47 protein-coding genes, 1 tRNA gene and 1 pseudogene are annotated in these 43,908 nt (G+C 65.4%); 21 read left to right on the top strand and 28 right to left on the bottom strand.

The features are described from left to right. Together H977_RS36180 and arcA are read right to left on the bottom strand one after the other, a co-directional pair. The coding region (locus H977_RS36180) for a helix-turn-helix domain-containing protein (protein WP_155946871.1) at positions 1–282 on the bottom strand (282 nt) is incomplete at its 3' end. A gap of 119 nt (positions 283–401) precedes the next feature. Then, entirely contained in the window at positions 402–1,610 is a 1,209-nt protein-coding gene (gene arcA, locus H977_RS0127730; protein ID WP_029110915.1) for an arginine deiminase, read from the bottom strand. Positions 1,611–1,643: 33 nt separating this feature from the next. Between arcA and soxR the strand changes: the two genes are divergently transcribed. Together soxR and H977_RS0127740 are read left to right on the top strand one after the other, a co-directional pair. Next, on the top strand, positions 1,644–2,075 hold the full coding sequence (soxR, locus tag H977_RS0127735; RefSeq protein ID WP_029110916.1) for a redox-sensitive transcriptional activator SoxR: 432 nt from the start codon (positions 1,644–1,646) through the stop codon (positions 2,073–2,075). A gap of 34 nt (positions 2,076–2,109) precedes the next feature. Then, positions 2,110–2,706 (top strand): alpha-ketoglutarate-dependent dioxygenase AlkB, encoded by a 597-nt coding sequence (locus H977_RS0127740; protein WP_029110917.1) that lies wholly within the window; start codon positions 2,110–2,112, stop codon positions 2,704–2,706. A gap of 6 nt (positions 2,707–2,712) precedes the next feature. Here the strand turns inward: H977_RS0127740 and H977_RS0127745 are convergent, their stop codons facing one another. Together H977_RS0127745 and H977_RS0127750 are read right to left on the bottom strand one after the other, a co-directional pair. Beyond that, complete coding sequence (locus H977_RS0127745) at positions 2,713–3,387, bottom strand: DUF5642 family protein (RefSeq protein WP_029110918.1); 675 nt, start codon at positions 3,385–3,387, stop codon at positions 2,713–2,715. A 47-nt stretch (positions 3,388–3,434) separates the two neighbouring features. Further along, positions 3,435–4,124: a DUF5642 family protein gene (locus tag H977_RS0127750; protein ID WP_029110919.1), complete on the bottom strand. Its 690-nt coding sequence runs from the start codon at positions 4,122–4,124 to the stop codon at positions 3,435–3,437. Between the two features lie 154 nt (positions 4,125–4,278). Between H977_RS0127750 and H977_RS34075 the strand changes: the two genes are divergently transcribed. After that, positions 4,279–4,545 (top strand): hypothetical protein, encoded by a 267-nt coding sequence (locus H977_RS34075; protein ID WP_231396074.1) that lies wholly within the window; start codon positions 4,279–4,281, stop codon positions 4,543–4,545. 141 nt (positions 4,546–4,686) lie between these two features. Beyond that, entirely contained in the window at positions 4,687–5,382 is a 696-nt protein-coding gene (gene lpqN / locus H977_RS0127760) for an envelope biogenesis lipoprotein LpqN (RefSeq protein WP_029110920.1), read from the top strand. A 2-nt stretch (positions 5,383–5,384) separates the two neighbouring features. On the opposite strand, the gene H977_RS0127765 is transcribed toward lpqN, so the two are convergent. Genes H977_RS0127765 through H977_RS0127780 form a run of 4 tightly spaced genes read right to left on the bottom strand, consistent with a single transcriptional unit; the run spans position 5,385 to position 8,450 of the window. Continuing rightward, the gene (locus H977_RS0127765) at positions 5,385–6,233 is read right to left on the bottom strand and encodes a shikimate 5-dehydrogenase (RefSeq protein WP_029110921.1); all 849 of its coding nucleotides are present in this window, start codon (positions 6,231–6,233) and stop codon (positions 5,385–5,387) included. Then, complete coding sequence (gene pat, locus H977_RS0127770; RefSeq protein ID WP_029110922.1) at positions 6,230–7,231, bottom strand: acetyltransferase Pat; 1,002 nt, start codon at positions 7,229–7,231, stop codon at positions 6,230–6,232. The genes H977_RS0127765 and pat overlap by 4 nt, the downstream gene beginning before the upstream one ends. Positions 7,232–7,263: 32 nt before the next feature. Then, positions 7,264–8,031 (bottom strand): molybdate ABC transporter substrate-binding protein, encoded by a 768-nt coding sequence (gene modA, locus H977_RS0127775; protein WP_036477500.1) that lies wholly within the window; start codon positions 8,029–8,031, stop codon positions 7,264–7,266. A gap of 11 nt (positions 8,032–8,042) precedes the next feature. After that, entirely contained in the window at positions 8,043–8,450 is a 408-nt protein-coding gene (locus tag H977_RS0127780) for a TOBE domain-containing protein (protein WP_029110924.1), read from the bottom strand. A 143-nt stretch (positions 8,451–8,593) separates the two neighbouring features. On the opposite strand from H977_RS0127780, the gene H977_RS0127785 reads away from it, so the two are divergent. Next, positions 8,594–10,051 carry an aldehyde dehydrogenase family protein gene (locus tag H977_RS0127785; protein WP_029110925.1) on the top strand — a complete coding sequence of 486 codons (1,458 nt, stop codon included), beginning with the start codon at positions 8,594–8,596 and terminating at the stop codon, positions 10,049–10,051. A 13-nt stretch (positions 10,052–10,064) separates the two neighbouring features. On the opposite strand, the gene H977_RS0127790 is transcribed toward H977_RS0127785, so the two are convergent. From H977_RS0127790 to H977_RS0127800, 3 genes are all read right to left on the bottom strand, one after another. After that, entirely contained in the window at positions 10,065–10,619 is a 555-nt protein-coding gene (locus H977_RS0127790; RefSeq protein ID WP_029110926.1) for a hypothetical protein, read from the bottom strand. Next, positions 10,616–10,891, bottom strand: coding sequence for a hypothetical protein (locus H977_RS0127795; protein WP_029110927.1), 276 nt, complete (start codon positions 10,889–10,891; stop codon positions 10,616–10,618). Before H977_RS0127795 ends, H977_RS0127790 begins: the two co-directional genes overlap by 4 nt. Before the next feature lie 139 nt (positions 10,892–11,030). Then, positions 11,031–11,768, bottom strand: coding sequence for an SDR family NAD(P)-dependent oxidoreductase (locus H977_RS0127800; RefSeq protein ID WP_029110928.1), 738 nt, complete (start codon positions 11,766–11,768; stop codon positions 11,031–11,033). A gap of 152 nt (positions 11,769–11,920) precedes the next feature. Between H977_RS0127800 and H977_RS34080 the strand changes: the two genes are divergently transcribed. Further along, positions 11,921–12,778, top strand: coding sequence for an enoyl-CoA hydratase/isomerase family protein (locus H977_RS34080; RefSeq protein WP_231396075.1), 858 nt, complete (start codon positions 11,921–11,923; stop codon positions 12,776–12,778). Here H977_RS34080 and H977_RS0127810 read toward each other — a convergent pair. Together H977_RS0127810 and H977_RS0127815 are read right to left on the bottom strand one after the other, a co-directional pair. Next, the gene (locus H977_RS0127810; protein ID WP_029110929.1) at positions 12,772–13,386 is read right to left on the bottom strand and encodes a TetR/AcrR family transcriptional regulator; all 615 of its coding nucleotides are present in this window, start codon (positions 13,384–13,386) and stop codon (positions 12,772–12,774) included. The two genes, H977_RS34080 and H977_RS0127810, sit on opposite strands and share 7 nt — an antisense overlap. A gap of 47 nt (positions 13,387–13,433) precedes the next feature. Next, entirely contained in the window at positions 13,434–14,270 is an 837-nt protein-coding gene (locus H977_RS0127815) for a helix-turn-helix transcriptional regulator (protein WP_029110930.1), read from the bottom strand. Positions 14,271–14,358: 88 nt separating this feature from the next. Between H977_RS0127815 and H977_RS0127820 the strand changes: the two genes are divergently transcribed. Then, positions 14,359–15,306, top strand: a complete 948-nt coding sequence (locus tag H977_RS0127820; RefSeq protein ID WP_029110931.1) for an SDR family oxidoreductase — start codon at positions 14,359–14,361, stop codon at positions 15,304–15,306. A 72-nt stretch (positions 15,307–15,378) separates the two neighbouring features. On the opposite strand, the gene H977_RS0127825 is transcribed toward H977_RS0127820, so the two are convergent. Beyond that, positions 15,379–16,038 carry a hypothetical protein gene (locus H977_RS0127825; protein WP_036477506.1) on the bottom strand — a complete coding sequence of 220 codons (660 nt, stop codon included), beginning with the start codon at positions 16,036–16,038 and terminating at the stop codon, positions 15,379–15,381. Between the two features lie 46 nt (positions 16,039–16,084). Here H977_RS0127825 and H977_RS0127830 point away from each other — a divergent pair, with 46 nt between their 5' ends. The 4 genes from H977_RS0127830 to H977_RS0127850 all read left to right on the top strand — a co-directional run bounded on the left by H977_RS0127830 (position 16,085) and on the right by H977_RS0127850 (position 20,677). Then, a complete protein-coding gene (locus tag H977_RS0127830) occupies positions 16,085–17,518 on the top strand; it encodes a cytochrome P450 (protein ID WP_029110933.1) in 1,434 nt (477 codons plus the stop codon). Positions 17,519–17,927: 409 nt separating this feature from the next. Continuing rightward, positions 17,928–18,770 carry a hypothetical protein gene (locus H977_RS0127835; protein WP_029110934.1) on the top strand — a complete coding sequence of 281 codons (843 nt, stop codon included), beginning with the start codon at positions 17,928–17,930 and terminating at the stop codon, positions 18,768–18,770. Between the two features lie 102 nt (positions 18,771–18,872). Beyond that, a complete protein-coding gene (locus tag H977_RS34085; protein WP_051289168.1) occupies positions 18,873–19,775 on the top strand; it encodes a hypothetical protein in 903 nt (300 codons plus the stop codon). A gap of 44 nt (positions 19,776–19,819) precedes the next feature. Continuing rightward, on the top strand, positions 19,820–20,677 hold the full coding sequence (locus H977_RS0127850; protein ID WP_196808344.1) for a hypothetical protein: 858 nt from the start codon (positions 19,820–19,822) through the stop codon (positions 20,675–20,677). A 100-nt stretch (positions 20,678–20,777) separates the two neighbouring features. Here H977_RS0127850 and H977_RS34575 read toward each other — a convergent pair whose 3' ends face one another. The 5 genes from H977_RS34575 to H977_RS0127875 all read right to left on the bottom strand — a co-directional run bounded on the left by H977_RS34575 (position 20,778) and on the right by H977_RS0127875 (position 24,568). Next, positions 20,778–21,371 (bottom strand): hypothetical protein, encoded by a 594-nt coding sequence (locus tag H977_RS34575; RefSeq protein WP_051289170.1) that lies wholly within the window; start codon positions 21,369–21,371, stop codon positions 20,778–20,780. 293 nt (positions 21,372–21,664) lie between these two features. Beyond that, positions 21,665–22,249, bottom strand: coding sequence for a DUF7255 family protein (locus H977_RS0127865; protein ID WP_029110936.1), 585 nt, complete (start codon positions 22,247–22,249; stop codon positions 21,665–21,667). Positions 22,250–22,343: 94 nt separating this feature from the next. After that, positions 22,344–22,751, bottom strand: coding sequence for an SdpI family protein (locus H977_RS36185; protein ID WP_081681883.1), 408 nt, complete (start codon positions 22,749–22,751; stop codon positions 22,344–22,346). Between the two features lie 11 nt (positions 22,752–22,762). Next, positions 22,763–23,848, bottom strand: a complete 1,086-nt coding sequence (locus H977_RS34095; protein WP_231396076.1) for a hypothetical protein — start codon at positions 23,846–23,848, stop codon at positions 22,763–22,765. A gap of 69 nt (positions 23,849–23,917) precedes the next feature. Then, positions 23,918–24,568 (bottom strand): MspA family porin, encoded by a 651-nt coding sequence (locus H977_RS0127875; RefSeq protein ID WP_155946873.1) that lies wholly within the window; start codon positions 24,566–24,568, stop codon positions 23,918–23,920. Between the two features lie 1,208 nt (positions 24,569–25,776). Here H977_RS0127875 and H977_RS35075 point away from each other — a divergent pair. The 3 genes and pseudogenes from H977_RS35075 to H977_RS35960 form a co-directional block, all read left to right on the top strand. Next, complete coding sequence (locus H977_RS35075) at positions 25,777–26,592, top strand: hypothetical protein (protein WP_081681885.1); 816 nt, start codon at positions 25,777–25,779, stop codon at positions 26,590–26,592. 224 nt (positions 26,593–26,816) lie between these two features. Further along, positions 26,817–27,380 carry an LppU/SCO3897 family protein gene (locus tag H977_RS35955; RefSeq protein WP_231396077.1) on the top strand — a complete coding sequence of 188 codons (564 nt, stop codon included), beginning with the start codon at positions 26,817–26,819 and terminating at the stop codon, positions 27,378–27,380. A gap of 371 nt (positions 27,381–27,751) precedes the next feature. After that, positions 27,752–28,426 (top strand): annotated as a pseudogene (locus H977_RS35960) (recombinase family protein); the annotation flags it as partial. Between the two features lie 57 nt (positions 28,427–28,483). On the opposite strand, the gene H977_RS35965 reads toward H977_RS35960, so the two are convergent. From H977_RS35965 to H977_RS0127920, 6 genes are all read right to left on the bottom strand, one after another. After that, positions 28,484–28,882 (bottom strand): hypothetical protein, encoded by a 399-nt coding sequence (locus H977_RS35965; protein WP_231396078.1) that lies wholly within the window; start codon positions 28,880–28,882, stop codon positions 28,484–28,486. Between the two features lie 181 nt (positions 28,883–29,063). Continuing rightward, positions 29,064–29,139, bottom strand: a tRNA-Ala gene (locus tag H977_RS0127900). A 55-nt stretch (positions 29,140–29,194) separates the two neighbouring features. Further along, complete coding sequence (sepX, locus tag H977_RS0127905) at positions 29,195–30,427, bottom strand: divisome protein SepX/GlpR (protein WP_029110942.1); 1,233 nt, start codon at positions 30,425–30,427, stop codon at positions 29,195–29,197. 237 nt (positions 30,428–30,664) lie between these two features. After that, positions 30,665–31,318 carry a GNAT family N-acetyltransferase gene (locus H977_RS0127910; RefSeq protein WP_029110943.1) on the bottom strand — a complete coding sequence of 218 codons (654 nt, stop codon included), beginning with the start codon at positions 31,316–31,318 and terminating at the stop codon, positions 30,665–30,667. Positions 31,319–31,364: 46 nt separating this feature from the next. Then, positions 31,365–32,603 carry a molybdotransferase-like divisome protein Glp gene (glp, locus tag H977_RS0127915; RefSeq protein WP_029110944.1) on the bottom strand — a complete coding sequence of 413 codons (1,239 nt, stop codon included), beginning with the start codon at positions 32,601–32,603 and terminating at the stop codon, positions 31,365–31,367. A 69-nt stretch (positions 32,604–32,672) separates the two neighbouring features. Continuing rightward, positions 32,673–33,602 carry a UTP--glucose-1-phosphate uridylyltransferase gene (locus H977_RS0127920; RefSeq protein ID WP_029110945.1) on the bottom strand — a complete coding sequence of 310 codons (930 nt, stop codon included), beginning with the start codon at positions 33,600–33,602 and terminating at the stop codon, positions 32,673–32,675. A gap of 27 nt (positions 33,603–33,629) precedes the next feature. Here H977_RS0127920 and H977_RS0127925 point away from each other — a divergent pair, with 27 nt between their 5' ends. The 4 genes from H977_RS0127925 (at position 33,630) to H977_RS0127940 (ending at position 38,329) form a co-directional block, all read left to right on the top strand. Further along, positions 33,630–34,229, top strand: a complete 600-nt coding sequence (locus H977_RS0127925) for a 5-formyltetrahydrofolate cyclo-ligase (RefSeq protein ID WP_155946874.1) — start codon at positions 33,630–33,632, stop codon at positions 34,227–34,229. Positions 34,230–34,248: 19 nt separating this feature from the next. Then, a complete protein-coding gene (locus H977_RS0127930) occupies positions 34,249–35,484 on the top strand; it encodes a PucR family transcriptional regulator (protein ID WP_029110947.1) in 1,236 nt (411 codons plus the stop codon). 125 nt (positions 35,485–35,609) lie between these two features. Then, entirely contained in the window at positions 35,610–37,445 is a 1,836-nt protein-coding gene (locus H977_RS0127935; protein ID WP_029110948.1) for an amino acid permease, read from the top strand. Continuing rightward, positions 37,442–38,329 (top strand): universal stress protein, encoded by an 888-nt coding sequence (locus H977_RS0127940; RefSeq protein WP_029110949.1) that lies wholly within the window; start codon positions 37,442–37,444, stop codon positions 38,327–38,329. The genes H977_RS0127935 and H977_RS0127940 overlap by 4 nt, the downstream gene beginning before the upstream one ends. 3 nt (positions 38,330–38,332) lie before the next feature. Here the strand turns inward: H977_RS0127940 and H977_RS0127945 are convergent, their stop codons facing one another. Continuing rightward, on the bottom strand, positions 38,333–40,714 hold the full coding sequence (locus H977_RS0127945; RefSeq protein WP_029110950.1) for an arylsulfatase: 2,382 nt from the start codon (positions 40,712–40,714) through the stop codon (positions 38,333–38,335). Positions 40,715–40,916: 202 nt separating this feature from the next. Then, positions 40,917–41,606, bottom strand: a complete 690-nt coding sequence (locus tag H977_RS0127950; RefSeq protein WP_231396079.1) for an HNH endonuclease family protein — start codon at positions 41,604–41,606, stop codon at positions 40,917–40,919. Between the two features lie 148 nt (positions 41,607–41,754). Here H977_RS0127950 and H977_RS0127955 point away from each other — a divergent pair, with 148 nt between their 5' ends. The 3 genes from H977_RS0127955 to mscL all read left to right on the top strand — a co-directional run bounded on the left by H977_RS0127955 (position 41,755) and on the right by mscL (position 43,421). Continuing rightward, positions 41,755–42,090, top strand: coding sequence for an FmdB family zinc ribbon protein (locus H977_RS0127955; protein WP_029110952.1), 336 nt, complete (start codon positions 41,755–41,757; stop codon positions 42,088–42,090). 70 nt (positions 42,091–42,160) lie between these two features. Next, positions 42,161–42,820 carry an SAF domain-containing protein gene (locus H977_RS0127960; RefSeq protein ID WP_029110953.1) on the top strand — a complete coding sequence of 220 codons (660 nt, stop codon included), beginning with the start codon at positions 42,161–42,163 and terminating at the stop codon, positions 42,818–42,820. A gap of 133 nt (positions 42,821–42,953) precedes the next feature. Then, positions 42,954–43,421: a large-conductance mechanosensitive channel protein MscL gene (mscL, locus tag H977_RS0127965; protein ID WP_029110954.1), complete on the top strand. Its 468-nt coding sequence runs from the start codon at positions 42,954–42,956 to the stop codon at positions 43,419–43,421. A 79-nt stretch (positions 43,422–43,500) separates the two neighbouring features. On the opposite strand, the gene H977_RS0127970 is transcribed toward mscL, so the two are convergent. Continuing rightward, positions 43,501–43,908: MspA family porin (locus tag H977_RS0127970; RefSeq protein WP_029110955.1), on the bottom strand; the 408-nt coding region annotated here is incomplete at its 5' end.

A 43,908-nucleotide genomic window follows, 5' to 3' on the forward strand; every position in this document is an offset into this window, starting at 1 on the left:
CGTCGAAGGCGCACGGCGCAGTCGTGTCGCGATCGACCGTATCGACTCATCGGCATGAACGCCGACCTGGATCTCTATACGTTCCTCGAGGGTCAGCCGTGGCCGCGGCCCGCAGATATTCGGTGTGCTTGCACGGGGTTTCACTCCACCAGCTTCACGGAACCACCGACGACCGCACGTTGCCGACACGCCGGCCGCCTCACCGGCCTCGCCCGCGAGAAGGCCTCGTCGGATCTGCTCCCAAAACAACGGCTTCCTCGACTGGAACAACGATCGCGCCATCACAACACTCCTCAATCAGAAGGGTGTTGCATCGACCCCTTGAAACCGCCCGTGCTGTCGCGACCGTGGTGCAGAAAACGGCGAAAAGGGCGCAGGCAAACAACGCGAAACGAAACGCACTAGAGCAGATCCCGCGCCGCCGGACACGACATGCAGCGTGGCCCGCCGCGGCCGGTGCCCAGCTCCGAAGCCTCGATCGGCAGCACCTCGATACCCGAATCAGCCAGCCGCGCATTGGTTTCCGAGTTGCGTTCGTAGGCCACCACCACCCCTGGCGCCAGGGCCAGGGTGTTGTTCCCGTCGTCCCATTGCTCGCGTTCGGCCGTGACCGGGTCGAGCCCGGTGTCGATCACCCGCAGTTGGTCGATTCCCATCGCGTCGGCAGCCGCCTGCACAAAAGGCACTTCGTCGTCGATCCGGATCCCGGCCTCGGCGCGGTGAATCGTGAACGCCGACAACGAGTGCACGACATTGGGGTACATCACCACCGCGTCGACATCGACCATGGTGCACACGGTGTCCAGGTGCATCTGGGCCCGTTCCTGCCGGATCGGCACCGCCAGCACGGTGTGGGCCAGATCGTCGTCGAACAGGCTGCGGGCCAACGCCTCGGCGCCGGCCGGCGTGGTGCGCTCCCCCACTCCGACCGCCACCACCCCGGGCCCGAGAAGCAGGACGTCACCGCCCTCGACGGGTGCCGAACGTGACTCGTACGCGCGCCGCACGCCGAGGAACCGCGGATGGTGGGCGTAGATCAGATCGGTCAGCGAGGTCTCGCGGACCCGGGCCGGCAGCGCCAGCGACGTGATGGCCACGCGGGGCCCGATCCAGAACGACGAATCCCGGGTGAACAGCAGATTGGGCAGCGGCTCGATCACGAAATCTCCGCCGTGGTGCATGAGCCGCACCAGTGACAGTTCGGCACCGTGGAAGGGCACCTCGTTGAAGGTCATCCCGGCCATCAGGATGCGGGCCAGATCGCCGGGCGCGAGGGTGCGCAGATACGACGAAAGTTCCTGGGCCAATGGCACACCCAGGCGTCGCGCGTCAACCGCCGCGGAGATCCCGTGCATGCGGGCAGCGCCGCTGTGCGCCAGTGCCTCGGTCAGCAGATCCGCCAAGAGCATCACCTCGACCCCGCGTGAGCGCAGCACCTCCGCGAAGGCGTCGTGCTCCCGCTGCGCCTTGGCCACCCACGGCAGCCCGTCGAACAGCAGGGCGTCGTTGTTGCGCGGTGTCAGCCGCTGAAGCTCCGGGCCGGGCCGGTGCAGGATGACGGCGCGCAGTGTGCCGACCTCAGAGTTGGAACCGAACGCCGCAGTCTCCACGCCATGACGTTAACTCAACTATGGTTGAGGTGTATGGAGACGCACGAGTTAACTCCTGGCGAGATGTCGCAGCGCAGCGGCGTGGCAGTGTCGGCTTTGCACTTCTACGAGCGCGAGGGCTTGATCGCCAGCCGCCGCACCACGGGAAACCAGCGCCGCTACGCGCGCGAGACACTGCGCCGCGTGGCATTCATCCGGATGTCGCAGCGGCTGGGCATACCGCTGGCCCGGATCCGGGATGCACTGTCCAGCCTGCCCGACGACCGGGTGCCGACCAGCAAGGACTGGAGCCGGCTCTCGGCCGGGTGGCGCCAGGACATCGACGACCGGATCCTGCACCTACAACGCTTGCGCGACAACCTGACCGGATGCATCGGCTGCGGTTGCCTGAGCCTGAAGACCTGCCAGTTGACCAACCCCGGCGATGTCCTGGCCGAACGCGGTCCGGGCGCCTCTCGCCTTTGACACAGTCGAACGTCTGTGCGATACACTCGCGCGCATGGAGCTGGCGTTGCAAGGCTCACTGTTCGAGCACGCTGAACGTCGTCGATTAGGCAACGGCGCCTGGGTCGAGCTGCGCTCGGGCTGGCTGCCCGACGCCGACTCGCTGTTCGAAGAGTTGATGGACGGGGTCCCGTGGCGGTCCGAGGAGCGCCAGATGTATGACCGCGTGGTGGCGGTGCCACGGCTGGTGAGCTTCCACCACCTGCTCGACGAGCCGGTGCCGCATCCGCGGCTCAAACAGATCCGGCGCAGGCTCAACGACACCTTCGGTGGCGAGCTCGGTGAGCCCTTCACCACCGCGGGCCTGTGCCTGTACCGCGACGGCAACGACAGCGTCGCCTGGCACGGCGACACCATCGGGCGCAGCCGCAGCGAGGACACCATGGTGGCCATCGTCGGGCTCGGCGCGACAAGGGTTTTCGCACTGCGCCCGCGCGGCGGCGGTCACGCCCTTCGGCTACAGCACCGCCACGGCGACCTGTTGGTGATGGGCGGATCGTGCCAGCGCACCTGGGAGCACTCGATACCCAAGACCACCAGCCTGGTGGGTCCGCGGATCAGCATCCAGTTCCGCCCGCACGACGTGCGCTGAGGGTCGCTAGGCCCTTACGTCGGCGACCGCGGAGTTGAGCAGGTCGTGGGCCCGTTTCTGGTCCACCGGTGTCACCGGCTTGCCCGGCTCCACCAGCGGGTTGGCGGTGACGATCACCATGAACGTGTCGAAACTGGCGACATAGTTGTACAGCTCGCCGGTCCGCGCCTGGCCGCCAACGGCGGTCTGCACGATGCGATGGGTTCCGATGGTGCGCGCCCCCTCGATCTGCGGGGCCTCGACCACATCCACCTGCCCGCGGATCCCCGGACCCAGGAACTTCACCTGCTTGCAGGCGTCGCCCGGGTCGTTCAACGGGACGGGTTCGGAGGTCTCCACCGCCAGCACGATGAACCGGTTTCCCGCACCTTCGGCGGACGTGGCAGCCATGTTGCCCTTCAGCCCCTCCGGCAATGACTGGCCTTCGGCGAACTTCGCGCAATCGGCGGGATCCACTTTCACCCCTGGCGGCATCTTGTGGGGCGCCAGCATTTTCGGGTCGATTCCGGTGGGCGGCACATCGGTGACCTTGAACTCCGGGCCGAATGTTGAGCGCACCTTGGCGACGTTGGCGATGTCCGCGTGGGCGGAAGCCGACTGGTCCGATTGACCGCAGGCGACCAATCCGGCGGCGCAGACGAGGACGCCCGCGGTGGCGAGCAAGACGTGGTGGTTCTCCATCGCTGGATAACATACCTGGGCTCGTCGACATACCCGGCGCAACCGGCTCAGCCGCGTAACGCCGAAACCGTTTTCACCAGCAGATCGGTGATGAATGCCGTATCGAGCGCCGGATTGGGCGATCCGGGATCGGTGACGACGGTGATGAACAGGTGATAGACACCGGCCTCGACGGTCAGATCAGCGGTGTACGTGTCCGCATGGGATCGGGTTTCGGTGCCGCCTTCGACGACGGTGGTGATGGCGGTGGACATTCCGGCGGTCACAGCGCCCTCGATCGCCGGGGCCGCGACGGTGGTCACCGTCCCGACAGAATGCCCGCCAGAAACGCTCCACTGTTGGCAGGGCACGTCGGGATGGGGTTCGGCGGGTGCATCCTTCACCTTCGCGACGGCCGCATAGACGATGCCGCCCGGCCCGGAGGCCGACCAGCCCCGGCCGGGTTCGGTTTCGGGTGCAGCCGGCGCCGCGCACTGTTCCGGGTCAGCCGCCCACTGCGGACCGAAACCCCACAGCGACACCGGGGTCGCCAGCGGATCGATCGCGACCACCTCGTAGCCGGGCGGCAGATCCTGGCGCACCCGTTCGATGCGGGCCGGATTGACCGTGACAGTTTCGCCGGTGGCCTGCGGCGACGAAGACGCCGGTGCCTGTTCCGGCGCCGACCGCGGTCCGCATGCCACCCCGCAAACCAGGGCGCACACCAGCGGGACCGCCGCGACGGCGAAAAGGCGCACGGCGTGTTGATACCACAGCCCGGGTTTGCTGTCGAGAACGGAGGCGGCGCCGGTTGTCAATCGAATTTCGGTCACCGAAAACACGACAAGCGTTGCGATACACCGGAATTTAATTGCCGCAGGGCTGGTTTGCACCGGAAGGACATCCACGACGATGGGGGCGCGACCGGTGTACGAGTTGGCGGGGGCTGTGTTGGCCGGCGGCGCGCTGTCGGCCATGGCGCTGGGCTTTCCCGCCGCCGCGCCGGCCGCGCCGTCGGGGGTCGGATCGGCGCAGGACACAGCGGACGAACTGCAAGGCCTGGGTTACGACGTCGTGATCGACCGGACCGGGACCGCGCCCCTGGACCGGTGCACCGTTCGGTCGGTGCGCCCGTCTCAGAGCGCCCCACGGACGGTCTATCTGTCGGCGCATTGCTGAGGGCGCCATCGGCGGCCCGAACATTTCACTGTGCAATAGATCGCGCCGCCGGACTGCGGCTTCTGCCAGCTATCGGCCAGGAAACCGTTTATCGTGCAAATCAGTTGCGCCTCACGGGGGCGTCCAATCGATTGGAGACCGATGACCACCTCACTGAGGGCCGGCGGAATCGTCGTCGCCGCCTTGGCGCTCGGGGTCATGCTGGCCGGCTGCGGCGGCAAGACGGTGTCCGGCACCGCGACTGAGGCGACGGCCGGAGCCGGCGAGACCAGCACCGAACCGTCCAAGACCGGTGACGCGGGCACTCCGGCCGGACACAAGTACACGATCGTCGATTACATCCGTGACAACAAGATCACCGAAACACCGGTGCATCGCGGTGATCCGGGTACGCCCATGTTGGACCTGCCGATACCCGAAGGCTGGCAGGACGCGACATCGACTGCTCCCGAATGGGCTTGGAGCGCAATGGTATCCACCGATCCGGAGTTCGCCGCGGATCCGCCGTCCATCATCGCGCTGATGTCCAAGCTGACCGGCGACGTTGATCAGGCCAAGATCTTGGAGTACGCCCCGAACGAGATCAGGAACCTGCCGGGCTACCAGAACCAGGGCGACGGGTCCGCCGACCAACTGAGCGGATTCGATGCGTACCAGATCGGCGGCACGTACGTGAAAGACGGCGCCACGCGGTTGATCGCTCAGAAGACCGTGGTGATCCCCGGATCCGACGGCCTGTTCGTGTTGCAGTTCAACGCCGACGGCACCGAGGATCAGATGGTCCCGCTGATGGACGCGACCACGACGATCGACGAGCAGACGGTCATCACCCCGTAGCTTTATTGCCGCGAGAAGGCCGACGCCGCGGCCACCTGCTCAGGCGTCGGCCGCGCTCCGGTGTAGCGCTCGAATTGTTCGGCGGCCTGCAGCGCGATCACCTCCGCACCGGTGATGATGGGCACGCCGGCCGCTCTGGCCGCGGCGATGAGTGGGGTTTCGGCGGGCATGGCCACCACGTCGACGACTGCCCTGGCCGCCTCGATGGTCGCCGGTTCGAACGCGCTGCGGTGTTCGTCGGGCCCGTCGGCCATCCCGATCGGGGTCACGTTGACCAGGATGGGCGCCGTGAGTGCGCCGACCTCGGAGGCATAGGCGTAGCCCAGTGCCTCCGCGAGCGCGCGCCCGGCGTCGGCATTGCGAGCGACGACCGTTCCCTGGTGAAAACCCTTGTCTCGCAGCGCCGCACCGACCGCCTTGGCCATGCCCCCGCTGCCCCGCATCAGCACCGCGTCGCCCGGGTCCAACCGCTCGACGAGGGCCTGCACGGCCAGATAGTCGGTGTTGGAGGCGGTGAGACGGCCACCGGGAACCGAGAGGTCGTTGACGATCGTGTTGACCGCGTCGATCGCAAGGGCCGACGGTTCGATCTCGTCGACGAGGGCCATGACGTCCTTCTTGAACGGCATCGACACCGAGCAGCCCCGGATGCCCAAGGCGCGTACACCACCGATGGCCGCGGCGATATCCGTTGTGGTGAAAGCCTTGTAGAGGTAGTCCAAGCCGAGTTCGTCGTAGAGGTAGTTGTGGAAGCGCGTCCCGATGTTGCTGGGCCGGGCCGCCAGGGAGATGCACACCAGCGTGTCTTTGTTGAGTGGTGGCCGCCGGGCGCGGGCGGGCCCCTCGCTCACTGACTCACCGCCCGGATCACCTGGCGCGTCGCGTCTTTGATCTTCGCCGCCAGCTCGGGTTCCAGGCTGAGCGAGTCGACGGACGGCACCGGGACGTCGGTGAGCACGATACCCAGATCCTCGCGCTCCCATACCGCGCCGAGCCGGTCAAGGATACGGCGCATCGCGTAGTTGTCACTCAGCACCCGTGCGGTAAAGCGTTCTATACCAAGGTAATCCGCAGATACCACCAGGGCGTCCATCAGGAAGGTACCGATACCGCGGCCCTGATACTCGTCACCGACGGTGAACGCCACCTCGGCGGTGGTCGCGTCGTGCCCCTCGCGCACCACCCGGGCGTCGGCCACGACGGGGCCCAGGGCCCCCTCGGTCATCACCCAGACGAAATGGTCGGCGTAGTCGACCTCGAAGAGGTACTCGAGCAGGGCCTTGGTCGGCTTACGGACGGATTGGAAACGCCGGTAGAGGGTTTCGCTGGAGAATTCGACAGGTCCGTTCAGGGTCCGCTCGACGTCCCCTGGCAGGACGGGCCGTAGATAAAACCAGTCACCGTTGCGTACCTGCACCGGGATGGGTGTGATGAACCCGGCCAGCCGCTGGCGGGCGATACGGACCAGCCGGTCGAACATCCCGGGCAGATGCAGGATGACCTCGAAAGCCTCACGATCGCCGACCCATCCCGTCACCGGATCGAGGGCCGTCACGGTGGCAGTGCGCGTCGCGTCGCGCAACAGTGCGATCTCACCGATGATCAGGCCGGGTTCCAGATCGGCGACAACCGCCTGTCCGTCCGGCCCGTCGTGAACCACCCGGGTCCGCCCCGAGGCCAGCAGCATGAACGTCAGGGCCGGATCACCCTGCCGGATCAACACGTGCCCCGCCGGGACCGACAGCGGGCGCAGCAGGGCGGTCAACGGCGCCAATACCGACGGCCTGCATCCGGCGAAGAACTCCAGTGCCGCCAGGTCATCAGCACTGATCTCGGTCAGATCGGCCACAGTCCCAGGCTACGGCGCCACCCCGGGCTCGGTCAGGGCTTGGCGAATCCAGCCTTGGCGAGAGCCTTTTGGCCGGCCTCACCGGTCACCAGATCGACGAAGCGGTGAGCCAACTCCATGCGCTCGGAGTCCTTGAGCACGGCGATCGGGTAGGTGTTGACGGCCTGAGCCGCTTCGGGAAAGGCGACGCCGGCGACCTTGTCCGCGGCTCCCGCGATGTCGGTGACGTAGACCAGGCCGGCGTCGGCTTGTCCGCTGGTGACCTTGCCCAGCACATCGGTGACCGAGGTCTCCTCGCTCACCGGGTCCAGCGTCACCCCGGCGGCCTTTTCGACCTTTTCGGTGGCAGCGCCGCAGGGCACCGGCGGCGCACACACCACAACGCTGGTGCCCGGCTTGGCCAGATCGGCGAATGACTTGATGCCCTTGGGGTTTCCGGGTGCGACGGCGATGGTCAAGGTGTTGGTGGCGAAGTTCACCGGGCCGCCCTCGACGAGGTCCGCAGCCACTGCCTTGTCCATGTTCCGGGTGTCGGCCGAGGCGAACACGTCGGCGTCAGCCCCTTGGCTGAGCTGGGTGACAAGGTCGGAGGATCCGGCGAACGAGAACTCAACCGAGCTCCCCGGGTTGTCGGTCTCGAACTGCCGACCGATCTCGGTGAACGCCGATTTCAGCGAGGCCGCGGCGAACACCGTGATCGAGCCGCCCCCGGAGCTCGAGGGCGCCGAGGCATCGTCGGCCGAGGAGCAGCCGCCGATCAGAGCGGTCGCGCTCACCGCGCTGAGCGCCAAGGCGAACATCCGGGTGGGGTTCACGAGTGTCCTTTCGGGGTTTCCACGATCACGGTCGTGGCCTTGACCACCGCGACGGCGATACTGCCGGGAGCCAGGCCGAGTTCACGTACCGACTGGCTGCTCATCAGCGACACCACGGTGAACGGCCCACACTGAATCTCCACCTGGGCCATGACCCCATCGGCGATGACGTCGGTGACCAGCCCGGCGAAGCGGTTGCGCGCCGAGCTGCCGATACCGAGCGGATCCTTGGGCGCCGCAGCGGCGTTGGCGCGGGCGAACGCCGCCAGCGCGGCGCCATCGATCACCTTGCGCCCGGAACCGTCGAGATGGGCCGGCAGCGCCCCGTCGTCGATCCAGCGCCGCACGGTGTCGTCGCTGACCCCGAGCAGTTCGGCCGCCTCGCGGATCCGGATGTCTGGCACCGCGTCAGCGTATCCGCACCGCATCAACCCAACAACCGCAAACACGGCGAAATTGCCGCTCACGATCCGCATATGCGGTCTTGACCGTCTCGGTTCGCGACTGCTAAGCAGATGCTCAGCATTTCGACGACGAAGGGAACCCTATGGAACTGCAGACGGTTTTGGAAGAGCTCCGCAACCGACCGGGCACAGGCGAGACCATTCCGGTCATCGACCCCGCGACCGAGGAGCAGATCACCGAGTTCCGCGACTGCGGTCCCGACGCGGTCAACGAGGCCGTCGCCGCCGCGAAAGCGGCCTACCAGTCCGGGATTTGGACCGACATCCCGGCCCGCCAGCGCGCCAAGGCACTGTGGAAGCTGGGCGATCTGATCGATGAGCACGCCAAGGAATTCGCCGAGCTGGAATCGCTGGACGCCGGGATGCCCCCGATGCAGGCAGAGATGATCGTCTCCACCTGCGCGGAGTTCTTCCGCTACTACGCGGGCTGGTGCACCAAACTCAACGGCAGCAGCTACCAGGTCCAGATGGAGGGCGGCGTCAACAGCAACTATTCCAACCTGCACGCCTACACCACCAAGGAGCCGTATGGCGTAGTAGGACTCATCTACCCGTGGAACGGCCCACTGTTCAACGCCTGCGCCAAGATCGCACCGGCCATGGCCGCCGGCTGCTCCAGCGTCGTCAAACCCGCCGAGGAGACCCCGCTGTCGGCGGTGCTGCTGGAACGCCTGATCGGTGAGGCCGACGTGCCGGACGGCGTGGTGAACTTCGTCATCGGCTACGGCGCCACCGCTGGTGCCGCGATCACCGCACACCCCGACGTCGAGAAGGTCGCCTTCACCGGCTCGACCGAGGTCGGCAAGCAGATCATGCGGGATTCGGCGGACAACCTGAAGAAGGTGACCCTGGAGCTGGGCGGAAAGTCCCCGGTGCTGATCTACGAAGACGCCGACCTGGACATGGCGATCATGATGGCCTCGATGGGCATCTTCGTGCACTCGGGGCAGGGCTGCGTGTGCGGATCACGAATCATCGTGCAGCGCAGTGTTTATGAGCGCGTGGTGCAGGGCATCGCGATGATCGGAGACAACCTGGTACTGGGCGGCCCGAAGGACGAGGGCGCCATGATCAGCCCGCTGGTCAGCCAGAAGCAACTCGACCGCGTGCTGGGCTACATCGATCAGGGAAAACGCGACGGTGCCGAAATCGTTTCCGGTGGTTACCGATTGGACCGCAAGGGCTACTTCGTCAAGCCCACCGTCGTCACCAACGTGGACCCAACCACCAGCCGGCTGTACAAGGAAGAGATCTTCGGCCCGGTCGTCACCATCCTGCCGTTCGACGATGACGACGAGGCGATCGCGATGGCCAACGACACCGACTACGGCCTGGCGGCGACCGTCTGGACCACCAACCTGGCCCGCGCGCACAGCCTGGGCAAGCGCCTGCAGGCCGGCATGGTGGGACTGAACTGCCAGCTGACGTTCGACCACAACGTGCCGTTCGGCGGTTACAAGCAGTCAGGCATCGGCAAGGAATTCGGTTACGAGGGCATCGACGCGTACCTCAAGACCAAGTCGATCTGGGCCCAGCTCTAACCCGGCAGCCCGGTCACACCGCGAAGCGGATGGCGGCGAGCTCGAGGGCCTTGCCCTCGAGCCGCTGGCCCAAGTAGATCTCGGCCTGCATCAGCCGTTCGCAGTGCCACCGGATGTCCTCGGCATGCTCCCGGGAAGCCGTGTAGCGCACAGCCATGGTGCTGACGTCGATGCGGCGGGTGTCGCGCACCTTGAGATCCTCGGACACCTGGAAGCCGTCCTCTTCGGCAGCGGTGATGGCCTCCAGCACCTGCCCTACGGCCAGCCGGATGTCACGGCAGCCGTTCTCGGCGATCTCGGAGGCCTCACGCTGGATGTCCCCCTGCTTGCGGATCACCGCGGCATCGGCGTTGACCTGCTCACCCGCGAGCTCGCCCGCGGCGCCCGACCACTCCGCCCCTCCGGGCGCACAAACGTTCTGCCGGTGCCACTCGAACAGTTCCTCGGACTCGGCCGCCAACTGGCGCCAGCGCGCAGCAGCGTCCGCGAGATACGTTGTGTCCCAACTCTCGAGCCGGGAGCGAGTCAGCGCCCCACCTGATGGACCGGCGGCGGCTACGTCATTCACATCAACTCCGCCAGACCTCCGGCGTGTTGTTCGTCGGTCGCGGTGTAGCGGTGCGCGGCCGCGGACAGATGCCCGGCCTGCGTGCTGACGCGACTTGATTGGGAAGCCCGCGCGGTGATCACCGCGTCATCCATCGCCGAGACACCGGTGCTGCTCGGATAGCCTCCGGCATCCAGGCGGGCAGGCGACAGCCCCAATTCGGCAGCGATCATCTCGCTGCTGGTGGCTCCAGCGCGAAGCGCCCCCGGGTCCACCTTCAGATCGTTTGCCATAGCAATCCCCCAACTGGCCAATCTGCTCCCCGAGGCTAACCGAATCACCTGCGTTCCGTCTCGGGGCTGAGCAAGTATGCCATTGCCAACTGGCGTCGACCAAGAGTGGGTTCTCCCCCTGCCGGCCACCCGATGGTCATCAACCGGCCATCGTCAAGCCTCCACTGACACTGAGGACTTGGCCAGTGATGAAACTGGCATCGTCGGAGGCGAAAAACAGTACCGCCTTGGCGACCTCTTCGGGTTTCGCGACGCGGCGGAACGGGATGGCTCTGATCAGCCCATCGCGAACCTTGTCCGGAAGCGAATCGAACAGCGGGGTGTCGGTCGGTCCAGGGCAAACACAGTTGACGTTGATCTGATGGCGGGCCATCTCGCGCGCGAGCGACTTGGTGAAGGCGATCACCCCGCCCTTGGTGCCGGCGTACACCGTCTCCCCCAGACTGCCCACGCGTCCCGCATCGCTGGCAATGTTGACGATCTTTGCCGTGCCTTCCGTTGCGAGGATGGTTTCGAGGAAGGCATGGGTGAGCCGAACCGGTCCGAGAAAGTTGACCGCGACCAATGTCTGCCACAGCGTGTCGTCGTTGGACATGAACGGCTCGACCCGGTCGAAGCCCGCGGCGTTGACGATGACGGCCGGTGTTCCGTGCGCAGCGACAACGTCGTCGCGCAGTGTGCTCACGGCCTCAGGGTCAGCCAGATCGGTCACGTACGCGGTGGCTCGCGCGCAGTCCTTCACCGTCTGGGCGAGACCTGCCTCATTGCGGTCGACGGCGGCGACCGTGGCGCCGCCCTCTGCCAGCCCGATCGCGATGGCTCGGCCGATTCCCGATGCCGCACCCGTCACGACGGCGACTTTGTTCTCGAATCGCACGATGCGACCTCCCGATCTGCGGTGATGTGGACGCTACGGCCACTATCGGTCGCCAGGCAATAGAAATCAACCACTCGGTCGGTAATTGACTCAGTCGGTCGAAAAACCGTAGCTTCGGTTGAACCACGTGCGTGAGCAGAAGGGGTACCGCCATGAACTTCTCCGACTACCAACAGTTGACGCTGACCCGACGGGACAACGGCGTCCTGCTGATCACGCTGAACCGGCCGGAGAAGTACAACGCCGCCGACGAGGGCATGCACACCGAACTGGCCAACATCTGGAAGGACGTCGCAGCCGACCCGCAGACCCGGGTCGCCGTGATCACCGGCGCGGGCAAGGCCTTCAGCGCAGGCGGCGACCTGGCCATGGTCGAGCGGATGGCCGGCGATTACGACCGGGTGTCACACATGCTCGGCGAGATGGGCGACCTGGTCTACAACATGATCAACTGCGACAAGCCGATCGTCTCGGCCATCAACGGTGTCGCCGTCGGTGCCGGCGCGGTGGCCGCCCTGCTCGCCGACATCGCGATCATCGCCGAGGACGCCCGGATCGGCGATGGCCACGTCAAACTCGGCGTGGCGGCCGGTGACCACGCCGCCATCATCTGGCCACTGCTGGCCGGCACGGCCAAGGCCAAGTACTACCTGATGACCGGTGAGATGATCGGCGGCATCGAGGCCGAGCGGATCGGCATGGTCGCCAAAGCCCTTCCACGCGAGGAGGTTCTGGACGAGGCACTGCGGATCGCAGACAATCTGGCCACCGGCGCACAACAGGCGATCCGGCTGACCAAGCGGGCTCTCAACAACTGGTTGCGCAATGCCGGCCCGATCTTCGACCAGTCCGCGGCCTACGAGATGTTGACTTTCATGGGACCTGACGTGGTGGAGGGCTACACCGCCTTGCGCGAAAAACGCGCGCCGCACTTTCCGTCGGCGGAGCCGGCGAGACAGAACAGCCCGTCGGCGGAGCCGGCGAGACAGAACAACCCGGCGGCTCAGTAGAAGAGGCACAATGCACGGTCGACGATCGCGGCACGCAGTTCAGCCCGATTCTCGTCGTGCAGGCCCGGTCCGATCCACACCGAAGACTGGTTGAGGATGCCGTGCAGACACTGCAGGGCGACATTGACGTCGGGACAGGCGAATTCGCCGTCGGCCACACCACGTTCCACCACCCGGCGGAAGACCGCGTCGTGACGGCGACGCATGTCCTTCATCGGATCCTCGAAGATCTCCGGCCAACCGCGTGGCCACGAGAACACCGCGGCCACTTCCGGCGCAGTCTCGGTGAGGATCCGGATCTGTTCATCGATCAGCGCCGCCAGATGTTCGCGGGCATCGACCCTTCCGAGCTCGTCCTCGCGTGCCGCCAGCCGCTGCAGGACCTCCTGGGTGAGGGTCTCCAGTGCCGCGGCGACCAAGGCGTCCTTGGATGAAAAGTAGTGGTAGAGAGTGGCCTTGGCGATGTCGGTCTGCTCGGCGACGACTTCCAGACTCATGCCGCCGTAGCCGGCCTCGGTGAGGATCCGGGTCGCGGTCTTGACGATCTCGGCCTTACGCCGGTCGCGACGGCGTGCCACACGACTGGAGCCCGCCGGCTGATCCTCCACGCCTCATACTAACCAGGCCCGGTCGGCTATTCGACCGCGTGGACGAATCACAGCGCCGGCGCACCGACCACCGAGAGCAGCTGCAGCTTCTCGTAACTCTCACTGCCCGGTTCCGCGGTGTAGACCAACAGCGAGTGGGACTGCTCGGGATCCAGCAGGATCTGGCAGTGCAGTTCCAGGCTGCCCACCTCAGGATGCCGGTAGCGCTTGACTTCTCGCGGCCGGATACCGATCTCGTGCCGGTCCCAGAGGTCCCGGAACTCCCCGCTCTCGGCGGTGAGCGCGTCGGCGAACCGAGCGGCCCTGGACCCGGGCCCGCGCACCGCCAGCACCGCCCTGAGCCCGGAAACATAGAGCCGTGAGTAGAACTCATGGTCTTCGGGCGGGTAGAGATCACGGACTTGCGGGTCGGTGAACCACCGGTACCCGATGCTGCGCGACAAACCGGTGTAGCGGCACAGGTCGCCGACCAGTGCGACGCCGACCGCCGTCTGTCGCAGGGTCTCTCCCAGTTCGGTGACGATCTCGGCCGGCGTGTCGGTGAGTCTGTCGAAGATCCGCATCATGCCGGGGCTGATGTGGTCACTGCTCGAGCCGCGCACCGGCGGTTGATGGCCGGCCAGGCGGAAGAGGTGGTCACGCTCATCGAGGGACAGATGGAGCCCTTGTGCGATCGAGGCGATCATCTGCTCCGAGGGCTGCGGTCCGCGTTCGCGCTCCAGTCGCGAGTAGTAATCCGTCGACATATGACACAACGCCGCAACCTCCTCCCGCCGCAGCCCGGCGGTACGACGACGCTGCCCGCGCGGAAGTCCGACGTCCTCCGGCTGTAGCGCCCCTCGACGACGGACGAGAAACTGCGCCAGGCCGGCTCGATCGATCATGCGTGCCATTTTGTCGCGGAACCCGCTCGCTCAGCCACGGATCGTCAGGCCGTGGATACGACAGACTCCGGTGGGCACGCTTGAGCGCATGCCACATCATTACGACATCACGATCGAAGACCTGTCCGGAAAGCGGGCGATGGTGACCGGCGCAAGCGATGGGATCGGCCTCGGCATCGCGATAAGGCTGGCCGGGGCCGGCGCAGAGGTGGTCATGCCGGTGCGGAATCCGGCCAAGGGCGCCGCGGCCGTCGCCAAGATCCGCGCACAGCACCCGGACGCCGCGGTGTCGCTGGAGGAACTCGATTTGTCGTCCCTGGCCTCGGTGGCGGCTCTCGGTGAAAAGCTGCGCGCCGAGGGTGCTCCACTGCACCTGCTCGTCAACAACGCCGGAGTGATGACCCCACCGGACCGGCAGTCCACCGAAGACGGGTTCGAATTGCAGTTCGGCACAAACCATCTGGGCCACTTCGCCCTCACCGCTCATCTGCTGCCACTGCTCAGGGCCGGCCGCGCCCGGGTGACATCTCAAACCAGCGTCGCTGCCCGCAGCGGCGCCATCAACTGGACCGACCTGAACTGGGAGCGTTCCTACGACGGGATGTCGGCATACCGGCAGTCCAAAATCGCGGTCGGGCTGTTCGGGCTTGAGCTCTCCCGTCGCAGCGCGGACTCGGGCTGGGGCATCACCAGCAACATCGCGCACCCCGGCGTAGCCCCGACCAGCCTGCTGGCGGCGCGCCCGGAAGTCGGCCGGGCCAAGGACACCGCCGGCGTCCGACTGATCCGCCGACTGTCTGCGCACGGCCTCATCGTCGGGACCGTGGACAGCGCGAAGCTCCCGGCGCTGATGGCCGCCGCGTCAGCCGACGCCGAGGACGGCATGTTCTACGGACCGCAGTGGCCAGGGCACGTAGGCGGGCCGCCCGGGCAGCAAAAACTCTGGAAAACGTTGCGCGACACCAAGGACGCCGTACGCCTGTGGACGGTGTCCGAGGACCTGACCGGGGTCACCTTCACCGTTGGAAGCCGATGAACTCGCCGCAAGCCTGGAGAACGAAACGTATCTCGTCACGCACCCTTGAGGTGAGGACTTGCCATCCAGCGCCTAAGTCGCAGTGGTCCGCGCACGCGCCACTTGGGCGGCTCCGTTGCCCGTGATCAACCAGAGTGTCGCGAGCTGCGCGATGAAATCCTCGACAGACAGGTGGACGCCGCCGTTGACGAATTCCAGGATGGCGTCGGCTGTCCCGCCGACGATGAACGCCGGGGCCACCTTGGCCAACGGATCCGTTTCCAACTCGACCCCGTGGACTGTGCGCCCGTGGTCGATGAGTACGTCGGTGAGCCGGTGCATGACCGTGGTGCGGTGGGCATCGAGTTCGGGCGACGCCGCGACTCCGCCGAGCAGGACATGCGCGCGACGCGGATCGTCGACGAGTGCCCGCACAGCGGCCGACACACTCGCCATTGCCTGAATCTCCAGTGGCTCCTGCGCGGCCGCGTCCGCTGCGGCCACCGTGGCGCTGCGCACGCCGTCGGCGATGTCGTCCACGACGGCGGCCGCCACGGCGTCGAGATCGGTGAAGCTCTCGTAGAAGTATCTCTTGTTGAGATTTGCTGCCGTGCAGAGCTTCTCGACCGTCACCGACCGCCACTCGTTGCGCGTCATCACGTCCATCGCGGCTTCCAGCAGACGCTCGCGTCGTTGCCGTCGGCGGACGTCCGCCGATTGGCCTCCATAAGCACGATTGGTCGTTGACACCACCCGCACAGTCTGGCACGGTTTCGTACCAGATAGTCGAGGAGGGCCGATGGAACTTTGTTCGCCCGCGAACACGCACCGACTCCAAACCTTGGGCGCCGCCGTAACCTCACGATTCCCCAGCGGCGAACGCCCCCTGGCCGCTCCGCCTCCCGGGTCGAATCTGAAACCCGTCATGGGCAACTACGGTTTCCCGTTCCTGGGCCACGTGTTGAGCTCGCTGGCCGATCCGCTGGCCTTCGCGCGGGACCGCTACGAGCGATACGGGCCGGTGTCGTGGGCCGGCGGCGTCGGTTTCCGCGTCGTCGGACTCATGGGACCCGATGCCCTGGAAACCGCCTGGGTCAACCGCGACAAGGTGTTCTCCAGCACTCGCGGCTGGGCGCCGGTGATCGGGCCGTTCTTCCACCGCGGGATGATGCTGCTGGACTTCGACGAACACCGCGACCACCGCCGCATCATGCAACAGGCCTTCACGCGGAGCGCATTGGATGGCTACCTGAGATTGATGCTGCCCAGCATCGACCGCACGCTGCGCAATTGGCCCTCGGCTCAAGCCTTTCCGTTCTATCCGTCCATCAAGCACCTGCTGCTCGAACAGGCCGCCGAGGTATTCGTCGGTACGCACCTCGGCCCCGAATCCGATCAGCTGTCGGCGGACTTCCACGACACCGTGCGGGGCGGGCAGGCGCTGTTGCGGGCGGATGTGCCCGGGGGCGTGTGGGCCAGGGGGCTACGAGCCCGGGAGCGGCTCGAGCGGTACTTCGCCGATCAGGTTCCCGAACGGCAGCGCGGCGACGGCACCGACCTGTTCTCGATGTTGTGCCGCAGCGAGGACGAGGACGGCGCCCGGTTCGCACCGACCGACATCGTCAACCACATGATCTTCCTGCTGATGGCCGCCCATGACACCACCGCCATCGCGCTGTCCATGCTCGCCTACGAACTGGGCCGGAACCGGCAGTGGCAGGAGGCGCTTCGCGATGAGGCGACCAGCCTTCCGAATGACCAGCCGACGGTGCTGGACCTGGACGCCTATCCCTTGCTCGACGCCGCGTTCAAGGAGATCCTCCGGATGTACGCCCCGGCGGGCGCACTGTTCCGCCAAACCGTCCGGGACACCGAGATCCTCGGGCACTTCGTCCCGCGCAAGACCCAGGTTGCCATCAATGTCTATGCCTCCATGCGGCTTTCCGACTGGTGGCCCGACCCCGACACGTTCGATCCCGAGCGGTTCGTCAACAATTCCGCGTCGCGCGCCACGGTGAGCCGCTACGTGTTCGCGCCGTTCGGCGGTGGCGCGCACAAGTGCATCGGCCAGCAGTTCGCCGACATGACCGTCAAGAGCACGATGCATCAGATGCTGAGGCGGTTCGAGTGGAGCGTGCCCGCCGGCTACCGTCCCCATCTGACCTGGGGAACCGGGCCCACACCCGCCGATGACCTTCCCATCGATTTGCGGGCCCGGGTCCGCGGCCGGTAACGACAAACGCGGCCCGGGAGATTCTTCCGAACCGCGCTGACCTGTTCAAACTTTGTGGAGGCAATCGGAAGAACTGAGGGGACCCGATTACTGGTCCAGTCGCTATGGCATCTCCAAGACCAGAGTCGCTACCGTCCCGACCGAGTGCGAAGTGCCCGACAATAGGCTGGTGACAGACAATCTGCTGCCACAGGTCGAGTACGACCGCCGTACTCGATGGCGTTTGTCTCCCACCTGCTTGCTGGCTGTTACCCGGCAAGCATCACTCCCACGCTGATGGACGCGGTTCGCCACGACCCACACGGCGCCCGGATGATGGCAATGGGCCGACGACGGAGCGGCGGCCTCGGGAATACTGACCGGTCTTGCCCCAGTTGCCGAAGCGACCAATCTGGCCGATCCCACCCAGGTGGCCCAGGCCACCCGCGCCGGGGAAATCATGCACGCGGTCGACAAATGGGCGGGAGGCAACGCGTCCGACTTGCTCGACATCTTCGGTACCAAGGGCGAATCGCTCGGGCAGGTCAACCCTGAACTGGCACGCGGCCTGGCCGAAGCCAACAGGCCCTACATTGACGACATGATCGGCAACAAACTCGACAAGACCCTCGGCTTCGAGACCCTGGACAACGTCACCACTGACGCCGCGATGCCCAACACCCGTGACCTGTTCTCGGTGATCGACACCGACAGCAAGGCAGGCGACGTTCTCAACAGCCAGGCCTATCTCAACGGCATTCAATACCAAGACCAATTCGAACAATCAATCATCGACGGTGACACCGTGAAAACCGGGGACATGCACAGCGCGGGCACCCTACGCGGCGTCATCGACACCGCAGCCAACATCGCCGACAACGACGCGATCAAGTACGGCAACCTCCAAGACGTGGACGCCTACAAGAGCCGCGGTGAATGGCTCGACATCGCCAAGACCGCCGGCAAGGAAATCCCCATCCTCAAAGACATCCTGGACGGTTACGGCAAGATTCCCGGCGATCCCTTGCGAGAGATGATGGTCGGTCAAGCACCCACCGCCGACCCGGCTAAACCCATGACCATCTCCAGCGACGATGCCATCCAACGCTCCGTAGCCCAACACCTCATCGACCACAACATGGGCGACACGAGCGCCTTCGCCGAAGATAAGCTGATCGACCCCGAGACCGGAAAGATTAAACCCTTCGACGAAATCGAACAGCTGGGCAAAATGGACAAGTTTCGAGACGCTGCGGACGCCTACTTTGCGTAGCGTGCGCGACGAAGTCGACAGCGGTCTCGAACGCTACGGCACAGGTTACCGCGACACCCTGCCGATCCCGGACGCGCAGACCCAACACAAAGAGCCCGAGAATTGACCGCACCCACCGTCGCACGCATCTGCGGCGCCCTGCTGGCCGTCGGTCTGACACTCACCGGGTGCCAGACCGCTGACGAACCGGCCCCACCGCCGACCGAGCACAAATTGGCGAATTGGCCTGAGCAGTTGGAGGGCTTCAGGTTTCGATGGACCGCCGAACCCGGCATCGACCTGGTGTCGGGTCCGGCGGTGCCGCTGCGCGCATATCTAGAATCGCACCGGATCGGAGATATGACAGCTGACGCCCGCGACGCCTACCCCGGGTTCGCCCGAGCCGTCCCTCACCCCGGCAAACCCCGCGACGCCTCCCGATCCGACCTGCCCTACGAGCTATGGAACATTCAACCTGGGACTGAGTTTCCGGCATTGACGCTTATGCCGGTCGCGCCGCACCCGTTCTACGGCAACGAGTACTTCCACATCCTCGAACTCACCCCGACAGAGAACGGCGCCGGATATCGGGCGTACGTGTGCGACGGCCGGTACAACATCTTCCGGGACGCCGAAAACACCGGCACGTTCGAACCACTCCTTCCCCGAGGCGATTCTCCCGACGAAGAACCGGCGATCAGGCTATGGCGTGTCGAGTTCACCGACCATCCCAACCCACCGGTGCCCGACGCGCCGGCAGCGGTCACCACCCCGCAAAAAGGCCCCAACCCCGCCCCATTGAGCGACGTATTCGGACCTTGGCAAATCACTGGCGCCAACAGCATCGGGTCTTGGGGCCCTCGGCGCAGCGAGCACACCTATGACGGCTGGAAAGAGCGCGAGCAGCAGTGCCGCGCCAAGATGCCCCACGACGCGGCCCAGCGCCAAGCGATCTACGCAAGCAAACTCGACACCCCACCCGGCCCAGAACCGGCAGTGCCCGGTTGGCCCGACGACGTCGCATGAGGCGCCGAGGATGGGGCACGGCCCTGGCCCGGCTATGCGCAGTCGTGCCAGTCGTTGTTTCTATGGTGGCCTGCGGTTCCAGATCGTTGTCTGCCGGCTGGCCGGATTCGCTGGAGGGGCTTCGCTTTCGCTGGAGTGCTGATATGGGCGTCGATCTCACATCCGGTCCGGCTGTGCCATTGCGGGCGTATCTGGAGTCGCACCGCATTGGGGATATGACGCGCAACACCGACCTTGTCTATCCAGGATTCCAGCGTGCTGCACCTGCGGTAGGCAAGCCCAGAGACGACGTCAGTTCGGATCTGCCCTACGAGCTATGGGATATCCAGCCCGGCACCGACCTTGTTCTAGGTGACGCCAAGCGGTATTTCGGCAACGAGTACTTCCACGTTCTTGCTATCGAATCGATTGGCGATGCTACGCATCGTGCCTACGTCTGCGATGGCCGCTACAACATCTTTCGGGAAAGTGACAAATCAGGTACCTACGTATCGGCCTTCAATACGTCCGAAGGTGCCACCAAGGGCCTCACTGGCCCAGACCTTGCGGGAATCAAACTGTGGCGAATCGAATATGCCGACGGAACAACGGCTGCCGGCGGTTCTTCGATCACGCAGGCGATCTACCCGCAGAAGGGCACCAGACCCGCTCCTCAATCCGACGTGTTCGCCGGCTGGCAGATCATCGGCGCCAATAGTGAAGGGCTATGGGGCTCAAAGGATTTCCCTGATTCCACTCCGGGCGGCTTAGGCAGAGGCAAGGATTACCAGAATCTCTATCTGCAATGCTTGGACAAGATGCCCCACGACACAGCCCAACGCCAAGCGATATACCAAAACGAACTTGATGCGGCACCCGCCCCTGAACTGGCCGCGCCTGGCTGGCCGACCAATATCGCATAGTCACCCGCGCCGAACGTTGCTCCGGCCTACGCAGATCTCTTGATTGGCTCAGTCAGCTGCTGACCAAAGTTGTCCACCTACCACCGCGGCCACGATCCGTTCACCACGCGTTGTTCACGACGTCGCGAGACGCATACCGCTGCCGAGGCTCTAGAAGTTCCACGTCTCCCACGAACTTCGCTACCAGCGTGTCGTAGCCCGCGCGCACGGCGAGCATGCTGTTGCCCTCGACCGGTTGATCCTCCCCCAGGGTGAACATCGACTCCCATTCAGAGCGCCAGGCTTCACCGGCAGCCTGGCGCCGCCGAATGAACCCGCTCTGGATCCGGGCGTCCCTGCCCCAGCCACCGTGGGTCGCGAAGCACATCTGCATGAACCCGTTATAAGCCGTTTCCGTGTCCGTGCTGAACAACGGCGCAACAGGGTAGAACAGCCGGTCGAGATCCCGTTTGAGCGCAATCACCTCGGGAGGTGTCAGCTCCTTCCACCGCCCGACGAATGTCAGGTAACACATCAGGTCGTTCAGCATCGGTGCGATCTGACCGAAATACTGCAACCTTGCCTTGATGAGTTCCTGGTTCCGCCATTGGCTGGCGTCGTATTCCTTGAGTCGCCTGTTCAGCTTGTAGCCGACAACCGCCACCACAATTGGTACCGACACCGCAGAGACTGCCTGGATGAGCTGGACGATCACACCTTCTCCTCGGGGCACGGAGGCACAACCATCGATCCTGCCGATGAACCGCCCGAACGTCCTGCGTAATTGACTACCTGATTTGCGAAGCCACTCACGTAAGCTCCCTCCCGGCATTGGATGCTTCGCGGCTGCCGGACTTCAGGAATGCTGTGCGACCACCTCGAACTTGCTCTGCAAGCCAGCCGCGAAGTCCACCGCGATACTGACCGGGACCTGCCGAGCGCAAGACGGGTAGGTGTACACACCATCAGAGTCGTCACGAGAGAAAAGATGAAACGTCCGCTGCCGGCTCAGCCAAGAGCGGCCAGCAGGCGCTGCCGGTGCCGCCGACAGGCACCATCAGGATCACGGTCGGCAGCCTCGATTCTGATCAGGGGCGGCAATCCCATTGCCGGAGAAGCCAAGTCCCGCAAGGCGTCATAGTAGGCGCGTTGCCGTTGGCGACCACCTTGACCGAACCCGCGTGCAGCCTTTGTACGAAAATAGCCGTCCGATGACCGCTGCCACGTCGCGCAAGCGCTGAGATAGGCCTCGGCGTCAAAGCCTAATCGAGTACTCGCGGGGTAGAACCCGAAAGTCTGCAACCGAAACGACGTAAAGTGCTGCGACTCATCGACTTCAACCAATGTTCCAGTCTCAGGATGAATGAAGTCGCCGCGCAGCGGCGTGGTGGTCGCGGTGGCCAGCATCGACAAGTCACCGCCGAGCGCACGGTAGATCCGCTCCAGCGCACCGAGAGTGGCGTGATCGACGACGTCGGCGGGCAATCCCAGATGGCCGCGCCGGTTCAGCCATGGCAGTGACTGCGGAACGAGATCGATACCGTCACGCCGTGCAAGTTCGGCGAATGCGTGTTGTGTGGCTCCGACCGGCATGGCTGCCTCCTAGATCGCGACCGTTTCCGAGAACGTCCGATTCGCCGCAATGTGCACTTCAGACTCTGGCCGTTCCCTCCGAGCAGTCCAGCAATTATCCCAGTTGCGGGCACACGACGCGGCGACTGGAACCGATGGTGCGGCCAGGCCGTGGAGCGGTCTTCTGACATCCGCACGCAGCCAGGACCACGACCAGTGCGCTGATGCCGATCAGAAGGACACCGAATGTCCAGCCTTGTAGGAGTGCCCAGACTGTCAGCGCGCATATGCCGAGCGCGAGGCTAATGTAGGCCGGTGCGCTCCGCGCTGCCGCGCGGTGTCCTGTTACCCAGGCTGCATCGCTGCGCATGGTCGCCGGAGTTCGTATGCCAGTCCACTGGTTTCGGTTCAGCTTGCCTCGGACCGCAGTCCACGTCACGCAGATCGTCAGGATGCAGACCGCCACCGCAGCAGCGGCCATGATCAAGCCCACAACCAACGATGACAGACGTTCAAAACCCATTTCATCCCCCGCTATTCCGCGGGTCCGGCCATGGTGGTTTTGGCGGTGGCGACGACATTTTCGGCAGCCCGTGTGCAGGCGTCGTAGTCGGGCCCGGCCTGGCCGAAGGTGGTAGTGCAGGCCACCGACAGGTGCGCCAGTAGCGTGTTGTGGCAGGCGGTCACCGAGGTGTGAGTCGGCGTGGTGGCCAGGCATTGTTGGTGGGTGACACACCCAGCGGTGAATTCAGCGCTGCGCCCGTCAGGACTGCGGTAGTCGTTGACCCCGCCCGGACATTGCGCTGAACCATCGGTCGCGGCCGCGATGGTGGGTGCGCCCTCAGGTAGGCCCGTCCAGTTCGGCGTGGGTGCCCCGGTGGTGGGGATATCGGAGGCCCGGTAGGCCAGGGTGATGGTGACCGGGAACGCGAAGATGTCGGCTGGTCCGAGGTCGACGGTCAGATTCGACTGGCCAGGCGGAAACCCCGGTCCCAACGCAGGGGTCACCGTCAGCGGTTTCTGGTTGGTGTCGTGGGCGGCCGGGATGCTGAACGTGCCGATCACCGCAGCGGGTCGTCCTGGCGCAGCGTCGGTTTCGACGAGCACCACGTTGTCACCTTGGCGTAGATGCGTGCCGCCCGGGAGTTTGATCCCGAACGGGATCGTTGAGGAGGAGAACACTGTTTTGCGGGTGATCGTGACATCTATACCGCCACCGGTCAGCGGCCTCACTGCGTAGTCGACATCCGCGCTGGCATACACACCGCCCCCGCCAGGTGTCCAGGCCGCTGGCTGCAACGTCAACTCATCGGGCAAGTGGATACGGATCTGACGGTTGGGATGTGCGGTTGGTGCGAAGATGCCATCTTTGGCCCACATCGGTACCGTGGCCTCGCCGCGTTCGGCCGGTGCTGCGAGCGGTTGTTCCAGGCCTGCAGTTTCCCCCTGTGGCGTGGTGGAGGAGATCCGCGCTCCGCCAATCGGATTGACCCGGGGCGGGTCGGCGGGCATGGGCCGCGGAATTGGTACCGGCACTGGCGGCGGGACTGCGGGGTCGGCAGCGGCCACCGCCAACGACCCAGGCGCCGCTGCGCCCGAGTGGTCAAGCGCAGGTGCCATCAGGGCCAGAATGGGCACAACCGATACGATTGCCAGGCGCAGGAATGAGTTGTTGGCACGCATCACGTTCTAGAGGTCTTTCGGTTCGCCGTAGAGGGTTTGGGTGTCGTTGCCGTTGTCGGTGCGCAGCCGAATCGTGGTGTAGGACTGGATTTTCACTTGTCCCCCGCATCCGTCGGCGACGATGTTCTGCTCCCGCAGGTTCGACACCGCGTGCATGTTGCGCAGGCTGATCCGATCCATCGCCACCTGGGCGTGCCCGCCCGGTTTCAGAAGTACCCGGATGTAGCCGCCGATATGCTCGGTGGCGCCGACTGAGACGTTGCCTTGGGCACCGGCGAAACCGCCACCACCACCGCCACCACCGCCGGCGCCGCCTTGGCCTTGGCCGTAGCCGCCGCCGTAGACACCGGCGCCTGCCTGCTGGTTGAGGTCGAGCCCGAGATCTCCGCCGACTTCGACACCAGCCGAGGAATCAGTGCGGCACCCGACGAAGTAGCCGGACTCCAGCTGGGCGTCCTGGATGACCGAGGAGCCCTGCCCGCCGATACGGGCCTCTGACCGCAGTGTCACCCGGGCCTGCCACGAATTCGACGCGCCCGCAAGGTTATCGATGTGATCGATTACCTCGTTGGTGGTGTTCACATCGACGACCCAGCCATCATCGGTGACGAACTGCGTCCATCGATCCGGCATCAACTGCGGCGCAGCGTCCGCCATGGGTAGCGATACGAAACCTGTGCCACCCACTGCCAGCGCTGCGGCCACAGCCGCCGCGCGGCCTGCTGCTCGATGTCCCCGACCGTGTGACAAGCCCACACCCTCCCCCGAACGAGATTCAGCGATGCCTTCGAGCATTTGCTGAGTGACGATGAAGGAACCATACGATAACGATCTATGTCAAGATCAGACTATTTGCCTCCACGTGGCGTATCCCACAGTAGGCCGGATCCTCCATCCGGGCCGCAGGCATCAAACAGCGTTGTAAATAGGGGCTTTTGGCGCCTCATGTGGATACTCGAGTTCGCCGACTGGGCCGTCACGAAGAGTAGCTGTACTGGCTGCCCACGTGAGTCGGCATGCGCCCCTGCCGCAGGGTATCCATGTTTCCTGCGGCATCGGATGAGGCAGAGCCTTCACCTGCAGAGCGGACACGTTCACCGAGATCATGCGATCAATGGCCGAGCGAGCACATGGGCCGGACTGGCAACTTTGGTTGCACGAGCCGATCCGCGCGGGTCGTTTCAGGCAGTCGGTTCGCACGCAACCAGCCACCGCCGAGGTGGCCCGATCGATGCCGACCCCGAATCTCCCTGCGGCGCGACCACGGCAAACTTGAATGCGAGCCCTCAGATCGGCTAGCAAATGGTGTAGTCGCGCAGTATCAACGCCTGACGCATACCTGTTCTTCATGCGCAAAAATTAGCTACCCGCTAGGCGTTCCGGCGCCGCGATTCGCACAACTCGCCTCGGCGATGCACGGTTTAGCGCTCTTGACAAGGTCATTTCGGATATCTATGTTGCAGCGACAAGGGGCTGCACACCCTCGTATGATCTTGATTTGCAGATTGCCGACAACGAGGGGGGTCATGGCTGATCGCAGAGACGCCAGTCCGGCGTCAGACAACCGATATCGAGGATTCGAGCAAACTAATATGCGGCATCGTCAACGGCGCGCTCACCGCGAGCGCGCGGATAGCCCCCAGCCTCAGGTGAGAGCCGGAACACGACTGGCGACAGGGGCGGTACTCGGTGCGGTGATCTTGGCGGCAAGCCTGCTCAGCCCTCAACCCGCCCACCGCAACGCCGCTCCACCGTGGTTCGTTGGGCTACCCACGGCCGCAGCCCAGTGTCCGCCGGACTGCGGCGGCAACGGTGGTGGCGACTACGGGCCGCCCGGCGGTGGGCAGCAGTTCCAACCACCGTCGATGGGCGGACAGCAACCGGGCTATTCCGGCGGGGTCAACTCCAGTTACCCCGGACTCGACCCGAGCAACGGGATCTCGATCAACAATCCCGCGGCACAAGCCCCCACTGGGCAAGAAGGCGGCAATGCCCAGTACCCGCAGCAAGCTCAGCCGCGCACCCCCGCGCACGGCCAAATGCCACCCAACTACGACGCACCACCCCAACAACCAGCGCAACCACCCAGTCAGCAACCGGGGCAACAGCAGCCTGCCCAGCAGCAACCGCAGCAGTCGGCTCAACAGCAAGAGGCTCGGCAGCAGCCCGACAATAATCAAGACACCCAGAAGGTCAATCAACGGCAGCAGCAATGCCAAGACGCCGCCGCCATGCTGGGCAACACCCTTGTCGGCATCAGCGGTGGCGGCGGCCGAGGCCCGATCTGGATCGAACCCGGCCTCGACCCCGCACCAACACCCACGCCACCGTGCCCACAATGCGAACCGACCACGGCCCAGAAGCCGTCGGTTCAGGACCAGATCGATAACCTTCAGAAGCAAATCAACGAGGGGAAGCAACAACATGTCCAGGACCAACAGAAGATTGCCGAGCTAGAAAAGAAACAAGCCGAGAAAGATCTGTGCACTGTCGGGGAAAAGATGAACATCGGAATGGCAATCGGAGGCGGGCTACTGGTTCTCGGCGGCGGACTACTATCACTGACCGGAATCGGCGCCACAGGCGGCGTGCCAGCGATCGCGGCAGGACTAGGAATCCTCGGCGGCGGCGTTGCCACCACCGGTGGAGTAGTGGCAGCGATAGATTGCGGCACCCGCTGATGGCAACTTCAAATCGAAGGACTGGCAACAAATGACACGAGCACGACGCATGCTTCCAGTTGTCCTGACCGCCATGGGATCAATCCTATTAATAATCGCATCAGTGGTCGGCGCGGTTTCGAATACCGCCCTCGTACTTGTCCTCTTGCAGGGGATAGTGGGTGCATACGGGCTGGGCTTCGCAATATATCTCTATCGAAAAGTGCGCAGATCGGGTGATAGTGATGCTTAAGTTCGGTGCCGTGTTAACCGCAGTCGCATTAGCCACCGCAGCATGCAACGGCACCCAGGGAGAAGACCACGCTTCTGCACCACCCACGGCGCCAGCGCCTGCGGATTTCAGTCGTATCCCCGGACAGTTCCCCTCGCAGCCCCCCAACGTCCCCGGCGCATCGATAGCACCAGTTGGGGCATGCGTCAGCTTTGAAGGGCCGAGCAGCAACGCCACACTCACGGTGGTTGACTGCGGATCGCCGAACAACGGCTATACAGTGATCCAGCGGGTATCCACGCCTGACCAGTGCCCGGCAGATGTGGCTCAAAAGTTCTACATGAACCCCGACGAAGGCCAATTCACCGCCTGCCTGGACTATGCCTGGAGCAGTACCGACTGCCTGAGCATCGGGAAAGTGAGCGCTGTGCGCGCCAAATGTGACGACACCACCAAACCGAATCGCGAAAAACCTCTCAACGTCATCCTGAACACCACCACCAACAACGGCTGCCCCACTGGAGGATTCCCGCACGCGGTGCGCAAGTTCACGATCTGCACCGAAACACAAGATTGAACTCGCCGTCAGTAGTCGAGGTCGAGAGTCTGCACCGACCGTCGGGGTGGTTACCCCGTGCTCGCGGACGAGCGATCGATTGATCTCGTGCAGGAGCTCGATATCGTCGAGTCATGACAAAAGCGATCCAACTTCCGCCGTTGCCATTGCCGTCTACACGGATCGGGAGAATTCGATTAATTCGTACGTGCACTGCGAGAGGACTCCCGCTAACAACGACGGACGAAGATTGAGCCAGCCCCTGTTGAGGGCCGGCTCAATCGTGTCGCTAGGTCGCGTGCTGGCCGATCACCAAGCGTGTCTTGGACAAGCTGAATGTCCGGCTCGTCTCCGCCCGAGAGGATTTCGGCGATGGTGTCTACGCCGATGCCATGGAAGCCGTCACTGACATCTTCAATGATGTCCAGAACCGACTGAGCGGTGAGGATATTCGAATCAAGCTGCAACACAAGGCAGCCAACGGCGGTACCACCGGCAAAGCACCGCTCGGATACCTCAACGTTCGCGTCGAGCACGAAGGCCGCTTGATCAATACGGTTCAGATCGACCAAAGGCGCTCGCCACTCGTGCGAAAAGCGTTCGAACTCTACGCGACTGGCGACTATGGACTCGAACGCCTCGAAGCGACCATGGCCGACCTCGGACTGACCGCGCGTCCCGCCGGGAAGCTCCCGGAACGGCCCGTCACGTTCAAGTGGCTGCATCGCATGCTGCGCGACCCCTACTACATAGGCTGCGTCGTCTTCAAGGGTGAGGTCTACGCCGGACGACACGAACCGATCATCGACCGAGCATTGTTCAACCAGGTGCAAGAAGTTTGCGAGTTTCGCAGCAAGAGCGGCCAGCGCGACAGGGTCCTACAGCACTACCTCAAAGGCATCCTGTTCTGCGACCGCTGCGAAAGAAACGAGCGCACTTCACGACTCATCTACACGGAGGCCACCAACCGCTCCGGCACTCGCTACGGCTACTTCTTATGCCGTGGCCGCCAAGACGGTGTATGCGACCTGCCATACCTCCAAGCCGAGAAGGTGGAGAAGGCGATCATCGACCACTACGCGACCCTGAACCTACCTGCCACGTTCGTCACCGATGTTCGACGACTACTGGAAGAAGCGCTTGCAAACGAACAGATGAGTGCTGCGGAATTGCATGCAGCGTTGAGCCGCAAACTCAAGGACCTCGAAGGCAAGGAAGACAGACTCCTTGACCTCCTCGCTGACGACGCCCTGCCCAAGACCAAGGTCATGGCCAGGCTGCGGAGGATCCAAGCCGAGCGAAACACCGCTCAAGCCAGCCTGGCCAACGCCGACGCGGAGCTCGCGACTGGAACTGACGTACTGCTTAGCGCCCTTGGTCTGATGTCTGACCCCGAGAAGTCCTACACCAACGGCAACGACGCCACGCGGCGCAACATGAACGAGACCTTCTACCAAAGGTTCTATCTCGACGACCACGGCGTTCAAGCAAGTGACCTGAACCCGCCCTTTGAGGATTTCCACGCAGCGCTCGACCTCGCGAACCAAACCAAAGTGGGTGCGTTGACAGCATCGACTTCCAGCACAACGAAACGAGGCCCCCTTGCGGGAGCCTCGGATCGAGCACAACATCGTTATTTTTACTCTGGATTAGCTCTTTCCCTTGCCGACATCCTTTCGGGCGCCGGTTCGAGTAAGAACTCTTTGGTGGAGCTAAGGGGAATCGAACCCCTGACCTTCTCGATGCGAACGAGACGCGCTACCAACTGCGCTATAGCCCCTGATACCGGAACGAAAGGCTACCAGCCGACGGCCCGGAACCGGAAACCGGCCGCCCTACTGCCCGGCAGCGCGCGGTAGGTCGTATTCGCGGGACATCGAGCCGTACGACGCGTACGCCAGGTGCTCGAAGATCGGATCCTCGTCGTCGATGTCGAGGACAACCGCGCCGGGGCGGCGCAACCGGGCCGGCACCACGTCGAGCTTGTGGTCCTCGGTGCTCTCCACGCCCAGCCGGGACCGCGCCATGCGTTGCGCACGACGACGCCGCAGCTGCTCCTCAATGCGCGTCTGGCGACGCAGGTAGGCCAGGTAGAGCACGGTCAGCGTGCCGGCACCGCCACACAGCCACCAGGCCGACGGCGTCACCAGGAAGGCGGCAGCCGCCGAGAACAGCAACGTCACAGCCAGCACGGCGAGCACACGTTTGCGGAACCGGAACTTGCGGGCGCTGACGTCGGCGGCGGTCTTCGATTCGAAGCGGCGCTGACGGGTCGCGCTCAACGAGGCGACGGGCGCCTCGGCCTGGTCCTCATCGGCCGGCTCGTCCTCGGCCTCGGGCTCCAGGCCCGAAGAGTCGGCGACGTACTCGTACTCATCGTCGGCAAGGTCGTCGGGGTCGGCCTGATCTGCCGCGGCCTCGTCCGCCGCGTCCTCGTCTGCCGCGTCGGGCTCATCGCTTTCGGCGATGTCGGTCTCGTCGGCCTCTGCCTCGTCGACTTCGTCGGTGCCGTCGAGATCCACTGGGATGCGCTCGGTTTGGGCCTCGGACTCGGCCTCGAATTGCGCGACGGGTTCTTCGACCGCGACGGGTTCCGGCTCGGGTTCGGCCTCGGTCTCGAACTCCAATTCGAGTTCGGGCTCATCGAGTTCCTCGGGCTCGGCCGCGGCGGCTGCCTCGGACATCGCACCGACCGGCAGTGCGCCGGAATCCTCGTCGACGATGTCGACGTCGAGGTAGTCCGGTTCGGCGACCTCGACGCGCGCCGCGGCCACCACGACGGTGCGCTGCACGCGCACCTCGGCGGGCGCCTCGTCCTCGAGGTCTTCGTCGAGATCCTCGTCGAGGTGGTCCGCGCTGGGCTGCCAGTGGGGATCGCTGTGGTGCCCGGCGGCCGGGCCGCGTCGTAACCGTTGTGCGTTGCGGCCGCTGTTGAGCACTCGTGTCGCCAGGGCGACGTCACTGGTACGACGCACCGAGTCGCGCTTGCTGATCAACATCGGGACCAGAACGAAAAGCCAGAGAACGACAAGGGAAATCCACAGCAGTGACTGGGGGATGCTTGGCATGACGCCTGCTCCTTTCCCCTTCAGGCTAGGTCTGTGACCAGCGCATCCATGGACGGCGCGCCGACCCAATTACACACCTGTAATTCGATGGATACAAGCACCAACAGTCACATTTGTCACATTGGTAACAGCTGGCGGGTCCGACTTCGCTGAGATTGCTTCCAGGGCTGCGGATCCGGTGCAATCACGACCGTGGACGCATTTTCGGCGCGGCGCGCCGCGCCCACACCGACAGACTCAGCACCAGGCGGCCCGGCCCGCCATGACCAGGGCCTGGGCGGCCGAATGTTTGAGCTCCTCCAACGTGACCGCCACCAGGAGATGGTCTCGCCAGGCGCCGTCCACCTCGAGATAGCGGCGCAGCAGGCCCTCCTCGCGGAAGCCCACCCGCCCCAGTACGGCCCGGCTCGCAGCGTTCTCCGGGCGTACCGTGGCCTCTACCCGGTGCAGCTGCACGCCGTTGAAGCAGTGGTCGAGCCCCAGCGCGAGTGCACCCGTCGCCACCCCGCCACCCGTCTTGTCGCTGGCCACCCAATACCCGATCCATGCCGATCGCAGCGCGCCGTGGGTCACGTTGCCGATCGTGAGCTGGCCGGCGAACTGCCCGTCGAGCTCGATCACATAGGGCAGCATCCGGCCACGCCGGGCCTCGCCGCGCAGGCCCGAACAGATTGCCGGCCACGACGAAACAGCATGGCGGACATGCCAATCCACACCACTGACCGGCTCCCACGGCTCCAGGTGGGTCTGGTCGGCCAGCCGGATGCGGCTCCATACCGCGGCATCGCGCAGCCGCACCGGCCGCAGCCGCACCACGCCGGCTTTCACCCGCAACGGTCCGACCGGACCCGGCCAACCCGGGTGAAAAGTGTTGGACCGGAACAGGCTCATCCGCGTGATCGATTCGTCACACCGTCATTCATCGAATGAAGTCTTATCAGCCGCGCTGGGCCAGGAATGCCACATCCACCGTTTCGCCGGTGCGAACCTCGTCGACTTCGCTCGGAACCACCACGAGACAGTTCGCCTCGGCAAGCGTGGCCAGCAGGTGGGTGGACGCGCCCGGCGCCCCGCCCAGGGCCTGCACCAGATACTCGCCGGTGTCCTGGTCGCGCATCAGCTGCCCGCGCAGGTATCCCGTGCGGCCGGCCACCGAGCTGATCGGCGACAGCGTGCGGGCCTGAACCACGCGACGCATCGGTTGCCGCTTGCCCAGCGACAGCCGGATCAGCGGGCGCACCATCACCTCGAACACCACCAGAGCGCTCACCGGGTTGGCCGGCAGCAGGAACACCGGAACGCGGTCACGGCCCAGCTGGCCGAAGCCCTGCACCGATCCCGGGTGCATCGCGATCCGGGCCACCTCCATCTCGCCGAGTTCGGCGAGGACGGTCCGCACCGATTCGGCCGCGGCCCCGCCCACCGCACCGGCGATGACCACGATCTCGTTGCGATTGACTTGGCCCTCAACGGTTTCCCGTAGTTCCCGCGGATCGGTGCTGATGATGCCGACCCGGTTGACCTCGGCACCGGCGTCCCGGCCCGCCGCTGCGAGCGCATAGGAGTTCACGTCGTACACCTGCCCGGTTCCGGGACTGCGGGACACGTCGACGAGCTCGCCGCCGACGCACATCACCGACAACCTGGGCCGCGGATGCACCAGCACGCGGTCGCGGCCGACCGCCGCCAACAACCCCACCTGGGCGGGGCCGATGATGGTGCCGGCCCGCACCGCCACATCGCCGGGTTGCACATCGTCCCCGGTGCGCCGGACGTAGGCGCCGGAGCGCACGCTGCGCATGATCTTGACCCGGTTCTCACCGCCGTCGGTCCATCGCAGCGGCAGCACCGCGTCGGCCAGCGTGGGCATCGGCGCACCGGTCTGCACGCGCGCGGCCTGCCGCGGCTGCAATCGGCTGGGGGTACGTGCGCCCGCTTCGATCGAGCCCATCACCGGGAGGCTGATCTCACCGGCACCATCGCCCACGGACAACACGTCGACGCTGCGCACCGCGTAACCGTCGATGGCGGCCTGATCGAATCCCGGCATGGGCCGTTCGGTGACGACCTCCTCGGCACACATCAGGCCCTGGGACTCGGCGATGGCCACCCGCACCGGTCGGGGCGCCACCGCGGCAGCCGCTACCCGAGCCTGCTGTTCCTCCACCGAACGCACAACACGCCTTCCTATCCCATCTCCGGGCCGACTACCGGACAACGTGCGGCGTACCGGGCCAGCGCGTTGCTAGCCCTCCTGTCCGGTCAGACCCAATCGTTCGACCAACCACCGCCGCAATTCGGGGCCGTAGTCGTCACGTTCCAACGCAAAGTCAACCGCAGCCTTCAGGTAGCCGCCGGGATTTCCCAGGTCGTGTCGGGCTCCACGGTGCACGACGACGTGGACGGGATGGCCCTCTTCGATCAGCAGCGCGATGGCATCGGTCAGCTGGATCTCCCCGCCGACCCCACGCGAAACCCGGCGCAGCGCATCGAAGATCGCCCGGTCGAGAAGGTAGCGGCCAGCGGCGGCGTACGGGGACGGCGCATCCTCGGCCTTGGGCTTTTCCACCATGCCCTTGACCCGCAGCACGTTCGGGTTGGCCGCGTCGGGCACCGTCTCGACGTCGAACACGCCGTAGGCACTGATCTTGTCTTCGGGCACCTCGATGGCGCACAGCACGGTGCCGCCGCGTTTGGCCCGCACCTTCGACATGGTCTCCAACACGCCCGTCGGCAGCACCAAATCGTCGGGCAGCAGGACGGCGATCGCGTCCTCGTCGGGAGCCAGGGCGGTTTCGACGCAACTGACCGCGTGCCCCAGGCCCAGCGGCTCGGCCTGCACCACCGACTCGACCTTGATCAGTGCGGGCGCGCGGCGGACCTTCTCCAGCATCGTCTTCTTGCCGCGGGCCTCCAGCGTGCCCTCGAGCACCAGGTCCTCGACGAAATGCGCGACGACGCCGTCTTTGCCCTCGGAGGTGATGATGATCAACCGCTCGGCGCCGGCCTCAGCCGCCTCGGCCGCGACCAACTCGATGCCCGGGGTGTCGACGACCGGCAGCAATTCCTTGGGGACGGTCTTGGTCGCCGGAAGGAATCGCGTACCCAGACCGGCCGCCGGGACCACGGCCGTGTAGGGAATCGGCACCTCAGGCGCCTTGTGAGACGTGCTCATCGTTCACACCCTAACGTCCGTTCTGAAATGGTGGAGGGCGTGACCCCGCCGACAAAGACCGAGTTGCGAGCCGGCGTTCTGCGTGCAAGACGGGCCGTGCCCACCGACCGCCGCGACAGTGAGTCGCAGGCACTTCGCCACTGGCTGCCCACTTTGGTGCGCAGCGGGCAAACAGTGTGCGCCTACGTTCCGGTGGGCTCCGAACCGGGTTCGCAGGGCCTGTTGGACACCATGCTGGAACTCGGTGTGCGCGTGCTGCTTCCGGTTGCCCGCAAAGACGAGGACGGCCGTGCGATGCCGATGCAGTGGGGCCCGTACGACCCGGGCACCTTGGTGGCCGCCGAGTTCGGCCTGCGCGAGCCCGCGCCACCATGGCTGCCGGCCGGACGGATCGCCGACGCCGACGTGGTCCTGGTGCCCGCGCTGGCCGTCGACCGCCACGGAAACCGGCTGGGCCGGGGCGCCGGGTTCTACGACCGCAGCCTGATCTATGCGGCGCCGCACGCCCGGCTGGTCGCGGTGGTGCGGGACGACGAGCTGGTCGACGAGCTGCCTGCCGACCCTCACGACGTGCGGATGACGCATGCGCTGACGCCGTCGGGCGGAATCGTGACGTTGCGGCGTTGAGCTGGTCCAGAATCGTCAGGTGTCCGATCCGGTGAGCGCTGACTTCAGTGGCCGCATGCAGCTGATCGTCGACGTGCTGGCCCAGACCCTGGATCGAGCCGTGTTGCTGGATGACGAGGAGCTGACCCCGATCACACACAGCCGCCAGCTCGGCGAGCTCGATGACGTGCGCGTCCACAGCGTGCTGCAACGTGAGACGCGCGCGGAGGTCAAGGCGGCGTTGTTCGAATTCGGGATCGGCTCGGCGAACTCGGCGTTGTGGACCCCGGCATTTCCGCACCACGGCTTGATGCCGCGGTTCTGCGTGCCGGTGCGCTCGGCGTCAGAGCGGTTCGGCTACCTCTGGATCATCGCCCCGGATGGCTCGCTGTCCGAGCATGATCAGCAGCTGGCCGAGCGAGCGGCCGGCGACCTGCTGGCCATCCTCGACCGTCGCAACGCGGCGCTGCGCGCCGAAGAGTCGGAGCAGCAGGGCCTCTTGATGCGGCTGATCGCCGCCGAAGATCCCGGGCAGGCGCAGGCGGTGGTCGCCGAACTGCACACCAGGGCGATGGCCGAGCCGCACGACGTGGTCCAGGTTTTCAGGTTCGAGCCGGGCGCTGACGGCGCGGGCGTATCGGTCGATCGGAGCATGGCCCTGCGCCTCCGGTTGGCGGCAACCGACCGGACGCGCCGGTGGTACACCGTGGCAGGACCGCCGACGACGATCCTCGCGATGTCGCGTTCCGACGCCGGGTCCGCCACAACTGCCGAAACCGTGGCCCTGGCCGTCAGGGCCAGTTACGGAACCCGCCCAGCCATCGGCACATCCGGCGTCCCTCTTCCGATAACGCAAGCGGCCCTTGGGTTCCGCCAGGCAAGCCTGGCGCTGACACTCGCACGGATCGGCGCGGGCAGCGCCCAGGTGGCCGACTGGTCCGCACTCGGCTCGTGGCGCACCCTCGCGTTACTGGGCCAGGCCTACGGTCCGGACCGGCTCGGCGAGCTGGTCCATCCCGGCATCGTCAGCCTGATCGAGCAAAACCGCGATGACCTCCTCCGCACGCTCGAGACGTATCTGGCCAACGGCGGTGACGTCCGGCGCACCTCCGAGGACATGTATCTGCACCGGTCCACGCTGTACTACCGGCTGGAGAGACTCACCGAGGCAGTCGACGGCGATCTCAGTGACGGCGAGACCCGTTTCGATCTGATGCTGAGCCTGCGGCTGGCTCGCCTGGCCGGGCTGTACCGCACCGATTCGACAGCTGTCTGAACGAGCGGGCCGAGTTTCCTACAGTTTCGGCCCGATTTCGGCTCCGCCGGTCGGCCGGCAGGCATAGCGTTCTCTTCTGGCCGCTTGTGACCTGAGTCACATACCACAGAGGAGTCGGTACGCACATGGGTGAAACACCCGCACTGAAGAAGGCGCTCAGTCAGCGACAGTTGACGATGATCGCCATTGGCGGCGTGATCGGCGCCGGGCTGTTCGTGGGATCGGGCGTGGTGATCGGTGATACCGGTCCCGGTGCGTTCATCACCTATGCACTGGCCGGGGTCCTGGTCATCATGGTGATGCGAATGCTCGCCGAGATGGCCGTGGCGAACCCGTCCACCGGATCGTTCGCCGACTACTCCCGCAACGCGCTCGGCAACTGGGCGGGGTTCTCGGTCGGATGGCTCTATTGGTATTTCTGGGTGATCGTCGTCGGCTTCGAGGCGATCGCCGGCGCCAAGATCATCCAGTACTGGATACCGGCGGCACCGATCTGGCTCACCGCGCTACTGCTGCTGATCGCCATGACAGCGACCAACCTCTTCTCGGTGTCGTCGTTCGGCGAGTTCGAATACTGGTTCGCCGGGATCAAGGTGGCGGCGATCATCGCCTTCATCGGCCTGGGTGCGCTGTACGTGATCGGGCTGTGGCCGCACAAGGACATGGACTTCTCGAACCTCACGTCGCACGGCGGGTTCTTCCCGGTGGGCGCGATGGCCATCACGGTCGGTGTGGTGACGGTGATCTTCTCGATGGTGGGCGCCGAGATCGCGACCATCGCGGCCGCGGAATCCTCGGATCCCGAACGCGCGGTGGCCAAGGCCGCCAACTCGGTGATCCTGCGCATCGCGGTGTTCTTCGTCGGGTCCGCGTTCCTGTTGGTGACGATCCTGCCGTGGAACAGCGACCAGGTCGCCGCGTCGCCGTTCGTCTCGGCGTTCACCGAGATGGGCATCCCGTACGCCGACCACATCATGAATGCCGTGGTGCTCACGGCCGTGCTGAGCTGCCTGAATTCCGGGATGTACACGGCGTCGCGGATGCTGTTCGTCCTGGCCGCCCGTCGCGAGGCGCCGCCGCAGTTGGTCGCGGTGACCCGGCGAGGGGTGCCGGCCCCGGCCATCCTGACCTCATCGGTGATCGGTTTCATCTGCGTGATCGCCGCGGCATTCTCGCCGAACACCATCTTCGCGTTCCTGTTGAACTCCAGCGGCGCCGTCATCCTGTTCGTCTATCTGCTGATCGCGATCTCGCAGATCGTGCTGCGCTACCGCGCCTCAGCCGACACCCTCAAGGTGAAGATGTGGCTGTTCCCGGTGCTCTCGATACTGACGGCGGCCGCGATCACCGCCATCCTGGTCCAGATGTTCGTCCAGGGCGGCGACAACCGGAAGGCATTGACCCTGAGCCTGCTGTCCTGGGCTGTGGTCATCGCACTGTTCCTGGCCAACCGCTGGTACATCGGACGCAAACCCGAAGCACCCGAGATGGCCCCGACGGCCGGGGGCCCGCATCCGCATCGAGTGTTGGTGCTGGCCAACGAAACTGTGGAATCCAGTGAACTACTCGCTGAGCTGCGCCGCATCGGCGCCGACCGCGATGCGGTCTACCACGTCGTCGTGCCGGCCAGCCCGATCGAGACCGGGGTGGCCGCCACCCACGGCCCGCTCGACATCTCCGAGGCCACCACCCGCGCGGCCCAGCGCCGCCTCGACCAGACGCTGAACACACTGCGCGCCGACGAGCTGCGGGCCGACGGCGAGTTGGGCGACTATCGTCCGCTGCGAGCCTTGGCCCATGCAGTAGAGGAGTTCCGGCCCGACCAGATCGTCATTTCGACTCTGCCGCCGGAGGATTCGGTGTGGCATCGTTTCGACGTCGTCGACCGGGCCCGCACCGAACATCAGATCCCGGTGACCCATGTGGTGTCACGAGCCCGCACCCAGGAGCATGCGTCGTGACCATCCTGGCCGCATTCAGTGCGAGCCGGCACAGCAGCGCACCGCTGAACCTGGCCATCCAGATCGCCCGCACCACAGGCGAGCAGGTGATCGCGGCGGCGGTGGTGGAACGGGCCTGGCCACCGCGTGAGGACCCGGTCGAGGGTGAGTATCTGGCCTACGTCCGCGGGCAGGCCACCCAGGCGTTGCAGCGCGCGGTCGCGGTACTGCCCATCGATCTCGACGTCACCCCGGTGGTCCACGAATCCACTTCGATACCAACGGGTTTGATCGAGCTCGCGGACGCCCACCGGGTGACCATGGTGTCCGTCGGCTCATCGTCATCGGGGATGCTCGGCCGGGTCGCACTGGGCAGCGTCACCGAACGCCTGGTGCACACCGCCCGGGTGCCGGTGGTCTTCGCACCGCGCGGATATGCCCAGACCGACCCCGCGATCCGCCGCCTCACCGCGGCCTACGGCGGGGAGGCCGACGTCAACGGACTCATCCCGGCCACCGCCGAACTGGCGGCGGATTGGAAGGCCAAGCTGCGCATCGTGTCGTTCACCGTGCGCAACACCGCGGCGTTCGCCGGCACCATCGAAACCTCCGCCGAGGAGTTGGTGGTGCAGCAGTGGTCACGGCGGACAATCGCCGAAATCACCAAGCAACTCACTGCTATTCGCGATCGGATGGCCGTTCCGGACGTCGACGTCGTCGTCGGCGCCGGCCACGACTGGAACAGCGCGGTGCAGAGCATCGGGTGGGACGCCGGGGACATGCTGGTGCTCGGCTCGGGCGCGGCCGCGCCCAGCGCGCAGGTGTTCCTGGGCTCGGCCGCGGGCAAGATCCTGCGTCGCTCCCCGGTGCCGGTGATGATCGTCCCGCGCTACCGGACGTCGTGACCGTTACTGCTTGGCCATGGCGATGTTGAAGCGATCCTCTGCCGTGATGAGGTGATCATTGCCGTCCTCGCCGATGTCGAGTTGTACCCACTCGATCTCGCCGGTGAATTTGTTTCCGGTCGGCCCGTAGTCGGGTGACGCGGGCGATCCGGTGTCCGAACCCACATCGCACGCCTCGTCGGCCGAATAGCCCATCGGGATGGTCTGCTCGACCCTGCCCTTGCCTGCAGCCTCGCCGTCGTAGTAGAGCGTGACATCCCCGCCCTTGGCCAATCCCCCACCGTCGTAGGCGAATTCCATCCGCACCTGATGCTTGCCGGCCGGTATCGGCTTGTCCGCGGTGATGATGTAGTGCTCGATACCGAAGAAGTTGAAGCAGTACTTCAGCGTGCTCTCCTGCGCGTACAGCGACCATCCGCCGACGCTGCCGCCCTGAGTGACGATCACGCCTTTGACGCCCGATTCGGGCACCACGATGTTGGCGGTCACCGAGTGCGATTTGTTCTTGAGGGTCAGAACAGCCCACTCGCTGACCCGCATGCCCGGGAACAGCAACTGTGTGTTGCCACGTATGAGCTGCGGACGCCCGGCGATGTCGGGGTTGATGCGCTCGAAGCCGCGGTCATCCAGTGGGACGACGTTGTACTTGACCGCCTCGATGAGCCACAACCGTTGCAGCTCAGCGAGTTTCTTCGGATTTTCGGCGGCGAGGTCGTGCGACTGGGTCCAATCGTCGGGCCCGTAGAGCTCCCACACGTCGTCGTCGAATGCCGGCGGCGTGTCGGCCTTCCACGGCGTGCGGTGTTTGGTGACGGCAGTCCAGCCCTCATGGTAGATACCGCGGTTGCCCATCATCTCGAAGTACTGCACCACATGCGTCTCCGGCGCCGCGGCGTCGCGCAGTGTGCCCAGCATGCTGACGCCCTCCAAAGGTGCCTGCGCGATGCCGTTGACCAACGTGGGTGCGGGCAGACCCGCGGCCTCCAGAATGGTGGGCGCGACGTCGATGACGTGGTGGAACTGATTGCGCGTCGTGCCTTTGTCGGCCAGTCCCTTCGGCCAGTGCACGATGGTGCCGTTGCGGGTACCGCCCCAGTGCGAGGCGACCTGCTTGGTCCACTGGTACGGAGCGCACAAACCATGCGCCCAGCCGACGGCGTAGTGGTTGTAGGCCTCCGGCGTACCGAAGTCATCGATCTTGGAGAGCAGGAACTCCACGGTCTCGATTCCGGGCATGCCGTTGAGCGTGGTCATCTCGTTGAAGCAGCCGTTGAGCGTGCCCTCGGCCGAGGCGCCGTTGTCGCCGATGATGTAGTAGATGAGCGTGTCGTCCAGGACCCCCAGATCGCCGATCGCCTCGACGAGGCGGCCCACCTCATGGTCGGTCTGCTCGAGGAACCCGGCGTAGATCTCCATCTGCCGGGCCAGCACCGGCTTGAGCTCCTCGGGCATGTCGTCCCAGGCGGGGATCTCGTCGTGCCTCTTGGTCAGTTCGGCATCCTCGGGCACCACACCCAGATTCTTCTGCTGTTCGAGGATCTTCGCCCGCAACACATCCCAGCCCTCGTCGAACTTACCCTGGTATTTGTCCGACCACTCCCGGGGAACGTGGTGTGGGGCATGCGTGGCGCCCGGCGCGAAGTACATGAAGAACGGCTTGTCCGGCATCAACGCCTTCTGCTGGCGCACCCAGGTGATCGCGTGGTCGGCGAGGTCCTCGGTAAGGGTGTAGCCCTCCTCGGGTGAGCGCGGGGGTTCGACCGCGGTGGTGCCCTCGTACAGCCCCGGGTAGTACTGATTGGCCTCCCCACCGACGAACCCGTAGAAATACTCGAAGCCGGAACCGGTGGGCCACTGGTGGAACGGTCCTACCGGGGTGACTTCCCAGCCGGGCACCTCATGGCATTTCCCGAACTGCGCGGTGGAGTACCCGTTGAGCTTGAGGGTCTCGGCGATCGGCGCTTTCTCCTTGGGCCGGATGCTGTTGTTGCCCGGCGCCGAGGTGGCCATCTCGGTGATGGCACCCATTCCGACCGAGTGGTGGTTGCGCCCGGTCAGCAGCGCCTGCCGGGTCGGCGAGCACAGTGCTGTCGTGTGGAATCGGTTGAGTTTCAGCCCTTCTGCTGCCAGCCGCTCCGCGACCGGGGTGTGGCAGGGGCCACCGAAGGCCGACGAGGCGCCGAATCCCACGTCGTCGATGAGGACGATCAGCACGTTGGGCGCGCCCTTGGGCGGCCGCAACTCTTTGATCGGCGGGTACTTGGTGTGGGGGTCCTTGGCGTCGTAGGTCGTCAACCCGACGTGTTTGGGGTCAGGAATCGGGAGTTGCTCGCGCGCCAGGTGCGGCTCGGCGGTTCCCGCCTCGTTTACCGTTCCTTCGACCATGATGTGTCCTTCCGGCTCGGCGCTGCAGTGAGTTCACTGCCGCGCCCTTGCTGCGGCCGATCTGGCCCGGGAATGCCGATTTCTGTTTGTATTCAACGAGGTTCATCGTCGCATCCCGTGCTTGTCGGGTGGGCAACGCCAGCTTACGGGGGCGTAACTGGCGCATGTGGACCTTTGGCTTGCCGATCGCGAATCCGGCGGCCTAGCAGTTGTCGAGCAGCGTCTCCATCGCCCGCTTTTCCTTCGCCGAGACCCACAGCTGGTAGGCGGCTTTCACCTCGACCTGGCGGGCCACGAACTCACAGCGGAACGCCACATTGGGCGGCAGCCAACTGGCCGCGTCGCGGAACGCCTTGTCGAAGTTGGGTTGCGCGGCGACGGCGATCAGGTTGCGCGGATCGTTCGCGAAGTCCTTGCGCCGCTGGGGGTCCCAGACCCGCGCCCCCTTGTACCAGGCGTCCGACAGCGACACCACGTGGTCGATCTGCACCGTGCCGGAGGTGTCGGGCCCGCGGGTGAACGCGATCTCGACACCGGTGTAGGGGTCGCGCAGGACACCGGTGGCGGCGTAGCAGGTGCCGGGGCGGACGGTCAGCTGAGCCAGGTCGCGGCGCAGGATGTCGTCCCGGGTGTTGCAGCCGTTGTGGCCGAACTCGACGTTGACGTCGTCACTCCAGGCCTCACCGAAGCGGTACCTCGCGTAGTCGGTGTGGCGGTCCCAGCCCTGGACCGGCAGGGCCGACAGCAGCCCACGGGCGTGGTCAAAGCCGGGGGTGGGCCGGCCGGCAGGCGCGCCCGAAGGGCGGGGCCCGGACGAGGTCGGAGGCTGGACGGAGGGCTGGGATGCCGTCCCGGACTCGCGCATACGGGCGATCAGGAGCACGGCCGCCACGGCCACGATTACCGCGACGACGAGCAAGACCGCTAATCTTCCGGTGCGCCGGCGCCGGCGGCCCGCGGGAATGACATGGCCCACGTAGCGGTTCTAGCACTTGAGCCGGTAGAGTGCTAACAAGTTTGACCAAACTCGGAGGGTTTTCGTGCCTACCTATTCCTACGCGTGCACTGAGTGCGGCAATCGGTTCGACGCGGTGCAGGCCTTCAGCGATGACGCACTGACCACCTGCCCCAAGTGCTCCGGCAAGCTGCGCAAGCTTTTCGGCTCGGTGGGAGTGGTGTTCAAGGGCAGCGGGTTCTACCGCACCGACAACCGCGACTCGGGCAAGAGCGCGTCCAACGGCTCCGCCGCCAAGGCCTCGGAGAGCGGCTCGTCGAGCACGTCGTCGGACTCGTCCACTTCGTCGTCCTCCTCGTCATCGAGCGGTTCGTCGTCCAGCAGCTCCAGCGCCGCCCCTGCCGCGGCCGCGTCGAGCTAGCTCCCGAAGTTATCCACAGGACGGCGAAGACGCCGTTCTCACCCGGCCGTTGCGCGCCTACCGTGACGCCATGGCCGATTCACTCAACCCGCCGCCCTGGCGTCGGCTGACGTCCGCGCGACCCGATTGGACCCGCACGGTCGCCGCACGCCGTGCCGCCGCGGCCGGGCTGGTGGCGTTGGCGGCCATCGCCGCCCTGAGGTCGGATCCGCACGGCGAGTACACCGCGATCGCGGTGGCCGCCCATGACCTCTCTCCCGGTGTCGCGCTGACCGCAGCCGATGTGCAACTCGAACGCCGCGCCACCGCCACCCTGCCCGACGGCGCCCAGCGTGACGTGGCCCCGGTGATCGGTGCGACGCTGACCGCTCCGGCCCGCCGCGGCGAAGTCATCACCGATGTCCGGCTGCTCGGGTCACGGCTGGCCGAATCGGCTGCGGGGCCGGATGCCCGGATCGTCCCGGTCAAACTCAGCGATACGGCTTTGCTCGATCTCATCCGCCCGGGCGATGTGGTCGACGTGCTGACGGTGACGGCCGATCAGGATGACAAGCAACCAGCCCGGCCGTTGGTGGTGGCCTCGGGGGCCGTCGTGGTCCTGGTCTCGGAGAAGGCCCGTGGAGCCGGAGTGGGCAGCGAGCGCGTGGCCCTGGTGGCACTGCCCGCGCGCTCAGCCAATGAGGTGGCGGCCACCAGCCTGGTGCAGGCCGTCACGCTGACGATTCACTAACCCGTAACACACTGCCGGACAAAGCAATTCGCGCGTCGCGAAGATGTTGGACGACAATCGCCCAGCCGCTCGGCAAACTCGGTTACTGTTTGCTTGCCCCACAAAACACAACAAACTGCAGGAAGGGTCCCGCATGTTGAAGGGCTTCAAAGAGTTTCTGTCTCGTGGCAATGTCATCGATCTTGCGGTTGCTGTGGTCATCGGCGCGGCCTTCACCGGTTTGGTCACCGCATTCACGGAAAAAGTGGTCCAGCCACTGATCGACCGCATCGGTGCCGGCCCCGGCAAGGAATACGGCATCCTCAAGATCTCACTGGGCGGCGATCCTGAGACGTTCATCGATTTCAACGCCGTCCTGTCGGCCTTCATCAACTTCATCCTGGTCGCCGCGGTGATCTACTTCGTGATCGTTCTGCCGTACAAGAAGCTGCGTGAGCGCGGTGAGGTCGAGCAGGCCCAGGACACCGAGCTGAGCATCCTGACCGAGATCCGCGATCTGCTGGCCTCCAACGGCGAGGCCGACAGCGGCAAGCATGTCAGCGGCCCCGGTACCGGCCCCAGCCCTGACACCGCCAAGCACACCAGCGCCGATCGCACCTGACGCGCACCCCGCAGATACGAAAGCAGCCCCTGGAGATTTCCAGGGGCTGCTCTCGTCGAGGCTGTGAGGCTTCATGTCCTCAGTTCATATTCCAAGGCTCGCCGTAGGTGGTGACGCTGTCACCGGTCGAGGCGATCAGGCGGGCGAACGGACGCAGCAGCACGCCACCGGCAGCACCGGTCACGGTGCCGTGCGCGTTGGACACCGCCACACCACCGGCCGGACCCTTGACGTCCACCGAGAACGTGGCCACTTCCTGGATACCGGGGCCGTTGCCCAGGTCAGCACTGATCGACACACCCGGGAACAGGTTCGGGGTAATCACCGAGCCCAGCGGGTTGAAGTCGGTCGGCGAGATCGACGCATCGTCGAGCAGGATGTTGGGGGTCGTGTAGGAGAAGTTGATCCCCACACCCAGCGACCACGGGAAGCCGATCTGGTAACCCAGCTCCAAGGTGCCCTCGAAGTCCTCGGCCCCGGCGCCCTC

This window comes from Mycobacterium sp. URHD0025 (assembly GCF_000426065.1).
In the GTDB taxonomy this organism is placed as follows: domain Bacteria; phylum Actinomycetota; class Actinomycetes; order Mycobacteriales; family Mycobacteriaceae; genus Mycobacterium.

What these genes read in the sequence shown, in the direction of transcription:
- soxR (WP_029110916.1), top strand. Translation starts at nt 1,644, where the DNA reads ATGGAGACGCACGAGTTAACTCCTGGCGAGATGTCGCAGCGCAGCGGC.
- H977_RS0127740 (WP_029110917.1), top strand. Translation starts at nt 2,110, where the DNA reads ATGGAGCTGGCGTTGCAAGGCTCACTGTTCGAGCACGCTGAACGTCGT.
- H977_RS0127745 (WP_029110918.1), bottom strand. Translation starts at nt 3,387, where the DNA reads ATGGAGAACCACCACGTCTTGCTCGCCACCGCGGGCGTCCTCGTCTGC.
- H977_RS34075 (WP_231396074.1), top strand. Translation starts at nt 4,279, where the DNA reads ATGGGGGCGCGACCGGTGTACGAGTTGGCGGGGGCTGTGTTGGCCGGC.
- lpqN (WP_029110920.1), top strand. Translation starts at nt 4,687, where the DNA reads ATGACCACCTCACTGAGGGCCGGCGGAATCGTCGTCGCCGCCTTGGCG.
- modA (WP_036477500.1), bottom strand. Translation starts at nt 8,031, where the DNA reads ATGTTCGCCTTGGCGCTCAGCGCGGTGAGCGCGACCGCTCTGATCGGC.
- H977_RS0127785 (WP_029110925.1), top strand. Translation starts at nt 8,594, where the DNA reads ATGGAACTGCAGACGGTTTTGGAAGAGCTCCGCAACCGACCGGGCACA.
- H977_RS0127795 (WP_029110927.1), bottom strand. Translation starts at nt 10,891, where the DNA reads ATGGCAAACGATCTGAAGGTGGACCCGGGGGCGCTTCGCGCTGGAGCC.
- H977_RS34080 (WP_231396075.1), top strand. Translation starts at nt 11,921, where the DNA reads ATGAACTTCTCCGACTACCAACAGTTGACGCTGACCCGACGGGACAAC.
- H977_RS0127815 (WP_029110930.1), bottom strand. Translation starts at nt 14,270, where the DNA reads ATGATCGATCGAGCCGGCCTGGCGCAGTTTCTCGTCCGTCGTCGAGGG.
- H977_RS0127820 (WP_029110931.1), top strand. Translation starts at nt 14,359, where the DNA reads ATGCCACATCATTACGACATCACGATCGAAGACCTGTCCGGAAAGCGG.
- H977_RS0127830 (WP_029110933.1), top strand. Translation starts at nt 16,085, where the DNA reads ATGGAACTTTGTTCGCCCGCGAACACGCACCGACTCCAAACCTTGGGC.
- H977_RS0127865 (WP_029110936.1), bottom strand. Translation starts at nt 22,249, where the DNA reads ATGCCGGTCGGAGCCACACAACACGCATTCGCCGAACTTGCACGGCGT.
- H977_RS36185 (WP_081681883.1), bottom strand. Translation starts at nt 22,751, where the DNA reads ATGGGTTTTGAACGTCTGTCATCGTTGGTTGTGGGCTTGATCATGGCC.
- H977_RS34095 (WP_231396076.1), bottom strand. Translation starts at nt 23,848, where the DNA reads ATGGCACCTGCGCTTGACCACTCGGGCGCAGCGGCGCCTGGGTCGTTG.
- H977_RS0127875 (WP_155946873.1), bottom strand. Translation starts at nt 24,568, where the DNA reads ATGGCGGACGCTGCGCCGCAGTTGATGCCGGATCGATGGACGCAGTTC.
- H977_RS35075 (WP_081681885.1), top strand. Translation starts at nt 25,777, where the DNA reads ATGGGCGGACAGCAACCGGGCTATTCCGGCGGGGTCAACTCCAGTTAC.
- H977_RS35955 (WP_231396077.1), top strand. Translation starts at nt 26,817, where the DNA reads ATGCTTAAGTTCGGTGCCGTGTTAACCGCAGTCGCATTAGCCACCGCA.
- sepX (WP_029110942.1), bottom strand. Translation starts at nt 30,427, where the DNA reads ATGCCAAGCATCCCCCAGTCACTGCTGTGGATTTCCCTTGTCGTTCTC.
- H977_RS0127910 (WP_029110943.1), bottom strand. Translation starts at nt 31,318, where the DNA reads ATGAGCCTGTTCCGGTCCAACACTTTTCACCCGGGTTGGCCGGGTCCG.
- H977_RS0127920 (WP_029110945.1), bottom strand. Translation starts at nt 33,602, where the DNA reads ATGAGCACGTCTCACAAGGCGCCTGAGGTGCCGATTCCCTACACGGCC.
- H977_RS0127925 (WP_155946874.1), top strand. Translation starts at nt 33,630, where the DNA reads ATGGTGGAGGGCGTGACCCCGCCGACAAAGACCGAGTTGCGAGCCGGC.
- H977_RS0127935 (WP_029110948.1), top strand. Translation starts at nt 35,610, where the DNA reads ATGGGTGAAACACCCGCACTGAAGAAGGCGCTCAGTCAGCGACAGTTG.
- H977_RS0127945 (WP_029110950.1), bottom strand. Translation starts at nt 40,714, where the DNA reads ATGGTCGAAGGAACGGTAAACGAGGCGGGAACCGCCGAGCCGCACCTG.
- H977_RS0127960 (WP_029110953.1), top strand. Translation starts at nt 42,161, where the DNA reads ATGGCCGATTCACTCAACCCGCCGCCCTGGCGTCGGCTGACGTCCGCG.
- mscL (WP_029110954.1), top strand. Translation starts at nt 42,954, where the DNA reads ATGTTGAAGGGCTTCAAAGAGTTTCTGTCTCGTGGCAATGTCATCGAT.